At 38.2% G+C, this 50,825-nt stretch carries 43 protein-coding genes; 28 read left to right on the forward strand and 15 right to left on the reverse strand.

Going from position 1 to position 50,825, the window contains the following annotated elements:
• The 5 genes from VLZ86_RS09950 to VLZ86_RS09970 all read left to right on the forward strand — a co-directional run.
• Positions 1 to 361 (forward strand): GIY-YIG nuclease family protein (locus VLZ86_RS09950; protein ID WP_325450876.1); only part of this gene is annotated, 361 nt, incomplete at its 5' end.
• Positions 362 to 572: 211 nt separating this feature from the next.
• On the forward strand, positions 573 to 1,592 hold the full coding sequence (locus VLZ86_RS09955; protein ID WP_325450877.1) for a sugar nucleotidyltransferase: 1,020 nt from the start codon (positions 573 to 575) through the stop codon (positions 1,590 to 1,592).
• Positions 1,593 to 1,733: 141 nt separating this feature from the next.
• A complete protein-coding gene (locus VLZ86_RS09960; protein WP_325450878.1) occupies positions 1,734 to 3,092 on the forward strand; it encodes a tetratricopeptide repeat protein in 1,359 nt (452 codons plus the stop codon).
• Complete coding sequence (locus VLZ86_RS09965) at positions 3,092 to 3,865, forward strand: DUF4292 domain-containing protein (protein WP_325450880.1); 774 nt, start codon at positions 3,092 to 3,094, stop codon at positions 3,863 to 3,865. Before VLZ86_RS09960 ends, VLZ86_RS09965 begins: the two co-directional genes overlap by 1 nt.
• Before the next feature lie 59 nt (positions 3,866 to 3,924).
• Positions 3,925 to 5,088 carry a murein hydrolase activator EnvC family protein gene (locus VLZ86_RS09970; RefSeq protein ID WP_325450882.1) on the forward strand — a complete coding sequence of 388 codons (1,164 nt, stop codon included), beginning with the start codon at positions 3,925 to 3,927 and terminating at the stop codon, positions 5,086 to 5,088.
• A gap of 19 nt (positions 5,089 to 5,107) precedes the next feature.
• Here the strand turns inward: VLZ86_RS09970 and VLZ86_RS09975 are convergent, their stop codons facing one another.
• Positions 5,108 to 5,617 carry an acyl-CoA thioesterase gene (locus tag VLZ86_RS09975; RefSeq protein ID WP_325450884.1) on the reverse strand — a complete coding sequence of 170 codons (510 nt, stop codon included), beginning with the start codon at positions 5,615 to 5,617 and terminating at the stop codon, positions 5,108 to 5,110.
• A 253-nt stretch (positions 5,618 to 5,870) separates the two neighbouring features.
• The gene (locus VLZ86_RS09980; RefSeq protein WP_325450886.1) at positions 5,871 to 6,824 is read right to left on the reverse strand and encodes an SPOR domain-containing protein; all 954 of its coding nucleotides are present in this window, start codon (positions 6,822 to 6,824) and stop codon (positions 5,871 to 5,873) included.
• Between the two features lie 103 nt (positions 6,825 to 6,927).
• On the opposite strand from VLZ86_RS09980, the gene dprA reads away from it, so the two are divergent.
• Positions 6,928 to 8,031, forward strand: coding sequence for a DNA-processing protein DprA (gene dprA, locus VLZ86_RS09985; protein ID WP_325450888.1), 1,104 nt, complete (start codon positions 6,928 to 6,930; stop codon positions 8,029 to 8,031).
• Positions 8,032 to 8,342: 311 nt separating this feature from the next.
• Here dprA and VLZ86_RS09990 read toward each other — a convergent pair whose 3' ends face one another.
• From VLZ86_RS09990 to VLZ86_RS10010, 5 genes are all read right to left on the reverse strand, one after another.
• Positions 8,343 to 10,112, reverse strand: coding sequence for a MutS-related protein (locus VLZ86_RS09990; RefSeq protein WP_325450890.1), 1,770 nt, complete (start codon positions 10,110 to 10,112; stop codon positions 8,343 to 8,345).
• A gap of 16 nt (positions 10,113 to 10,128) precedes the next feature.
• Positions 10,129 to 11,061: a M28 family peptidase gene (locus VLZ86_RS09995; protein WP_325450892.1), complete on the reverse strand. Its 933-nt coding sequence runs from the start codon at positions 11,059 to 11,061 to the stop codon at positions 10,129 to 10,131.
• Positions 11,062 to 11,163: 102 nt separating this feature from the next.
• Positions 11,164 to 11,910 (reverse strand): succinate dehydrogenase/fumarate reductase iron-sulfur subunit, encoded by a 747-nt coding sequence (locus tag VLZ86_RS10000; RefSeq protein WP_325450894.1) that lies wholly within the window; start codon positions 11,908 to 11,910, stop codon positions 11,164 to 11,166.
• Between the two features lie 11 nt (positions 11,911 to 11,921).
• The gene (locus VLZ86_RS10005; protein ID WP_325450896.1) at positions 11,922 to 13,919 is read right to left on the reverse strand and encodes a fumarate reductase/succinate dehydrogenase flavoprotein subunit; all 1,998 of its coding nucleotides are present in this window, start codon (positions 13,917 to 13,919) and stop codon (positions 11,922 to 11,924) included.
• A gap of 12 nt (positions 13,920 to 13,931) precedes the next feature.
• The gene (locus tag VLZ86_RS10010; RefSeq protein ID WP_325450898.1) at positions 13,932 to 14,603 is read right to left on the reverse strand and encodes a succinate dehydrogenase cytochrome b subunit; all 672 of its coding nucleotides are present in this window, start codon (positions 14,601 to 14,603) and stop codon (positions 13,932 to 13,934) included.
• A gap of 273 nt (positions 14,604 to 14,876) precedes the next feature.
• Between VLZ86_RS10010 and VLZ86_RS10015 the strand changes: the two genes are divergently transcribed.
• Positions 14,877 to 16,169 (forward strand): aminopeptidase P family protein, encoded by a 1,293-nt coding sequence (locus VLZ86_RS10015; protein WP_325450900.1) that lies wholly within the window; start codon positions 14,877 to 14,879, stop codon positions 16,167 to 16,169.
• Positions 16,170 to 16,284: 115 nt separating this feature from the next.
• On the opposite strand, the gene VLZ86_RS10020 is transcribed toward VLZ86_RS10015, so the two are convergent.
• A complete protein-coding gene (locus VLZ86_RS10020) occupies positions 16,285 to 17,607 on the reverse strand; it encodes an aspartate kinase (RefSeq protein WP_325450901.1) in 1,323 nt (440 codons plus the stop codon).
• Positions 17,608 to 17,710: 103 nt separating this feature from the next.
• On the opposite strand from VLZ86_RS10020, the gene VLZ86_RS10025 reads away from it, so the two are divergent.
• Positions 17,711 to 18,367: a hypothetical protein gene (locus tag VLZ86_RS10025; RefSeq protein WP_325450903.1), complete on the forward strand. Its 657-nt coding sequence runs from the start codon at positions 17,711 to 17,713 to the stop codon at positions 18,365 to 18,367.
• Here the strand turns inward: VLZ86_RS10025 and brnQ are convergent.
• Positions 18,345 to 19,628: a branched-chain amino acid transport system II carrier protein gene (gene brnQ, locus VLZ86_RS10030; RefSeq protein WP_325450905.1), complete on the reverse strand. Its 1,284-nt coding sequence runs from the start codon at positions 19,626 to 19,628 to the stop codon at positions 18,345 to 18,347. The genes VLZ86_RS10025 and brnQ overlap by 23 nt on opposite strands.
• 77 nt (positions 19,629 to 19,705) lie before the next feature.
• Between brnQ and VLZ86_RS10035 the strand changes: the two genes are divergently transcribed.
• From VLZ86_RS10035 to VLZ86_RS10045, 3 genes are all read left to right on the forward strand, one after another.
• On the forward strand, positions 19,706 to 20,482 hold the full coding sequence (locus tag VLZ86_RS10035) for an alpha/beta hydrolase (protein ID WP_325450907.1): 777 nt from the start codon (positions 19,706 to 19,708) through the stop codon (positions 20,480 to 20,482).
• A gap of 91 nt (positions 20,483 to 20,573) precedes the next feature.
• Positions 20,574 to 20,807 (forward strand): DUF1660 family phage protein, encoded by a 234-nt coding sequence (locus tag VLZ86_RS10040; protein ID WP_325450957.1) that lies wholly within the window; start codon positions 20,574 to 20,576, stop codon positions 20,805 to 20,807.
• Positions 20,808 to 20,884: 77 nt separating this feature from the next.
• Positions 20,885 to 21,118, forward strand: a complete 234-nt coding sequence (locus tag VLZ86_RS10045; protein WP_325450909.1) for a hypothetical protein — start codon at positions 20,885 to 20,887, stop codon at positions 21,116 to 21,118.
• Positions 21,119 to 21,658: 540 nt separating this feature from the next.
• On the opposite strand, the gene thiL is transcribed toward VLZ86_RS10045, so the two are convergent.
• Positions 21,659 to 22,708, reverse strand: a complete 1,050-nt coding sequence (gene thiL, locus VLZ86_RS10050; RefSeq protein WP_325450911.1) for a thiamine-phosphate kinase — start codon at positions 22,706 to 22,708, stop codon at positions 21,659 to 21,661.
• Positions 22,709 to 22,883: 175 nt separating this feature from the next.
• On the opposite strand from thiL, the gene VLZ86_RS10055 reads away from it, so the two are divergent.
• The 13 genes from VLZ86_RS10055 (at position 22,884) to VLZ86_RS10115 (ending at position 34,594) form a co-directional block, all read left to right on the forward strand.
• Entirely contained in the window at positions 22,884 to 23,213 is a 330-nt protein-coding gene (locus VLZ86_RS10055) for an iron-sulfur cluster assembly accessory protein (protein ID WP_325450913.1), read from the forward strand.
• A gap of 51 nt (positions 23,214 to 23,264) precedes the next feature.
• Complete coding sequence (locus tag VLZ86_RS10060) at positions 23,265 to 23,633, forward strand: four helix bundle protein (protein ID WP_325450915.1); 369 nt, start codon at positions 23,265 to 23,267, stop codon at positions 23,631 to 23,633.
• A 34-nt stretch (positions 23,634 to 23,667) separates the two neighbouring features.
• A complete protein-coding gene (gene sufB / locus VLZ86_RS10065) occupies positions 23,668 to 25,113 on the forward strand; it encodes a Fe-S cluster assembly protein SufB (protein WP_325450917.1) in 1,446 nt (481 codons plus the stop codon).
• 80 nt (positions 25,114 to 25,193) lie between these two features.
• Positions 25,194 to 25,592, forward strand: coding sequence for a hypothetical protein (locus tag VLZ86_RS10070; RefSeq protein WP_325450919.1), 399 nt, complete (start codon positions 25,194 to 25,196; stop codon positions 25,590 to 25,592).
• A 66-nt stretch (positions 25,593 to 25,658) separates the two neighbouring features.
• On the forward strand, positions 25,659 to 26,411 hold the full coding sequence (gene sufC, locus VLZ86_RS10075; protein ID WP_325450921.1) for a Fe-S cluster assembly ATPase SufC: 753 nt from the start codon (positions 25,659 to 25,661) through the stop codon (positions 26,409 to 26,411).
• A gap of 73 nt (positions 26,412 to 26,484) precedes the next feature.
• Positions 26,485 to 27,798 carry a Fe-S cluster assembly protein SufD gene (gene sufD, locus VLZ86_RS10080; protein ID WP_325450923.1) on the forward strand — a complete coding sequence of 438 codons (1,314 nt, stop codon included), beginning with the start codon at positions 26,485 to 26,487 and terminating at the stop codon, positions 27,796 to 27,798.
• Positions 27,799 to 27,947: 149 nt separating this feature from the next.
• Positions 27,948 to 29,162 carry a cysteine desulfurase gene (locus VLZ86_RS10085; RefSeq protein WP_325450925.1) on the forward strand — a complete coding sequence of 405 codons (1,215 nt, stop codon included), beginning with the start codon at positions 27,948 to 27,950 and terminating at the stop codon, positions 29,160 to 29,162.
• Between the two features lie 24 nt (positions 29,163 to 29,186).
• Positions 29,187 to 29,834, forward strand: coding sequence for a DUF4377 domain-containing protein (locus tag VLZ86_RS10090; protein ID WP_325450927.1), 648 nt, complete (start codon positions 29,187 to 29,189; stop codon positions 29,832 to 29,834).
• 83 nt (positions 29,835 to 29,917) lie between these two features.
• On the forward strand, positions 29,918 to 30,340 hold the full coding sequence (locus VLZ86_RS10095) for a SufE family protein (protein ID WP_325450929.1): 423 nt from the start codon (positions 29,918 to 29,920) through the stop codon (positions 30,338 to 30,340).
• Positions 30,341 to 30,549: 209 nt separating this feature from the next.
• Positions 30,550 to 30,873, forward strand: coding sequence for a DUF59 domain-containing protein (locus VLZ86_RS10100; protein WP_163516220.1), 324 nt, complete (start codon positions 30,550 to 30,552; stop codon positions 30,871 to 30,873).
• 156 nt (positions 30,874 to 31,029) lie between these two features.
• A complete protein-coding gene (locus VLZ86_RS10105; RefSeq protein WP_325450933.1) occupies positions 31,030 to 32,865 on the forward strand; it encodes an ABC transporter ATP-binding protein in 1,836 nt (611 codons plus the stop codon).
• Between the two features lie 202 nt (positions 32,866 to 33,067).
• Positions 33,068 to 33,574, forward strand: coding sequence for a DUF2480 family protein (locus VLZ86_RS10110; protein WP_325450935.1), 507 nt, complete (start codon positions 33,068 to 33,070; stop codon positions 33,572 to 33,574).
• Between the two features lie 81 nt (positions 33,575 to 33,655).
• Positions 33,656 to 34,594 (forward strand): DUF3078 domain-containing protein, encoded by a 939-nt coding sequence (locus VLZ86_RS10115; protein WP_325450937.1) that lies wholly within the window; start codon positions 33,656 to 33,658, stop codon positions 34,592 to 34,594.
• A gap of 69 nt (positions 34,595 to 34,663) precedes the next feature.
• Here the strand turns inward: VLZ86_RS10115 and hflX are convergent, their stop codons facing one another.
• Positions 34,664 to 35,878: a GTPase HflX gene (gene hflX / locus VLZ86_RS10120; RefSeq protein WP_325450939.1), complete on the reverse strand. Its 1,215-nt coding sequence runs from the start codon at positions 35,876 to 35,878 to the stop codon at positions 34,664 to 34,666.
• A 73-nt stretch (positions 35,879 to 35,951) separates the two neighbouring features.
• Between hflX and VLZ86_RS10125 the strand changes: the two genes are divergently transcribed.
• Complete coding sequence (locus VLZ86_RS10125; protein ID WP_325450941.1) at positions 35,952 to 36,908, forward strand: endonuclease; 957 nt, start codon at positions 35,952 to 35,954, stop codon at positions 36,906 to 36,908.
• A 96-nt stretch (positions 36,909 to 37,004) separates the two neighbouring features.
• Here VLZ86_RS10125 and VLZ86_RS10130 read toward each other — a convergent pair whose 3' ends face one another.
• Genes VLZ86_RS10130 through VLZ86_RS10140 form a run of 3 tightly spaced genes read right to left on the reverse strand, consistent with a single transcriptional unit; the run spans position 37,005 to position 41,637 of the window.
• A complete protein-coding gene (locus VLZ86_RS10130) occupies positions 37,005 to 37,379 on the reverse strand; it encodes a hypothetical protein (protein WP_325450943.1) in 375 nt (124 codons plus the stop codon).
• Between the two features lie 26 nt (positions 37,380 to 37,405).
• Complete coding sequence (locus VLZ86_RS10135; RefSeq protein WP_325450945.1) at positions 37,406 to 38,827, reverse strand: DUF5689 domain-containing protein; 1,422 nt, start codon at positions 38,825 to 38,827, stop codon at positions 37,406 to 37,408.
• A gap of 50 nt (positions 38,828 to 38,877) precedes the next feature.
• Entirely contained in the window at positions 38,878 to 41,637 is a 2,760-nt protein-coding gene (locus tag VLZ86_RS10140) for a TonB-dependent receptor (RefSeq protein ID WP_325450947.1), read from the reverse strand.
• Between the two features lie 240 nt (positions 41,638 to 41,877).
• On the opposite strand from VLZ86_RS10140, the gene VLZ86_RS10145 reads away from it, so the two are divergent.
• Complete coding sequence (locus VLZ86_RS10145; RefSeq protein WP_325450949.1) at positions 41,878 to 42,930, forward strand: endonuclease/exonuclease/phosphatase family protein; 1,053 nt, start codon at positions 41,878 to 41,880, stop codon at positions 42,928 to 42,930.
• Positions 42,931 to 43,002: 72 nt separating this feature from the next.
• Here VLZ86_RS10145 and VLZ86_RS10150 read toward each other — a convergent pair whose 3' ends face one another.
• On the reverse strand, positions 43,003 to 44,556 hold the full coding sequence (locus tag VLZ86_RS10150) for an aldehyde dehydrogenase family protein (RefSeq protein ID WP_325450951.1): 1,554 nt from the start codon (positions 44,554 to 44,556) through the stop codon (positions 43,003 to 43,005).
• 118 nt (positions 44,557 to 44,674) lie between these two features.
• Between VLZ86_RS10150 and VLZ86_RS10155 the strand changes: the two genes are divergently transcribed.
• Entirely contained in the window at positions 44,675 to 45,760 is a 1,086-nt protein-coding gene (locus tag VLZ86_RS10155) for an isoaspartyl peptidase/L-asparaginase (protein WP_325450953.1), read from the forward strand.
• A gap of 69 nt (positions 45,761 to 45,829) precedes the next feature.
• Positions 45,830 to 50,825: alpha-2-macroglobulin family protein (locus VLZ86_RS10160; RefSeq protein WP_325450955.1), on the forward strand; the 4,996-nt coding region annotated here is incomplete at its 3' end.

A 50,825-nucleotide genomic window follows, 5' to 3' on the forward strand; every position in this document is an offset into this window, starting at 1 on the left:
AGGAATAGAATTTAAATCGAGCACTATTAATCCAATTATGGCAACCGTAAAGCTGTGGTATATTTACATAATGACCAATAAAATAAATGGTGTTTTATATATTGGTATATCGGATAATATAGAGGAACGAGTAAAGGAGCACAGATTAAAAGTTTATCCGAAATCATTTACTGCAAAATATAATTGCGACAGATTGGTTTACTTAGAGGAGTATGATAACGGAGTGGAAGCTTTAAATCGCGAGAGAAGTTTGAAGAAATGGAAAAGAGAATGGAAGGTTAGGCTTATTGAAGAGCTGAACCCGGGTTGGATGGATATCAGTTTAAACTGGAATTTGAATTACAATAAATTGCGGGAATGAAGTTGATACAAATAGATACCTGCCTGCGCAGGTATTTGAGTGAACCCGGGTTGGATGGATATCAGTTTAAATTGGAATTTGAATTACAATAAATTAAGAGAATGAGTTTGTAGATACCTGCCTACGCAGGTATTAAGTTTAACATTGTAGATACCTGCCTGCGCAGGCAATATTAACCTAAATAGATACCTGCCTTCGCAGGTAATGAATTATGAAAATAATAGTCCCAATGGCAGGACGTGGTTCACGTTTACGCCCACACACATTAACAGTCCCTAAACCATTAATTCCGGTGGCGGGTCAACCTATTGTCCATCGTTTGGTAAAGGATATTGCCAAAGTTTTAAATCAACCCATTGATGAGATTGCCTTTATTCTTGGGGATCCCGCCTTTTTTGGCGATGAGGTGGTAGAAAGTTTAACCGCATTGGCCACAGAATTAGGAGCCAAAGCATCCATTTACCGTCAAGATCAACCTTTAGGTACAGGTCATGCCATTATGTGCGCCAAAGATTCACTTTCAGGACCGGCGGTGATTGCTTATGCGGACACCTTAATTAGAGCCGATTTCAATTTGGATCCAGAAGCTGACGCCGTGATTTGGGTCAAGCAAGTTGATGAACCAGAAGCGTTTGGAGTGGTCAAACTGAACGATAAGAACGAAATTATAGAGCTGGTAGAAAAACCAAAGGACTTTGTTAGCGATTTAGCGGTTATTGGAATATACTACTTTAAGGATGTGAACGTTCTTAAACAAGAACTCCAAACAGTTTTGGATAATAATATTATCAATGGAGGCGAATATCAGATTAATGATGGGATTAAAGGCATGATGGCGAAAGGCAAAGTCTTTAAAACTGGCGAAGTTGAAGAATGGATGGATTGTGGCAACAAAGCGGTTACCGTAGAAACAAACACGAGAATGTTAGGGTTTTTGCAGGCAGATGGTGAAGAACAAATGATAGCAGCGTCCGTAACTTTAGAAAATTCAAAGGTTATTAAACCTTGTTTTATTGGAGAAAATGTCAGTCTAAAAAACGCGACCATCGGTCCTAATGTGTCTATTGGCAACAATTGCACCATAACCGATGCCACTATAAAAAACAGTTTGATTCAAACCAACAGCTCTATAAAAAACGCTAATTTAGATCAGGCCATGATTGGGAATCACGTCAATTATGATGGGAATTTTAAAACGATTAGTATTGGAGATTATTCTGTATTAGCCTAGTTCCTGCGCCTGCCTGTCGGCAGACAGGAAGGCAGGAAACCTTTAGGTTCAACGCAGTTAATCTTAGAAATCAACCAGAAACTATAAAGTTAACACCATTGGATAAATCTTTAGAATAACATTAGGACGCTTCAGAAAAAAATGAACCACAAGTTCCACATAGTAATACTCCTTTTGGGAATGTTTATCATTTCTCAAACCTCTCATGCCCAAGTTGATTTCAACCAAAAACCAACCGATGACCTTGGGAATGTTGAAGACCAATTTCAAGAGTATTTTTTTGAAGCCCTTAAGCAACAGGGCATTGAAAATTACCAACGTGCTATTGATGCCCTTTTAAAATGTAGAAAACTGGATGATAAACCTGTGGTGTATTATCAATTGGGCAAAAACTACAACAAACTTAAAAATTTTGGGGCTGCGGAAGAGGCCTTAAAAAGAGCGGTGGCCAAAGAACCGGATAACGAGTGGTATCTAGATGAACTTTATGAGGTATATAACCAACAGGGCGACACTAAAAATGCCATAAAAACAGTCAGACAATTAGTAAAATACCATCCAGACTATAGACAGGATTTGGCCTCTTTATACATCAAAAACAAAGATTATAAAGACGCTTTAAAACTGTTGGATGAACTAGATAAAGAGTTTGGTATTAGTGCTGATCGAGATTATTTGAGAAATCAAGTCTATACCCTAACGGGACGTGATGGTGCCCGCATTGAAAATCTAGAAGGGCGTCTCAATCAGGATCCTGAAAACGAAACCAATTACCTGGCACTTATTTATAGATATAGCGAAAGCGGAGAAACAGAGAAAGCCTTTCAAACTGCACAAAAATTATTAGAAGTGCATCCAGAATCGAAGTTGGTACATTTGGCCTTGTACAAGTTTTATTTGGACCAAAACCAGACAGAAAATGCAATTGCATCAATGAAAATAGTTTTGACGGCTCCAGAAATTAATCCTGATGCCAAAACAAAAGTGCTCAACGATTTTATAAACTTTGTGTCCAAGAACCCAGAACATGAAAAAGATCTTGTTGATATCACAGCGCTGATTGATGACAATAAAAGCTTTCAAACCTTGGTGGAACTGGCACAATACTATTTAAAACTTCAAGACAAACCAAAGGCATTGATGTATTTTGAGGACGCCTTAAAACTGGAACCAAATAACTTTTCGGTCATAAAGGATGCCTTGTTGCTCCAAATAGACTTAAATCAGGAGGAAAAGGCCATCATAAAAAGTGAACAGGCTTTAGAACTTTTCCCGGCACAACCCATTTTGTATTTGATCAATGGGGTAGCCCACAATAAAATGAAACAGGCTAAAAAAGCCATCACAAGTTTAGAAACTGGACTGGATTATGTGATAGAAGATCCAAAAATGGAAGCCGATTTTTATACACAGCTCAGTCTTGCCTATAAGCTCAATAATAATAATTCCAAATCTCAAGCCTTTGCCAAAAAGGCGGCTGCACTAACAAATCAAAATTAATGAGACTTTACAAATTAAGTGTTTTACTACTTATATTAGGTTTGAGTGTAGGCTGTAGATCTACCAAAACCCTAACTTCCGATGCGGTCATCGACAAAAGCATGACCACAAAACAAATCATCAGGGAGAATGGAAAACAGGATGTGCGGTTTAAAACCTTACAAGCTAAAGTCCGTATTGATTATACCGAAGGCAATAAAGCTAATGGAACTACGGTAACCCTGAGGATGGAAAAGGATAAGACCATCTGGATGAGTGCACCTCTGGGGATGGCACGTGTGATGATTACCCAAGATAGCGTCAGGTTTTATGAGAAACTCAACAATCAGTATTTTGATGGTGATTTTTCACTCTTGACTAAAATTTTAGGCACCGATATTGACTTCGAAAAGATTCAGAACATCTTTCTTGGCGAACCCATTTTTGATTTGAAGGCAGATACCTATGTCACAGCTCCCAATGACTCCTCTTATGTGCTGCATCCCAAAGACCAACGCGCTATGTTTGAGTTGTTCTTCTTGATTAATCCAGGGTTTTTCAAATTGGATTCACAACAGTTGTATCAACCTTTGGAGAAACGGATGCTACAGATAGATTACAAGAAATATCAAGAGGTGAGCAAGCAAATATTTCCTGAAAACATTCGTATCATTGCAGTGGAAAAAAATGATGAAATCATCATCGATCTCGATTTTAAATCGATATATCTAAACGGCGAGGTCCGTTTCCCATTCACCATTCCGTCAGGATATAAAGAAATTGAACTTGAATAATGCGCAACCGTCCTAATATATTCCGATTGATCTTAATTTTTTGCTTGTGTACGTTCGCTATGAACGCACAAAGTAAAAAGCAGCAGGAATTGGAGGCAAAACGTCAATCTATTCTGAAGGAAATTCAACAGATCAACAACTTGCTTTTTACCACTAGGAAAGAGGAAAAATCTATTATTACAACGGTTGAAGATTTGAACTATAAGGTGAATGTGCGTAAGAACCTCATTAAAGTCACCAATGACCAAGCGAATTTATTGACCAGGGAAATCAACACCAATCAGAAACAAATAAGCAGTCTGCGCGATCAATTGAAATATTTGAAGGAAGATTATGCCGCCATGGTGGTTAAATCCTACAAAAGCAAATCAGAACAAAGCCGCGTGATGTTTTTACTGTCCTCAGAGAACTTTAAACAGGCCTACAAGCGACTTCAGTACATTAGGCAATATACAGACTACCAAAAGGAGCAAGGCGAGGAAATCAAGCGTAAAACGGAAAAACTGCAAGAACTGAACACCACATTACTTCGGCAGAAAAAAGACAAGGACAGATTGGTGGAAGAAAACCGATTGGCAAAACAACGTTTGGAAGCCGATGTGAAAGAGCATGAAAAGCTTATGGCTTCCGTAAAGAAAAACTTGAGCACTTATGCCTCCCAAATCAAGGCCAAACAGCAGGAAGCCGATAGAATTGACCGAGAAATTGAAAAGCTGATTAGAGAGGCCATTGCAGCTTCCAATAAAAAAGCAGGCAAATCTGAATCTGCTTCCAAAGGATTTGCGTTGACCCCTGAAGCGAAAGCCTTGGAGGCGAGATTTGAGAGCAATAAAGGAAAATTGCCTTGGCCAGTGCGTACCGGAGTCATTAAAGTGCGTTATGGAAAACAACGGTCTTCCATTGACAATACGGTGGAAATCAATAGTAGCGGCATCAGGATTGCGACGGATAAAAACGCCAAGGTTAGAGCCGTTTTTAATGGTGAGGTGTTAGCAGTACAGGGAACAAAAACCGGTAATCCTTGGGTTTTGATCCAACATGGTAACTATATATCGGTGTATAAAAATCTGTCAAAAGTGTATGTGGTAAAAGGGGATAAAGTCACTACCAACCAAGATGTTGGCGAAGTGTTTACAGATCCCTCCAATGGCGAATCCCTCTTGTGGTTTCACATCTTTAAGGACTCAAAATTTCAGGACCCTTCCGCTTGGATAGTGAGGTAATCTTATGAAAAAACTCCCCTTACTGAAATAATGCCTTGAGCTCTGTTGCCTCGTTCGGCTTCATTTTTCCTGCCAATACCAAGCTTAATTGTTTGCGTCTCAGTGCCGCTTCAAAGCGTTCTTTTTCCAAATCAGTTTCTGGAACGATGGCATCTATTGGGGTTGGGCGTCCCGTTTCATCCACAGCAACAAAAGTATAAATGGCCTCATTGGCCAAGGATCTAACTCCAGATTCGCGGTCTTCAATCCACACATCAATATACACTTCCATAGAGGTTTTAAATGCTCTAGAAACCTTCGCCTCTACAGTCACGACACTTCCTAGCGGAATGACTCTATTAAAGGCAACGTGATTAACAGAGGCGGTCACGACAATACGTCGGCTGTGACGTCTTGCGGCAATACTTGCAGCCCGATCCATTCGCGCCAACAATTCGCCACCAAACAAATTGTTTAGTGGATTGGTTTCACTTGGGAGTACCAAATCGGTCATTATACAGACGGAATCATTTGGGTGTTTGGGTTGCATGACATGTGTTTTTGAATTGCAGGTGCAAAGATAGGTTGGATTTGTGATTTTTTGCCACAAATGCGCGAATGATGATGAAGTTTTTTCATCGACTTTGTCGTTGAGGTTTTTGAAAGTAACCCATAACTCACCCAAAATTCAAAGAAAAAACTGACTATAAAGGTCAAGTAATTCTCGAATATTTATGAGAATGCATCCATTCGTAAATCGTAACTTTTAGATAGCGCTTGGGAAAATTCAGAAATCGTAATTCCTACTCAAGGTCCCTTACCAACAACCAAGCTTCCTTGTTGTAGTTCTGGCGAATATCACGTAAGGCTACCAAAGCGTCGTTGCTATTTTCATAACTTGAATAAACCACTTCGTGTAGACCGTATTTGTTAACGCCAATTTTTCTGGCCTTGAAGCCGAGTTCTTGGAGTTGTTCCACCTTTTTATCAGAGTTCTCCTCAATTCTAAAAGCACCAGCAATAATATGGTATTTGCCCTGTTGTTTTTCAACCTTCAAGGTAGCAGCAGGTAAAGGGTTTTCAATGACAAAGGTTGCTTCTTGTACTTTGGCGTCCAATTGTACATTAGCAGCTTCTTGAGCCAATTGATTATGGGTTTCTACCTGATTATTGTAAAGGCTTGAAGCTGCAAATCCGCCAAGGGTTAACGCAATAAGTGCTACCGCAGCATATTTGAGATAAGGTCTTGAAGTTGCTGTTGTTGTAGCCCGTCTTTCTGGAGTGATGGAAATTGGAATCACATCTTCGAGCGATTCTACTTGTTGCCTATAAACTTCACGATTAACGTTGGAAGATTTGAATTCCGTAAGCCCAAAAGCCTCCGTTAAATAATTGCTGTTCTGGGACGGCTCAAAAACTACCTTACCATCATCGTTTAAAATCAAATCTCCAATAGTACTAAAACTAAGTGTTTCACCTTCAGCTAAAAAAGATTTGATCGATTTGACCTGTTTGCTAATTTTCTGAACGGCAACTTCATAGGGAATCTTTTCCGCATCAGAAATATAACTGGCCAAAAGCCCGTCATTATGCTGTAATTGCTCATTAAATGAAATGACCTTTTTAGGCGGAAAAAAGGTATGGCTACTCTCATCAATTTTTGCCGAGACACGTTTGGTCAAAAAAGCCCCAAATTCCGGAATCGTTACGCAGTCGTAACGGTAGAGTAAATCGCTTATGTAAGTTTCTATATGCATTGAAACAAAGTTATGAATTTTTGATTTTGTTGGAAATTAAACACCTACTATTTATTAACATTGCTTAAGTTTAAACTGTTTATCCTCTTAATCAATCCTATAGATGTCAGATCAGGACTTAATTTACATTCTTGCGCTACAAAATGTGCCCAAAATAGGGGACATTACTGCAAAAAAGTTGATTGCACATTGCGGATCAGCGGAAGCAGTGTTGAAGGAAAAGCGAAATCACCTTCTTAAAATTGACGGAATTGGGAGTGGCATGTTGCAGAATGTTAATAACAAAATGCATTTGCTTGCTGCAGAAGCCGAATTGAAATTTATCAGGGAGAATGATATCCTATGCTTATATTTTAAGGATCACAACTATCCTGAAAAACTAAAACACTGTATTGACGGACCGATCCTTTTATTTCAATCCGGGACTATTAATCTGAAACAACAACGATTGATCAGTATTGTGGGTACTCGTAAGATCACCTCTTCAGGCGTGGCATTTTGTGAACAACTCATTGAGCAGTTGGCCGTTTTCAACCCTGTGATTATTTCAGGATTTGCTTACGGTACGGATATTACCGCCCAAAAAGCAGCATTAAAACACCATCTACAAACCGTGGGCTGTTTGGCGCATGGCCTGAATCAAGTCTATCCAAAAGTGCATAAGAGATACGTGGCGGAAATAGAAAAAAAGGGTGGGTTTCTAACCGAATTTTGGAGCACCTCCAATCCTGAACGAGAGAATTTTTTAAAGCGCAACCGGATCATTGCCGGGATCAGTGAAGCGACCATCGTTATTGAATCTGCTGAAAAAGGAGGAAGCTTGGTTACGGCCGATATTGCGAATTCCTATAATCGCGATGTTTTTGCCGTTCCTGGACGAACCACAGATTCGCAAAGTACGGGCTGTAATAACTTGATTAAATTTCAAAAAGCACATTTATTATCCCTTCCGATGGATGTGCCCTATATTTTAAATTGGGAATTGGAAAATGAAAAAAAACCGGCAATCCAAAAACAATTGTTTGTTGAATTGGATGCTGATGAGAAAATCATCTATAATTTCCTAAAAGCCATTGAACCGCAACTGCTGGATGTTATTGCTTTGGAATGTGAAATGCCAATTTTCAAAGTGGCGGGCGTACTTTTGAACATGGAGCTCAAAGGAGTGATTAGACCGTTACCTGGAAAATTATTTGAGGTCATCTGACCAATTCCTGCCCAGGCCGGAAACCTTTAGGTTCAACGTAATTAATCTTGGGAAATAGAAGTGGAATCTTTATCTCATAGTTAAATCAAAACTTAAATCCACTTTGATTACATTTTTCTATTCTTGAAAATAAATCTCAAGATGCTCTGTAATAGATGCTCTACTTTATTGCATCAAACGGAATGTGAAAAACCCTTCCGTCCTTGAGCTCTCTATGGCGCTCATATCCAGAAGGAATTAAATAATGCTCTTGTTATCTTTGATAGTTTGATGTAATAAAAATGCTTTTTGAATAATAGTAATGCAAAACTTTAAATGATTTCCATCTTCTTCAATAAGAAACTCGCATTCATGTTTTTGCATACCCCAGTTTTGAAGGTGTAATCAAAATAGAGTTCATCATTTATGATTTCTGCGTCAAAATAGTAATTTTTGACTTCTTCCAGTTCGTTTTCTATTTCACACAAACTTAAATCGTGGGTAGCAATGATTCCGGTAGCATTTGACGCCACCAGTTTTTCAACAAACTTGCGGGAGCCGATGGCTTTATCGGTACTATTCGTACCTTTTAAAATTTCATCCAAGATGATGAAATAGGGTTCGGTTTGAATGGCGTCTACGATGAACTTAAGACGTGTCAATTCTGAAAAAAAGTAAGAACTATCATCCGTTAAGGAATCACTCGTCCGCATGCTTGTAATGAGTTTTACAGGATTGTAAACGCTTGAGCTTGCACAAACAGGCAGTCCAACATTGGCCATAACAATATGTAGGGAAACCGTTCTTAAGAAGGTGCTTTTTCCTGCCATATTGGCGCCGGTAACGATGAAGAATTGTTCATTATCAATGGTTAAATCATTATCAACGCGCTTTTCGGTTTTTAGTAATGGATGGCCTAGCTGTTTGGCATTGATAACATGATCGCCGTCGGTGATGGTTGGAAATACATAATGGGGATGGTTAAAGGCATAATTCCCCAAACTATTATAAGCATCAAAAAAGGAAACCACCTCAAACCAGTCTTCTACTTTATCCTTGTAGGCGATAAGCCATTGCTCCACTTTATAACTGTTTTTTAAATCGGTCAATAAAAACCCATTTCCGAAAATGGCTGATATTAAATTGTTCCGATTATCTAAGGCATCTAATGCTTGAGAGAGTTTGGTGAAAATAACGGATGCTTTTTCTGATTGAGATCGAATGTTTTTTTGTTTTTCAGATAGTAATTCGGAAGTGAAGACCTCGTTTTCAATTTGCTTCAGCAGTAAAGTGTATTGTTTGAAGGTGTCTTTAACTTTTTCCGTATGGAAGGATAATTCGTTGATTTTCTTTAAATAGGCACCTGTAATTAATAGCCCTAATAGCAGCCAATAACCTAAAAAACCAATGCTGATGACTTGAAAAAAGAACAATGAGAACATGATGACTGTTCCACCTAAAAAGGCGTAAGGAAACCATTGCATAACCTTTGGTAAAAAAGAGTTGTGATTTTTAAGCCAACTGATAATTGTTTCAGCAGTAGTTTCTACTTTTATCAAACTTGCCGTAGCAGAATAGAGTTGTCGCCACTCCGGTTTTGAAGCGAGTTCTTTAATGGCTTCTTGACGTTGAACGATCGCATTAACTGAGTTTGCTTTAAGTGCGTCAGCTAATTTTTGAGTACCCTCATCAATAACGGTTCTATTGAGAAATTGAAAAAATGATCCCCGTCCAAATAAATCAATGTCTAAGCTGTAGAAGTGTGAAGGCTCTTGAAACTTCTGGCCTTGATCTCGATCATGAAAATTGCCAGAACCAATTGCTTGTTCTGTTTCATTAATCTCTATCAGCGCTTTTTTAAGGGCTCTCTGTCCTTTAATATCGGTGTATTTGGACAATAGTGCTACAAACACAACGATACCGACCATAGCGATCCCAGCGGTAACTTGCCAATTGGAAAATGTTAAGTAAATGCCTAATCCCGTAAGTAAAAACACTAAAATACGCAACATACTTAGGAGCGTCATTTTTTTATATAGGGCATTCGCTTCGGCTTGGTAGCGCTCAACGTTTTGTTGGTAATAGGTTGTGGGGTGATCCATACGTGAAAAGTTTTATTTAAAAGGGCATCGCGTCTAGTGTTATGAAAATTGAAATTATGGTTTTTACCGCATTTTTGTAAAATTCTGGATGGATATTTTCAAAAGTATCGGTTGGTTTATGATAGTCTTGATGGTCTTCTACTCCGAAGTATAGAAAGGGAATATTATTTTGATGAAACGGGGCCTGATCTGAAGACATCGTCCAGTTTTCTAAACCATCGTTACCATCATGGCCCATTAAAAGTGATAATTTATCAGAATTTTTATAGTTTGAAATGGCTTTTTTTAAGCTGTCGTTAAATGCTGTTCCAACCACATAAAGTTGATTGTTGTCGTTGCGGCTAATCATGTCCATATTCAAATTAAGCTTAATATGTTTTAGCGGCACAATAGAATTGGCAACAAAATAACGTGATCCGGAAAGACCTAATTCTTCTGCATCAAAAGCTGCCAGAATAACTGAATGTTCGGGCGGATGGGTTTCAAAATATTCAGCAAAGGCAAATAATGCAGCTACACCCGAGGCGTTATCATCAGCGCCATTATAAATTTGATTGTTTTTTATGCCTTCGTGATCATAATGCCCACTGACCACAATATAATCTTCAGGATGTTTTGAGCCTTTAACATAGCCCAAAATATTGACGCCTGAATACGATTTCCCTCTAGAAATAAACGAGAATGATTGCTGATAGTCCCGCGTAAAAGGTAGCACCTTCAAATTTTTAAACTTTTTAATGATATGATTTTTTGCTTTTTCGGCACCTGCAGTACCTGTGCGTCGGCCTTGAAATGCATCGGAAGACAAGGTTTTTAGTTGAAAAATCAAACTGTCCGTATTAAAAGGGAATGGTTTTTCAAAGGTATTTGCTCTATTAAGTTCCTGTGCGTCTGAAACCTTAATAAAACCAAAAAAGGCAAAAATTGTAAGCCATATAATGTGCTTCATAGTAGTTGGGATTTAAAGGATAAAGAAACAAAAAATCCCAATGATGAATTGGGATTTTATGAGTTATTAATACCTTCCCGTTTTGGGGAGGTTAGGAAAACACTATCCTTTTAAACTTGCAGCAAGATATTCGCGGTTCATTCTTGCGATATATTCCAAGGAAATTCCTTTTGGACATTCCACTTCACAAGCGCCCGTATTGGTACAGTTACCAAAACCTTCTTCATCCATTTGTTTTACCATGTTCAAAACACGTTCAGTGGCTTCTATCTTTCCTTGTGGTAATAAGGCAAATTGAGATACTTTAGCAGCGACGAACAACATGGCCGAAGAGTTTTTACAACTCGCCACACAGGCGCCACAACCAATACAAGTTGCCGCTTCAAATGCTTCGTCAGCATCGTGTTTGTTTATTGGAATGGCATTCGCATCAATGGTGTTTCCAGAGGTATTTACTGAAATGAATCCACCAGCATGCTGGATCCTGTCAAATGAACTTCTGTCTACAACCAAATCCTTAATTACAGGAAATGCATTGGCTCTAAATGGTTCGATAAAAATGGTATCACCATCCTTGAACATACGCATATGCAATTGACAAGTGGTGATCCCTTTATCGGGGCCATGTGGTTCGCCATTAATATGTAGTGAACACATCCCGCAAATTCCTTCACGACAGTCGTGGTCAAATGCCACAGGATCTTCACCTTTATTGATTAAGTTTTCGTTTAAAATGTCCAACATTTCCAAGAAGGACATATCGCCATCAATTCCATCGATTTGGTAATCGACTATTTTTCCTTTCGTTTCGGCGTTTTTTTGACGCCATATCTTTAAAGTTAATTTCATAACGTTCCTTCTTATTTATAACTTCTTTCTTTCACTTCAATATTCTCGTATACCAAGTCTTCCTTATGAAGCACGGCATCTTTTGGTGCACCTTTATATTCCCATGCGGCAACATATTGGAATTCTGGACGTCTTAAAGCTTCTCCTTCTTCGGTTTGGAATTCTTCCCTAAAATGGCCTCCTGCAGATTCCTCTCTTTCGAGAGCATCTTTGGCAAAAAGCTCACCCAATTCTAAATAGTCAGCTACGCGCATCGCTTTGGCCAATTCTTCATTGTATTCGTTTTGAGTTCCTGGAACTCTTACATCTTTCCAAAATTCTTCACGAAGCGCTGCAATTTCAACAATGGCTTCTTTTAAACCTTGAGCATTTCGGGCCATTCCACACTTGTTCCACATGATCTTTCCAAGTCTTTTATGGAAATGATCCACAGAATGTGCGCCATTATTATTGATTAAGTGCTCTAAGTTATCTTTTACGCTTTTTTCAGCTTCATCAAATTCTGGAGTATCGGTTGGGATTTTACCAGTTCTAATATCTTGAGATAAATAATCTCCAATGGTATATGGCAATACAAAATAACCATCTGCCAACCCTTGCATTAATGCCGATGCACCAAGACGGTTGGCACCGTGATCAGAGAAGTTAGCTTCTCCAATACAATAAAGTCCAGGGACATTGGTCATCAAGTTGTAATCTACCCAAAGACCGCCCATGGTATAATGCACTGCAGGATAAATCATCATTGGGGTTTCATACGGATTCTGATCTACAATTTTCTCGTACATCTGAAAAAGGTTACCATATTTTTCTCTGATAACTTCCTGTCCAAGTCTTTTGACCACTTTAGGATCATTTTCATCAAAACCTTTCACGTGCGCACGTTCTTTTCCGTAACGTTCAATAGCTGAAGCGAAATCAAGATAGACAGCTTCCCCAGTTTTGTTAACACCGTAACCAGCGTCACAACGTTCTTTTGCTGCACGAGAGGCCACATCACGAGGCACCAAGTTTCCAAAAGCTGGATAACGACGCTCTAAGTAATAGTCTCTATTTTCTGCAGGAATATCTGTAGGTTTTAATTTGCCTTCTCTAATGGCCAGAACATCATCCATGTTTTTTGGTACCCAAATTCGACCGTCATTACGGAGCGATTCAGACATCAAAGTCAATTTCGATTGATGGTCACCAGATACCGGAATACAGGTTGGGTGAATTTGTGTGTAACACGGATTTGCAAAGAAAGCACCACGTTTGTGAGCTTTCCAGGCAGCAGTCACGTTACTTCCCATGGCATTGGTAGATAAGAAGAACACGTTTCCGTAACCTCCCGTACCCAAAACAACAGCATGTGCAGAGTGACGCTCCACTTCTCCGGTGACTAAATTTCTTGCGATTATGCCTCGTGCTTTTCCTCCAATTACAACCACGTCCAACATTTCATGACGATTGTACATGGTAATTTTTCCACGGCCAATTTGACGGTTCATGGCTGAATAAGCGCCTAATAATAACTGTTGACCTGTTTGACCAGCAGCATAAAAAGTACGTGACACCAATACCCCACCAAAGGAGCGGTTGTCTAAATAACCACCATATTCACGGGCAAAAGGAACTCCTTGTGCAACACATTGGTCAATAATATTTGCCGAAACTTCAGCCAAACGATAGACGTTAGCTTCTCGAGAACGGTAATCACCACCTTTTACGGTATCATAAAACAATCTGTAGGTAGAGTCACCATCACCTTGATAGTTTTTTGCAGCATTAATTCCCCCTTGTGCAGCAATAGAGTGCGCACGACGTGGCGAATCCTGAAAACAAAAAGCCTTTACGTTATAGCCTAGCTCTGCCAAGGTTGCAGCCGCAGAGCCACCTGCCAATCCTGTTCCAACCACGATAACATCAATGTTACGTTTGTTTGCAGGGTTAACAAGATTAATGTTGTTTTTATAATTAGTCCACTTATCAGCAAGTGGACCTTCTGGTATTTTTGAATCTAAAGCCATATTAGATGTTTTTTAGTTGAAGTGATGATAGAGAGCGATGAAAATAAATCCTAATGGGATGATTATGGCATAAGCCTTTCCAAATCCTCTTAATCCTCTTGTATATTTATTATTGGCGCCCACCGACTGAAATGCCGAACTGAACCCATGTAATAAGTGTAATGACAAAAACACAAACGCCAAACAATAAAGCGCTACGCGCCATACGTCCACAAATTTGTGCTGTAGGTGTTCATAATAGCGGTACTCACCATTTGCAAGCAATCCCGACATGTCGCCATCAATGAATTTGATTTCAATTTCAGGTAACCAAAAATCATAAAAATGAAGTCCCAAGAACAATAGAATCACTGCACCTGTGTAAATCATGTTTCTGCTCATCCAAGTAGAATTGGCATTGCCATTATATTTGACATACCCAATACTTCTTGCGTTTCTGTTTCTTATTTCCAGCACCATGCCCATCACAAAGTGAAAAATAACCCCCAGAATTAGAATAGGTTGCGCAATATATTGCACCACCCAATTCGTTCCCATAAAGTGAGATGCGTCGTTAAAAACGTCTGCACTTAACACAGAAAGGATATTGATTGCAAAATGCTGTACTAAGAAAATCATGAGGAAGAATGCCGAAAGCGCCATGGCAAACTTTCTTCCAACTGAAGAATTAAAAATTCCGCCCATCTTTTGAAGTTAGTTTAATGTGATACAAAGATACGTTTCAAACGATTGAATGGCAAGAAATAGATTTAATTATACTTATTTGGAATGAGTTTAATTAAAGAGAAAGATCCAACTGTTTTAAAAATCTATGGAAGGCATCAGTCGTTTGGTTTGGTAATTTAAAATTAAACATAATGAAAGTGTCAGCAAAATATGAGGTTAAAAGTTTCATAAAAGAGTATCAGAATTTTTTAGCAGGCTCTAAATCTGTAATTTTGTAAAAATGACAGACCTATGAAATACGAGAAAATTGACTCTAAACTTTTTATAAAAAACCGAAAAAACTTTATGGCTCAGATGAAGCCGAGTAGTTTGGCGGTTTTCAATTCTAATGATATTTATCCCATCAGTGCAGATAGCACTATGCCATTTCAGCAACATCGTGACATTTTTTATTTGAGCGGTGTGGATCAAGAGGAAAGTATTTTGGTGCTTTTTCCTGATTGTCCAAATGAAAAGCATCGTGAAATTTTATTTTTGAAAGAAACCAATGCTCATATTGCGGTTTGGGAAGGAGAGAAGTTGACCAAGGAAGCAGCTTTTGAAACCTCGGGGGTCACAACTGTTTATTGGTTGCAGGACATGGAGAAAATAATGTTCGAATTGATGTCGCAATGTGATACCATATATATCAATACCAACGAGCATTATCGCGCCAGCGTAGAAACGGAAACCCGAGAAGACCGGTACACAAAATGGTTAAAAGAAAAATATCCTGCGCATTCTGTAGCAAAGAGCAATCCTATTTTACAGCGTTTACGCTCTGTGAAAGATCAAATAGAGCTTAATCTGATGCAAAAAGCTTGTGATATTACTGAGAAAGGCTTTAGACGACTTTTAGGCTTTGTGAAACCAGGTGTCTGGGAATACGAAATTGAAGCGGAACTGATGCACGAATTTTTGCGTAACCGCTCCAAAGGATTTGCCTATACGCCAATTATAGCGGCTGGGAATAATGCGAATGTTTTGCATTATGTGGTGAATAATCAGCAATGTAAAACTGGCGATTTGATTCTATTGGATGTTGGTGCAGAATATGCCAATTATTCAAGTGATATGACACGAACCATACCAGTATCCGGGAAATTCTCCAAGCGTCAAAAGGACGTTTATAACGCCGTCAACCGTGTGAAAAATGAAGCTCAAAAAATGTTGGTTCCGGGAACCATTTGGGCAGACTATCATATAGAAGTTGGAAAAATCATGACTTCAGAATTATTAGGTCTAAAATTATTAGACAAAGCCGATGTTAAGAATGAAGACAAAGATTGGCCAGCCTATAAGAAATATTTTATGCACGGCACCAGTCATAATATTGGTTTGGATACGCATGACTACGGAATTTTGACGGAGCCAATGCAAGCAAATATGGTGTTTACAGTTGAACCCGGAATTTATATTCCTGAAGAGGGCTTTGGCATTCGTTTGGAAGATGATTTGGTGATTCAAAAGAAAGGCGAACCATTTAATTTGATGGGAAATATCCCTATTGAAGCGGAGGAGATTGAGGAATTAATGAATTCATAAAATAATTATTGTAGAGGCTGTTTGCCAATTGTAGAGGCTCTTTGAAAGAGCCTCTTACTATTTCAACCTGATTGGCTTCCATACAAAACAATGCGGTAAGCCACAATCAGATTTTTTATGCCGGCACCAAATCAAACACATACCGATTGAGCTTTCTCAAAGTTTCAATCTTATCGCCCGTGTTGATCAATAATGAAATATTGTTGCTGCTGCCGCCATAAGAAATCATTCTAACATTGACATCTTGCAGAATCTGGAATAATTTTGGCGTATCCGGATGATAGACAATATGATGTCCAACAAGACAAACAATCGTTCTAAAACTATCGACTTCCACCTTTGCGAATTTTTCCAACTCGGTTACAATCTCAGACAGATTTTTGGTGTCATCAATCGTGAGTGAAATGGCAATTTCTGAAGTTGTAATCATATCAATAGATGTTTCGTGTTTCTCGAAAATCTCAAATACCTTTTTTAAGAACCCGTGCGCCAACAGCATTCTAGCCGATTTAATTTTGATGGCTGTAATACCATCCTTAGCAGCAATGGCTTTGATACCTTCTCCATAGACATCATTAGTAATTAAAGTTCCATGAGAAACGGGTGAGTTGGTATCCTTTAACCGTACCGGAATGTTTAAATCCCTTACCGGTGTGACGGTTTGTGGATGTAAGATTTTGGCGCCAAAATAGGCCAATTCTGCCGCCTCATCAAATGAAAGGTTAGAAATGGCATGGGTTTCCGGTACAAAACGCGGATCGTTATTATGGAAGCCATCAATATCCGTCCAGATTTGAACTTCTTTAGCGTGTAAAGCAGCACCAATAATCGTAGCAGTATAATCGCTTCCACCACGTTGTAAATTGGCAATCTCTCCGTCAGCATTCAAACAAATAAAACCTTGGGTAATATAGATGTCAGCTTCGGGAAGTTCATTTATGATCCGATTGAAATTTTGACGGATGTAGAAACAGTCAGGTTCATTGGATTTGTCTACTCGCATAAAATCCAATGCAGGCAACAAACACGCATTAAGGCCTTCTTGCTGTAAGAACCGACTAAATATAAAAGTGGACAATAGCTCGCCTTGGGCTACTATTTTATTTGAAAGCGTCGTCGAATAACTGACGTTGACCGTAGCTTTAAGCATGTCGAAGATGGAACTGACATATAGATGTGCTTCCTCTCTTAGATTAGGTTGATGAATTAATTGATTCACCGTTTGTATATAAGTTTTATGAAGATCAGAAATCAGATCCAATGCGTTTTCTATTTCCTTATACTTTATGCACTCTGAAATAGTGACCAGCGCATTGGTAGTTCCTGACATAGCAGATAATACGACCACCTTACGTTGGCCATCATTAATGATGTTTTTGACATTGGTCATGTTTTCTATTGACCCGACTGAGGTGCCTCCAAATTTTAATACAAGCATAATTCTGATTTTTTTATCGAGCGAAAATAGGCGCAACCTATCTTTCTACCATGAAAATTAAAAAATTTGACTAATTTTAGACAAAATGTTATATAATTAACAGATGCGTACAATTACAGCTTGTGTCAATGAGATTTTAATCGCTCAACCGTTTTTGGAAGAAGCGTTGTCCAGAGGTATTATCAATTATTCTGCTTTGGCGGAAGAGTTGGTGGCTCCAATTAGTGAGATGCTGAAGAAACCGATAAAATCTGGCGCCGTAATGATGGCCTTGCGCCGATATCAATCACCTATGGATTTTGGAAACTCCCAAAAACTCAAACGCGTGATTCAAAACTTAGGCGATATTACCGTAAGATCCAATTTAACCGATTTCACCTTTCAAAATTCCAAAACCTTAAGCTATAGCCACTCCAAAATATTGGAACAAATGGATCGTTTTTCTAACGTGTTCTATGCGTTTACTCGGGGTATTTACGAGAGTAATATCATCATCTCAACGTCTCAAAAACATAATATTTTAAAGAGTTTTCAAAATGAGATTTTACTGGGTGAAAAGGCAGAGTTATCGGCAATTACCATAAGCTTGCCTTCTGATAACTCAAAAGTCACAGGTCTTTATTATCAGATTTTTAAACGCTTGGCTTGGGAAGGGATTGCGCTCTATGAAGTCGTTTCTACCACCAATGAATTTACCATCTTGGTGGAAGATGAGGTTGTGGACAGGGCGTTTTCGGTCATGAAGCGTTTGAAGGATTAATATGTTCAAAGGCATTCAAGAGTGCAAACACTAAAAGTGATGGCAGCAACCAACCCAAATTGAATTGCCCCAATGGAATAAAATCGATGACAGTGTTCAGGTTTTCGGAAGGCAGCAATATTTTCAGAAAATCGGGGATGCTAAATATGAAGGCAGTGATAACAACCCCCCTAAAAACTAAGGATGTTGCCCATTTTTCTGGAATAGTATTCAGCAAAATTAAAATGATGGTAATGGGATAAATAAACATCAGCGCTGGAATAGCGATGTCAATGATATAACCAACATCAAATTGCCCCATGATTATGCCTAATAAACTGCCTATGATTGCGGTTAGGGTGTACACCTGTTTAGAGTTATTGAATAAGCCTTTAAAGTAATCGGCGGTGCCGGTAATGATTCCCACGGCAGTGGTAAAACACGCCAAAGCAATCAATATGCTCAACAAGCTGGCCCCCGCGCTTCCCAGTGTTTTGTTGCCTAATGCCAAGAGTAATTCCGGTCTTGTGACAGTGGTTGGGAATTCTGAATTGTGCAAAGATCCTATCAAAATAAGACCGGTATAAATAACGAACAAACCAAAGCCAGCCACTAATCCGGCTTTGAAAATAAGTTTCCTTTTTTCATTAAAGGATTGCGAACTGTTTAAGTTGATAGAGATGATCAATACCGCTCCTACGACCATGGCGGCAAGCGCATCAAAGGTTTGATAGCCTTCTAAAATGCCATCCACTAAAGGCATTTGGAGTTGTGAGGGTTGCATGCTCCCGGTAGGCATAAAAACGGCAATACCTATGATTGCCAACAAGATGGCGATAATGATTGGAGTCAAGTATTTGCCCAAGAGATCCAAAACTTTTGAGCGGTTCATTACAAAAACAAATACCAAGATAAAATAGATGCTGCTGGTGAGCAAGCCGCTGCTCTCAAAAAATGGAGCAATTGCCATTTCGTGGGTTACGGAAGCCGTCCTTGGGGCGGGTAATATAATGCAGATGGCATAAACTAAGATACAATAGATAATACTGAATACATGGGATACTTTTTTACCAAAATCGTACATCGTACCCTGCAATTTGGCGTGTGCCATAATTCCAAACAGTGGAATTGCCACTGCAGTTATCACAAAACCGATGGTCACCAAAAACCAGTCAGGACCTGCATTGAATCCCAGAAATGGTGGTAATATTAAATTTCCGGCTCCAAAAAACATCGAAAATAATGCGAAGCCGGTAATAAGTATGTCCTTCGTTTTATTCATCTCATAAATACTATAATGTCTTCACAGTTTGCTTCTTCCTTCAAACTCTTTATATCTTTGCCGAATATACTTCAAATATGATTTTACAGTACAAAAATATTCCAATTTATTATAATGATGATGGTGAAGGAAAAGCAGTGGTTTTACTCCATGGCTTTATGGAAACCTCTGCCATGTGGAAAGATTTGGTTGCAGTAATTAAAACTGGTCATAGAGTTATCACCATAGACTTGTTGGGTCACGGAAGATCAGGCTGTTTGGGTTATATCCATACCATGGAAATGATGGCTGATGCGGTTGTATTTGTTTTGAACCATTTGAAGATAGAAAAGTCATTTTTTATCGGGCATTCTATGGGCGGTTATGTGACTTTAGCACTTGCTGAAACCTTTCCTGAAAGGTTTTATGCACTTTGTTTGATGAATTCTACCCCCTTTGCGGATAGTCTTGACCGTCAAATTAACAGGGATCGCGCTATCAAGGTTGTAAAGCAAAATCATAGAAATTTCATAAGAATGTCAATTTCCAATTTGTTTAACCCTGACCATAGAGAAAAGTTTCACAAAGAAATTGAGACCATAGTGTTGAACGCGATGGAAATGCCCGTTCAAGGCATTGTCGCTGCATTGGAAGGAATGAAAATCAGAAAAGACAGAAGAAATGTACTTAAACAACTAGCAGTTTACAAGATGGCTATTCTTGGTCAAAAAGACCCTGTTATAGAATTCGATAACTTAAGCACACAACTAACTGAATTAGAGGTGGAAATTATCGAATTTCCTGACGGACATATGTCGCACATAGAAAATAAATATGAATTTACTGACATTATTAAACACTTCATCGAAAATTGATACGGTTTAACGTTAGTTTAGGATATTTTTTTTAAGTTAGGCATCTCTAACCAGAATAACCATGAAAAAAACCAGTAATGCCCCAGCCCCAATGAAGCTTTATTGTAGCCTTTTTGGTCACAATTATGAGGTTTCAAAAAAAGTCACTTCACACGTTAAAGAGTATACCTGTAAGTGTTGCAAAAAACAACTGACTACCAACAGTAATGGAGATTTGACCGAGTTAACTCCTAAATTTAGAGAAATCAACTCTATTTTAGAAGAGATGTACCTACGAAGATCCCTCCGTTCACAGGAAAAAATGTACAGTTCATCGATATATTAGAGCTGAAGATCAGCTTATTGTTTTGATTTTTATATATTTAGATATCCTCTAAAATAATAATTAAAACTAATTGTCAAGTGAAAACTGTCTATTGTTCTATTTTTGGACACAACTATGTTGTTTCCAAAAAAATCACGTTTCACGTCAATGAGTATCAATGTACACATTGCCGTGCACAAATGACCACTAATAGCAACGGCGAATTAATTCCGTTGACCCCAAAGTTCAAGGAGATCAACTCTGTTCTTGAACGTATCCATAAAAGACGAAAATTTAAAAGGTTGGAAGGTTTGCTCATTTTTGAGCATTGATCTATAATCTGATCAATTACTTTCTTAAGCAAGGGCTTCATCTCATTTATAAGTGATTTAAGAAGCTTAGAAAAGCCGGATAGAATTTTGTCATTTCAAAAACTCCTCAAACGGGCATTTTGATGGTTCCACAGGCCCTAAAGTGAAGTATTAACTTGCCTGCTCTTAAGGTTTTTAAAACATTTATGTATTCTTAAAATTGCAGATTCTCTAAAGGTCCAAAGTAACGTATTTTTCCGATTTTAGTTTTTATTAAAAGCTTAACACATAATTTTCTCAATTCTAATTCGTTTTGATTATCATGTTGGTTGTCCTAAAATCTTGAGTTTTGAAAAATATATATTGTAGATTATTTAATCATGACCTCATTATAAAAAATGAAATTACCAAATTCGTCAAGGAATACAAATGTTTACGCTGTGGTATGCAATTCACCACTAGTGATAAAGGGGAGCTTATACCTTTGACGGATAAGAGGCGGGAAATTAATACCGTATTAAAAAACCTCTACAACAAAAGGCGTAAACTTAAACAAAAAGCTTATTGATCTTTTAATGCATTCCAGCCTTTCGCAATTAATGGAATAAGTGCATCACTGCGTGTTATTAAGTGCATGCCTTGGTCTTTGTCGGTCATGTAGCCAATCACCGTCAAATTAGGGTTTCCTTTAATCTTAGGAAAATCTTCTTGAGAGATGGTCATCAACAATTCATAATCCTCTCCACCATTTAAGGCAATGGTTGTACTGTCAATATTAAATTCTTCACAGGTAGAAATAACTTGTGGATCTAACGGGATCTTGTTTTCATACAATACGGCACCTACTTCACTTTGCTTACATAAATGGATGATTTCAGAAGATAAACCATCGCTAATATCAATCATCGAAGTAGGTTTTACTTTTAAATCCTTTAAAAGCTTGACTATATCCTTACGTGCTTCTGGCTTCAATTGGCGTTCCACAATGTAGGTGTATGGCTCTAAGTCTGGCTGATTGTTTGGGTTGACCTTAAATACCTCTTTTTCACGTTCCAAAATTTGAAGTCCCATATAGGCCGCGCCTAAATCGCCAGTAACCACCAACAAATCGTTGGGTTTTGCACCACTTCTGTAAACAACATCATTTTTGTTGACTTCCCCAACTGCAGTTATAGAAATGATTAATCCTGTTGTAGAAGAGGTCGTGTCACCACCAACCACATCAACCCCATAAATTTTAGAAGCAGTTTCAATACCAGCATAAAGTTCTTCCAAGGCTTCCAACGGGAATCGGTTGGATATGGCAATGCCAATCGTCACCTGCGTCGCATTGGCGTTCATGGCATAAACATCAGATAAATTGGCAATCATCGCTTTATAGCCCAAATGTTTTAAGGGCATATAGCTCAAATCAAAATGCACATGCTCCACCAATAAATCTGTGGTAATCACAACCTGTTTCGATTTAAAATCTAAAACAGCAGCATCATCACCAATGCTTTTGATTGTGGATTTCTGAGTCACTTCAAAATGTTTGGTCAAATGATCTATAAGACCAAATTCACCTAATTCACTAATAGGTGTACGGGATTGATTTTTATCTTCTATCATGATGCAAATTTAGGGATATAGCTTAGAAAACACCAATCATTTTTCGGAATAATTCTACGCGGTCGGGTATCTAAAAAACCAATAGTGCCATTTAGGAATATATTGAAAAGTTCCATGGAATTACCCTTCTTATATTGTATATTTGTCCTCTATTTAGAAATAATCTTAATAAGGAATGATAAAAGTATCTGAAACAGCTAAAAAAAAGGTCATTGAACTCATGAGTGAAGATGGCTTTGACTCTGCGACCGACTTTGTACGCGTTGGTGTAAAAAGTGGCGGTTGTTCAGGGTTATCCTATGATTTGAAATTTGATAAATCACAAAGAGATGAGGATAAGGTCTTTGAAGATAATGGTGTCAGAATTGTTATTGATAAGAAAAGTTTTTTATACCTCATTGGTACAACCCTTGAATATTCAGGCGGTTTAAATGGTGCAGGGTTTGTGTTTAATAATCCAAACGCAAATCGCACATGCGGGTGTGGGGAATCTTTTTCTCTATAAAGATTCAAGGTTTAAAATTCAAAGTTGGCAACTATTAAGTAATTTGAAGATTTGGACATTTGGAAATTATCGAGAACACGTTGTGACGACATTCAGAAAGTTGCAAATAGAACGGAATTAAGAAAGGATTATAAACTTTACAGTCAAATTGACGGATCATCGGGTTCAGTCATGGACAATATCGCTGAAGGATTTGAACGAAATGGTAACAAAGAATTTATTCAGTTCTTATCAATTTCAAAAGCTTCATGCGGCGAAACAAGATCTCAACTCTATCGTGTTTTTGATAGAGGTTTTATAACGATGGAAGAGTTTATAGAACTTAAAGAGCAAACTTTAGTTTTAAGTAAAATGATTGGTGGGTTTCTGAACTATCTAAAGAAGAGTGATTTTAAGGGGAGCAAATACATTGCAGAATAGCCCAATTTTGAATAATGAATATTAAATTCGGAACATGAAGTATACAGAAGACGATTTAAGAGAAGAATTAAAAACCAAGGAGTACGAATATGGATTTTACACTGATATTGAATCCGATACGTTTGAGCCTGGTTTAAATGAAGAGGTTGTTCGCGCTATTTCTTTGAAAAAAGAAGAACCGGAATGGATGACTGAGTGGCGTTTGGAAGCTTTCCGAGCATGGGAAAAGATGATTGAGCCAGAATGGGCTAATGTCACTTATGAAAAACCAGATTTTCAGGCCATTTCCTATTATTCAGCGCCTAATACCAAGCCTAAATATGACAGTTTAGATGAGGTGGATCCTCAATTATTGGAAACTTTCAAGAAATTGGGAATTTCTATGGATGAGCAGAAGATGTTGGCGGGCGTTGCTATGGATGTTGTAATTGACTCCGTTTCCGTTGCTACAACCTTTAAAAAGTCATTGGATGAGAAAGGCATTATTTTTTGCTCGATCAGTGAAGCCATACAAAAACATCCTGACTTGGTCAGAAAATATATTGGTACTGTCGTGCCACGGACGGATAATTTCTATGCGGCTTTAAATTCGGCAGTCTTTAGTGATGGCAGTTTCTGTTATATTCCAAAAGGCGTACGTTGTCCCATGGAATTATCAACCTATTTCCGAATCAATCAAGGTGGAACGGGGCAATTTGAAAGAACCCTTTTAATTGCGGATGAAGATAGCTACGTGAGTTATTTGGAGGGATGTACGGCACCAAGTCGTGATGAAAACCAATTACACGCAGCTGTAGTAGAATTGATTGCTATGGATGGTGCGGAAATAAAATATTCTACTGTTCAAAACTGGTATCCTGGAACTGCTGAGGGTAAAGGCGGTGTTTTTAACTTTGTAACCAAAAGAGGTATTTGTGAGAAAAATGCTAAAATCTCTTGGACACAAGTTGAAACTGGTTCTGCGGTGACTTGGAAATACCCAAGCTGTATCTTAAAGGGAGATAATTCGGTAGGCGAATTTTACTCTATCGCAGTGACCAATAATCACCAACAAGCAGATACAGGAACAAAAATGATCCATTTGGGTAAAAATACCAGATCGACCATTATTTCAAAAGGTATTTCAGCTGGAAAATCTCAAAACTCCTATAGAGGTTTGGTTCAAATTGGACCTAGAGCAGACAACGCCCGTAATTTTTCAGAATGTGATAGTTTGCTAATGGGGAATGATTGTGGTGCACATACCTTCCCATATATTGAAGTGAAAAATAAATCGGCAATTATAGAACATGAAGCCACAACAAGTAAAATTGGTGAAGACCAGATTTTTTACTGTAACCAACGTGGAATCAGTACTGAAAAAGCCATTGCGCTAATTGTTAATGGATTCAGTAAGGACGTGTTGAATAAATTACCGATGGAGTTTGCAGTGGAAGCTCAGAAATTATTGGAAATAAGTTTAGAAGGTTCAGTAGGATAGTGATTAATCAACCTGACCTGAAAGGTTTTAAAAACCTTGTAGGTTAAATTAAGTTTTCTATCTCGCCCAACCCATAATATATGAAAAAAACAATCTTTCTTGTAGTCATTCTAATCGTATTTACCGGCTGCAAAAATGAATCAAAAGCTCCAATTTCAGGAGAGGAGGAACATGATCAGATTGATGTTAGGGAGCTTTCAGGAAATTTCATCTATTTTGATGATGCAGGTGTTTTGCAAACAAAAAGCGAATTGTTTGGTGTTGTTGAAGACGAAAAAGCCCAAGAGCTGATAAAAAGGGCTGAGCCTTTAAAAGACCAACCTACAGATGAGGTCAACGTGACTCTAAAAGTAAAAGTCACCAAAAAGCCAAAACATGAAGAAGGTTGGGAAAATAGAGTAGAAATTATTGATATTATAACTGTTTCAAAGGTGGACGAAAAAAACAGTAAAGTCATAAAATTGAAATCACAAGAATAATAATATAAAAATCAAATTCCGACAGGTATCTATTGGAATTTGTACGTTAACTTTAAGTAAAACCGTATGTTAAAAATCATTGATTTACACGCAAGTGTTGAAGATAAAGCCATTTTAAAAGGCATTAATTTAGAGATAAAAGCAGGCGAAGTTCATGCCATTATGGGACCGAATGGTTCTGGTAAAAGTACTTTGGCATCTGTTATTGCCGGCAAGGAAGACTATGAAGTCACTCAAGGAGATATCCAGTTCGAAAATGAAAGCATAAATGAGTTGGCACCGGAAGATCGTGCTCATAAAGGTGTTTTCTTGTCGTTCCAATATCCGACTGAGATTCCAGGGGTTTCTGTAACCAATTTCATGAAAACAGCCATTAATGAAACCCGTAAAGCAAAAGGGCTTGGAGACATGCCTGCCAATGAGATGTTGAAAATGATTCGTGAGAAATCAGAAATGCTTGAAATTGATCGTAAATTTTTGTCCCGATCGTTAAATGAAGGTTTTTCGGGTGGCGAAAAGAAGCGTAATGAAATCTTTCAATTGGCCATGTTGGAGCCAAAGCTCGCTATCCTTGATGAAACAGATTCAGGATTGGATATTGATGCACTCCGTATAGTAGCTAATGGCGTTAATAAAATTAAAAGTGAGGAGAATGCGGTAATTATTATTACCCACTATCAGCGTTTGTTAGATTATATTATCCCTGATTTTGTACACGTGATGTTTGAAGGACGAATTGTAAAATCTGGTGGTAAGGAATTGGCCCACGAGCTTGAAGAAAAAGGCTATGACTGGATTAAAGAAGAAGTGAACGCGTAATTTAAGTATGCAGTCCATAGTATGCAGTCTTCAGCGACTGCTAACTGAAAACTGCCAACTGAAGACTGAAAAAATGGAACTAAAAGAAAAACTCATAGCCTCATTTATGGCATTCGAAAACTTGGTGGATGTAGATTCGCCAGTTCATGATGTGCGAAGTGAAGCCATCAAAGAATTTGAAACCCAAGGCTTCCCATCAAGAAGGGACGAAGCTTGGAAATATACTTCATTAAATAGTATTTTAAAACACGATTATAGTGTGTTTCCGAAAAGTGAAAACCATATCGATTATAACGATATCAAGAAATATTTCATTCATGATATTGACACCTATAAAATTGTCTTTATCGATGGAAAATATTCTTCACATCTTTCGGAAACCACGCATGACGGGGTTGATATCTGTTTGATGTCATCGGCTTTGTCAAAAGCTAAATACAGACCTATCATTGAAAACTATTTCAATAAAGTGGCTACAAAGGACGGTCTGACCTCATTGAATACGGCGTTTTCTCAGGAAGGTGCCTACATCCATATTCCAAAGAACAAATCGGTAGCAAAACCCATTCAGATTGTTCATTTCTCAACAGGTAATGAAGCAGCATTGATGCTACAGCCACGGAATTTGATTGTTGTGGACGAAAATTCACATGTTCAAATTATTGAGCGTCATCAAAGCTTGACCGAAAATCCTGTATTGACCAATACGGTCACTGAGATTTTTGCAGACAAACGTGCCATTGTGGACTATTATAAAATCCAAAATGATAACGAAAACGCCTCCTTGATTGACAGTACATTTATCAATCAAAAGCAAGAAAGCTGTGCAACCGTGCATACTTTTTCATTTGGTGGTAAATTGACACGAAACAATCTTAGTTTTTATCAACATGGAGAGCGCATCGATTCTACATTAAAGGGCACAACCATTATTGGAAACAGACAGCATGTAGATCACAATACTTTGGTACATCATATGGAGCCAAATTGTGAAAGTCACCAAGATTACAAAGGTATTTTTGATGACAACGCTTCAGGTGTGTTCAACGGGAAAGTATTAGTTGATAGATTAGCTCAAAAAACCAATGCGTTTCAAGCCAATAATAATATTTTGATCGGTGATAAGGCAAGCATCAACACCAAACCACAATTGGAGATTTTTGCGGATGACGTAAAATGTTCGCATGGTTGTACTATTGGTCAGTTGGATGAAAGTGCGATGTTTTATATGCGCTCTAGAGGGATTCCAGAAAAAGAAGCTAAGGCTTTATTGATGTATGCGTTTAGTAACAACGTATTGAGTTCGGTTAAAATTCCAGAAATCAAACAGCGTATTACTAATATTATCGCTAAAAAATTAGGGGTTAATATTGGATTCGATCTCTAGATGTGCCATCCCACAATCCTGATAGCAATCGGGAGGGGATCTCTTTAAATTAATTTCAATTTTTTTTGGAGCTATTTCCAGCTTTCGGCAGTCGCTCTCTGCGAGGAGCTCCAACAATGCCTCAATCTGGGCTATCAAAAAAGATCGCTATGTTGAACGTAGAAACTATAAGAAAAGATTTTCCAATACTTCAAAGACAGGTCAATGGCAAACCATTGGTGTATTTTGATAATGCCGCTACTTCGCAAACTCCGCAACAGGTTATTGACGCCATTGTAGATTACTATTCAAACTATAATGCCAATATCCATAGAGGTGTGCATAGTTTAAGTCAGGAAGCCACCGATAAATATGAAGAAGCGCGATTAAAGATCCAAAAGCACTTCAATGCAAAAGCCTCTCATGAGATTATCATGACGGCTGGCACAACCCATGGTATCAATTTGGTTGCGAGCGGGTTTACAGCACTATTAGAAAAAGGTGATGAGGTTATTGTATCTGCATTAGAGCACCATAGTAATATCGTGCCTTGGCAAATGTTATGCGAACGTACCGGCGCTATTTTAAAGGTCATTCCTATGAATGATGAAGGTGAGCTTGTCATGTCGGCTTACGACGATCTTCTTTCAGAAAAAACAAAACTCGTATTTGTCAATCATATTTCTAATGCTTTGGGCACCATTAATCCTATTGAAAGCATCATACAAAAAGCACATGCCGTTGGGGCGGCAGTTTTGGTAGATGGAGCACAAGCCTGTCCTCACATAAAAGCGGATGTACAAGCTCTGGATGTTGATTTTTACGTGGTTTCGGCCCATAAAATGTGTGGTCCGACGGGTGTTGGAATGCTTTATGGAAAGGAAAAATGGCTCAATAAATTACCGCCATATCAAGGTGGTGGGGAGATGATTGCAGAAGTGTCGTTTGAAAAAACTACGTATGCTGGATTGCCTCATAAATTTGAAGCCGGTACCCCAAATATTTGCGGAGGCATTGCCTTTGGCGCTGCCATTGACTATATGAATCAGATTGGTTTTGAGAAGATTGAGACTTATGAGCACGAACTTCTGGAATATGCCACAAAACAACTTTTAGAGATCGAAGGCTTAAAAATCTATGGCACTTCAAAGCATAAAACCTCGGTAGTATCCTTTAATTTAAACGGTATTCACCCTTATGATGTGGGCACCTTACTCGATAAGATGGGGGTAGCGGTCCGTACGGGACACCACTGTGCACAACCCATCATGGACTATTTTAAAATCCCGGGAACGATAAGGGCTTCTTTTGCATTTTATAATACCAAAGAAGAAATTGATGTCTTGGTGGAAGGCGTTAAAAAAGCTAAAATGATGCTGTCCTAGGCATCAGATTTCAAAATTAAATCTATGATTTCAAAGTTTTTAGCCATTATTTCAATGGTCGTGTTGTTTTTATCCTGTTCATCCAACAATAAAACCCTTCTAATTGCAAATGCCAAAGTTCATTGTACGGGTGTAACATCTCAAAAATGTCTTCAAATTAAGGAATTAGGCGAAACTGACTGGACTTATTTTTACAACGATATTGAAGGTTTTGACTATGTTGAAGGCTTCTATTATAAAATAAAAGTTACGGTTACCGAAGTGGAAAACCCTCCGGAAGATGGTTCTTCACTGAAATATAAATTGATTAAAATTTTAGAAAAATCAAAAGCACCATTAAATTTAGATCAAGGCTCGTGGTTGGTAACACGGGTAAAGGATAGAGAGAATTTTGGGAGAAATCCATTTATTAAGATAGATCTGTCACAAAATGAAATTAGTGGTAACACCAGTTGTAATCGATTTTCGGCAAAAATTGTGGTTACCGATAATAAAGTAGACATCTCTGAGCTATCTTCAACTGAAATGATATGCAGGGATATTGAAGTGGAAACTGCCTTTCTTGATGCCTTGGCAAATGTCACATCCTACACTTTAAAGGATGATAAGCTTCAGTTGTTAAATGATAATAAAGAACTGCTTATAGAATGCAACTACTTAAAATCGGAGTAGCAAATAAGATTTAATGACTTGATATCCATCCTTAAAATGCTTATTTTGAAGAGATAAATTGTAACTTTGTATAAAATTTTAGAATGACTATAAAAGCGATACAAGAAGAGCTCATTGATGAGTTTTCAATGTTTGAAGATTGGGAAGAACGCTATCAATACATGATCGATTTAGGTAAGACTTTGCCTCTCATTGACGAGCAATATAAAACTCAAGAGAACATTATTAAAGGCTGTCAAAGTAAAGTTTGGGTCCATGCTCAAATGGACGGTGATAAAGTGGTATTTACTGCGGACAGCGATGCGATTATTACCAAAGGCATTATTGCGATATTAATTAGGGTGTTTTCAAATCAAAATCCTCAGGACATCATTGACGCCGATACTGATTTTATCGATGCCATTGGGCTTAAGGAACATTTATCACCAACACGTGCCAACGGATTGGTGAGTATGATCAAGCAATTAAAAATGTATGCCATTGCATACCAAACACAGTTAAACTAATTCCTGAATTCCTGCGAAGGCAGGAATCTCATAGTAATTCCTGCAGAAACAGGATCTCAAATTGGATAGTGACATACTTTCTAAAATAGAAAATAGATTTTATACAAACACAGTACACTTGAATCAAGTTGATGCGTTTTATAGTTGAGGTTTCGTTTTCGGAAATAAACTTTAACTCTTTAACTCTTAAACTTCTAAACTTTTAAATAATGAGTGAAAAAATAGATACGTTCGCCTTAGGTGAAAAGATAGTAAATGTGATAAAAACAGTTTATGATCCTGAAATTCCTGTGGATATTTATGAGCTGGGATTGATTTATGATGTTTTTGTCAATGAAGATTACGATGTTAAAATCTTGATGACCTTAACCACTCCAAACTGTCCAGTAGCGGAAAGCTTACCTTTGGAAGTTGAAGAGCGGGTAAAATCAATTGACGAGATAAACTCAGTAATCGTAGAAATGACCTTTGATCCGCCATGGAGTCAAGATTTGATGAGTGAAGAAGCTAAGTTGGAATTGGGGATGCTGTAGTGTTTAATAGGCAGTAGGCAGTTAGTAGTATGCAGTTTTCAGTAAACAGTTAGCGCTTGTTATCTGGTCATCCGTCATCTGTCACTTGTCTTCGGTCACAATACGTATTCATAATTGATATTCAGAACATCTAAATCTTACATCGCACTTTAAAAAATGGCAAGACCAAGTCCAAAATCCTTAAAAGACAAAGACAAAACAAGTTTAAGAAAGTCATTTAGTGCTTTGGTATTTATTCCGCGTTTCTTTAAGGAAATCTGGAAAACCAATAAAAAACTGTTTCTTTTATCGGCATTGTGCCGACTTGTTGGCGCTCTTTTACCGGTGGTTATCCTATGGGTTGGAAAACTCATTATTGATGAGATTATTCTTCAAACTCAAATTGATGCCTCAGATTTAACCCAACTGTGGACTTATGTTGGCATTGAATTAGGGCTCGTAGTCCTTTCTGATCTCATGAGCCGCGCCATTTCTTTGACCGACGGTCTTTTGGGAGACGCTTACTCCATAGATTCTTCAGTGACCATTATTAAAAAAACCAATCAGATAGATATCAGTCTCTTGGAAGATTCTGAATTCTATGACAAATTGGAACGGGCCAGGATGCAAACTGCAGGACGGGTAGGGCTTCTATCCAATGCTTTAGGCGAGGTGCAGAGCTTGATTTCCATTACCACACTTGTTGCCGGATTGATCTACTTTGAGCCTTATCTGATTATTTTATTGGTATTGAGTATTATCCCCTCATTTATTAACGAGATTTGGTTCAGTCAGCAACAATATTCATTGGCAAGAGGCTGGACGGCAGAGAGACGGGAACTGGATTACCTGAGATTTATAGGAGCCAATAATGTCACCGCAAAAGAAATTAAGCTATTCGGATTGACGGATTTTATTGTCGACCGTTTTAAAAACCTTTCCCAGGAGTATTACGAACTGAATAAAAAATTGGCGGTCAAACGCTCCGCTTTGGGCTTTGTGTTCAATGTTTTAGGAACCTTGAGTTATTATGGAGCCTATGTATTCATTATTTATCGGGTGATCTCTGGAGTGATCACTTTGGGAGAATTGACCTTCTTGTCGGGTTCTTTCAATAGACTGACGCGAAACCTGCAGGATTTCTTTTCAAAATTCACAAGAATTACAGAAAGTGCACTTTATTTAAAAGATTATTTTGAGTTTATTGACCTCTCGATTGTTCCGAACCATCTTGAAGACCAGCCTTTGCCCGAAAAGATACAAACAGGTTTTGAATTTCGGAATGTGCATTTTTCTTATCCCGATTCTGAAACTGAAATTCTGAAAGGAGTGAGTTTTAAAATTGCTGCTGGTGAGAAGATGGCTTTTGTAGGTCAAAATGGGGCAGGAAAAACAACGTTGACCAAGCTGATGTTACGTTTTTACGAACCCACATCTGGCGAAATATTGTTGGATGGCATCAATATCAATAGATTTAAACAAAATGACTATCAAAAGTTTTTTGGTGTGATTTTTCAAGATTTTTTCCGTTATGAATTTACGGTCAGGGAAAACATTGCCATTGGCGATATTGACGAGTTGGACAATCAAGAAAAAATCGAGAATGCCGCTCAGTTGAGTTTAGCTAATGAAGTGATTTCTGAATTCAAAAAAGGCTATGACCAACAACTCGGGAAACGTTTTTATAAAGGACAGGAACTTTCTGGCGGGCAATGGCAAAAAGTAGCTTTGGCACGAGCGTACATGAAGGACGCAGAGGTAATGATTTTGGATGAGCCCACTTCAGCCTTGGACGCTAAGGCAGAAAGCGATGTGTTTAAGCGGTTTATTGCATTGACTAAAGGAAAAACTAGCATTATCATCTCTCACAGATTCAGTACGGTCAGACAAGCCGACCGGATCTTGGTATTGGAAGAAGGTAAAGTACTGGAAATGGGAACGCATGAGGAGTTGATGGCAAATGAGGCGCTCTACGCACAACTGTTTCAATTGCAAGCGGAAGGGTATCAATAAAGAGATGTGGTTAAATAATTGGAGGAGATTTATCTCTATAGTGGCCTGTGCCCTGCTTTAACCAATAATTCAACAGTAACTAGGTTTGTGTAGTTATAAGTGTGACCTAGCCCAAAAGCGGGATTAGTTCAACCAACTATCTTTCGCGCACTTCGTGCTTGACAAAATAGGGTTTTACTAACAAAAAACTTAAATTTACATTATGGAAAATGAAATTATCAATAGAGTAGCCAATAGCAAATTGGTGGTGGTAGATTTGGAAGATTTCTATCCTACGGGACAACGTACCGTTTTTGATATCAAGGATTGGTTGTTTCAGGAATTTGTACTTCGTGAAAAAGATTTTAGAGCGTATGCCAATGAACATGATTGGTCACAGTACCAAGATCATTATGTGGCTTTGATATGTACTTCAGATGCCATTGTGCCGGCATGGGCTTTTATGCTCTTGACCATGCATTTAGAACCTTATGCAAAAAAGATTGTGGTGGGCAGTTTGGAACAACTTGAAACGTCCATATATCACGACATCATTGAAAATCTAGAAACTGATGCGTTTGTAGATCAACCGCTCATTATAAAAGGCTGTTCACATAAACCAGTTCCGGCTAATGCATATATTATGCTTTCCCAAAAATTAAAGCCTTTGGCAAGGTCTATTATGTATGGAGAAGCTTGTTCTTCAGTACCTTTGTATAAAAGAAAATAATTGTCATTTTGAAGTATTATTGATTTAGTCGTATCTTTGCACGTTTTTAAAATTAATCTAAAGAATTTAAAACATGAAATTATGAAAAACAAAGTAATTTTAAGCTTCGTCTTAATGCTGACCATGTCTTTTGGTTTTGCACAAACTAAAGAAGAATTACAAGCTCAAAAGTCAGAGAAACAAGCAGTAGCTGATGCCGCACAAGCTGAAGCAAATGCTATCCAAGCGCAAATAGACGCACTTCCTGGCTGGAAAAAAGGTGCTTTTGGAGTTATTGGTGGAAGTTTATCAAACTTCAACAATTGGTATGCACAAGGCGCACCTAACAACAGTTCCGGGAATATTGGAATTAATTTCAATGCCTTTGCCAACAAATTGGAAGACAAATATTTTTGGAGAAACTCGTTGACGGTTAACTTGGCTTGGGTTAAATTGGATGATAAAGATAACCCTGCTGATAATGATAGTTTTCAGCCGACCTCTGATGTATTTAACATCTCGTCTCTTTACGGTCAAAAATTAAGTGACAAATGGGCTGCTTCTGCATTGGGAGAATATAGAACAACCATCTTGAACAATTTTAATGATCCTGGGTATTTGGATTTGGGTGTTGGTTTTACGTGGACGCCGGTTGACGATTTAATTGTTGTGATCCATCCGTTAAACTACAACTTTGTATTTGCAGATAACGATGCCGTATTTGAATCATCTTTGGGTGCTAAAATTATGGCAGACTATACTAGAAAAATCGGTGCAATCGATTTTAAATCTAATCTATCTGCATTTTTCAGTTATAAAGGATCTGATTTATCTAACTGGACATGGACCAACAATTTCAGCTATACCCTTTGGAAAAATATTGGGGTAGGTTTTGATTTTGCCTTGAGAAGCAATAAGCAAGAAGCTTTAAATTATGCGCTAGGTCAGTATAATGGACCAATTGGAAGTGAACCTACTTTTGGTACTGTTGACAATGATCTACAAAGCTACTACACTGTTGGTTTGACTTATAAATTCTAAGTAAAATAAAGTTATATAAAAAAATGCTACCTGATAAGGGTAGCATTTTTTGTATAAAATAGAATTAGATTATTCTTCTTCCTCTACATAATCAGGATAAAGGAAATCGTTATATGGAAAACGGGTGACGTGAATATTTCTCACTTCATCATATACACGATGTTTGAAACTTTCTAGATTTTCTTTGTTCAACGCTGAGATAAAAATGGCGTCATCCCCAATTTTGTTCATCCAAGTTTTTTTCCATTCCTCTAAAGTATAATTCTCCTTGGTTTTAACTGCAACTAAATCGTCCTTATCAAAAGGAACGGGTTCATAGGCATCAATTTTATTGAAGACCATGATGGTAGGCTTTTGTCCACTGTCAATTTCATTCAATATTTTACGAACGGAAGCTATTTGCTCTTCAAAGTTATGGTGCGAAATATCAACAACGTGAAGTAATAGATCTGCTTCCCTCACTTCGTCCAATGTACTTTTAAAGGATTCAATGAGCTGTGTAGGCAGCTTTCTGATAAATCCAACCGTATCACTCACCAAAAATGGCAGATTGCCAATCACCACTTTCCTTACCGTAGTATCAAGAGTGGCAAATAATTTGTCCTCAACAAAAACCTCACTATTGCTAATGACATTCATTAAGGTGGATTTGCCCACGTTGGTATAGCCCACCAGAGCTACGCGCACTAAGTGACCTCTATTGCCACGTTGGACGGCCTGTTGTTTGTCAATGACCTTTAATTTATCTTTTAGGAGTGTGATTCGATCCCTAACGATACGACGGTCAGTTTCAATTTCGCGCTCCCCAGGACCACGCATTCCAATACCTCCTCTTTGACGCTCCAAGTGGGTCCACATCCCTTTTAATCTTGGGAGTAAATATTCACATTGCGCCAATTCAACTTGTGTTCTTGCGTAACTGGTTTGGGCACGTTGAGCAAAGATATCAAGAATAAGATTCGTCCTATCCAATACCTTGCATTCTAGTATCTTGCTTATATTCCGTTCTTGTGCAGCCGATAACTCATCATCAAAAATGGCGGTATCAATTTCATTTTCTTTGATGAAATTCAATACTTCTTGCAACTTTCCTGTCCCTATAAAAGTTTTGGGATGTGGTGTTTCCATCTTTTGCTTGAAGCGTTTTACTACTTCTCCACCAGCGGTATAAGTTAAAAACTCCAATTCATCTAAATATTCTCTAGCCTGTAGTTCATCTTGGTCTTTGGTGATTACTCCAATTAAAACGGCTCTTTCTAATTTTATATCTGTTTTTTCTAGCATAAATGTATTTAAAATACAAAGTTACATAATTGATTGGCTATCATTTAGTATTTTTAAAACTTAAATTGTTAATGTGACCCTCCAAACCCCAAATTCTGAAATCTTTACGATTGCTTTTTATAATACGGAGAACTTAGTGGATTATATAGATAATCCGCTGACTCTTGATGATGGATTTTTAGAAACATCCTCTAAAAAATGGACCAAAGTAAGATATGAAAAGAAAATTTATAAAATAGGACTGGCAATTTCCAAAATAGGATTTGATGATCTTCAAAAACCTCCTACATTAATTGGTTTGTCTGAAGTTGAAAATGACAAGGTCTTGAAGGATTTGGTGAATAGCCCCCACTTGAAAAACCATCGCTACGGTTTTCTACGGTATGATTCCCCGGATGAGCGAGGCATTGATGTTGCCTTATTATATGACACTGATAATTTTACCTTGATAGCCTCAGAAAACATAGCCCTTAATGTTGAAAGTGAACTAGGTGTGAGAGATTATACCAGAGACATTCTTAAGGTAAGTGGTTATTTAGATGGAGAAAAAATTCACATTCTGGTCAATCACTGGCCCTCAAGGCATCAGGAGTCTGATACCACGGGACATAAACGGATGTTTGCTGCCCAAAGGGTGGCTGGTCTTATTGATGACATCATAAAGAATGAGGCGGATGCGAAGATTATCATCATGGGCGATTTTAATGACAACCCTAAAAATGAAAGTATTCAATACTTAAAAAACACCAAATCATTATTTAACCCCATGGAAAAGCTGATGTCTTACACCAGGGGTAGTGCCACCCACAATTTTAAATGGATCCTGTTTGATCAAATTATGATGACCCAAAATTTTTTAGAACCATATAATAAAGGTTTAAAGTTTTTGAAAGCTGATATTTTTGATGATAAATTCTTAGCGGAATATCGTGGGAAATATAAAGGACAACCTTTTAGAACCTATGCAGGTAAAAAATATAAGGGAGGCTTTAGTGATCATTTTCCTGTGTATATTCAATTGAAAAAATAGAGGTCAGGCAATATGGATACAACAAGATCCTTTAAATATTTATAGCAAAAAAGTAAATTTAATTACTCTAAAAGATATTTATCTCGAGAGGACACACTAAAAAACCTTCATAAAAATTACAGCTAAAAATATAGCTACAACAGGGATCAGCCAAAGTGTAAAAACACCATAACCCGATTTCTTCTTTTGATTGGCGTTCATGATCTTTCGTTTTTTACCGCTGTATTGGATCCAATTTATAAAGTAAAGAATTAGGGAAGCCAATGCGTACAATACCCAAGCTTTTGTTGCGGACATGGTTGCCACGTGCATCTGATGGAAGAATTCGGCAAAGAACACGCCTAAAACAAGCAACAGCGAGGCTTGTACGATGGTGATATAGACAATGGCAATGGTGTTGGCCTTTTTTTTATAAGTGCCATTTTTATAATAGTTAAAACTATTGAAAAACAGTTGGTCAAATAGGGTCATATAAAGTTGGTGTCATTAAGATTTTCTCATTTTTCCAAAATAAGAATGGTGTCAATTAGGTATGCGCCAGACAATGATGTTGTTCTTCCATTGCCAGTCACTTTAAAGGCAATGTACAAAATTCCGTCATAAGACGAGAGATCAATTAAACCAGAATCAAGGAATTCATGGGATGCGGTGTTTTGAGACGGCAAGGAAGCTTCCAAATGGTGCCAGGTTGCGCCTTGAACATTGGTGCCATCATAATCTGTAGATATCATTACTTCCAAAATATTGGTGGACGACCTGACCTGATATTGTGCAGCTTTGAAATTTAAATAAGCTTGAGACTGTAATTTTTTATTATAACCTGGTGTTATCAGCCATCCTATGTTAGAAGTATTACCCGATCCCAAAGGATTAAATTGTGCATATCCGTTCCCGTCAGAACTATAGGTTTTCCACTTTACTTTTCCGGCTTGCGCAAAATTTGTCCATCCTTCAAAATCTAAATCGGTGTCGTCAACTACCGATTCAAAATCTTCTTTAAATACCATGTTGAAATTATCAAAGCCCACTGGCGTGCATCGCTTTTCATTCATTGTCACACCATTCAAATCATTCAACACCAAGACGATCGCTTTGCCGTCAAACGTTTTTGTAATTACGCCCTTAATGGTCCCATTTCCAAGAGGCAGCAATACATCTTTAAAGGTTGTAAAAGAACTTGTTTCCAAAGGGAAATAATAATAACCAATATCACTGGAGCACGTTTGCATCTCTCTAAGCGTATCAAAATCCTGAGCAGGATCAAAGTAGCGTTCTCCTTCCAAGTCATCATTGAATTCCACGTCATTAAATTCCACGTAAAGCCCCAAATGTGTCGCGTTAATTTCTGAAAATTGAAGTTGCAGCGGTACTACTTCTATAGTGTTTTGTGAACGTAATAAATGCTGTTTACGTTGGTTTTCGGTCAAACGTTTTACAGTGGTTCCATATTGATCAGTAGCAATTTCTCCGCCGATGGTCACAAGCCCATTGCCCACACGTTCCTCGCCTATATAAAGACCTTTCAAATTGACATAAATTTCTCTTCCAAAATTATATTGGTTATAAGTTTCCACTTGATTGAGAATGACTTTGATACCGGCAGTAGGATTTTCTGCTGCATTTTGAAGATAGATTTCTTTAAAAAAATTACCTTCTTTATCGGAAGAACTGATGTAGCCTTTAATATAACTATGCGTGTCAATTAATACCGGTTTTTTGTAATTGTTGGCGTATTTTAATTTCAATTCGGTAAATGAAACTTCAACGGCGTCACTCGCTAAAAGTGCTTCCAGGCCTTTATTTTCTTCAACACCCAGGTCATTAGGAACCGAAAAATCATCGTCTTGTACACAAGAAGTCATCATCATGCTCAGGGCAGTCGTGATGAAAGTAGCTAAAATTCTCTTTGTCTTAAACATATTCTTAATGTTTTTGAAGTTTTTAATCCTCCTTGTTTTTCTTTTTATTTTTAGAATCGAACATGCACGTTTAAAAAGTAAGTCGTCCCACGGCCATACCAATATTTGGATCCAAACACAGGAATCTCATTACTGGCGTCTTTTTTCAGCACTCTATAATTGGCATTCCTTCCTTGTTCAAAGCCTCCAGTTTTATGCACTGCGTCCAAGATGTTATTGATACTGCCAAAGAAACCCACAAAATAACTGTTGATCCGCCATGATTTTCCACCCACAAGATTCACGATCATATACGGTTCAAATTTTTCCTGTTTCAAAAGCTGTCTTGCCACTTCCGGATCATAGTCGTTAAAAGGTAAACCATCAGCATCCGTATAGAAATTACGTGTTCTGGTTAGTGGACTGATGTCGATGTAAGTGTTGTCAAAAAAGTTTGCCGTGGCGCCGAACCACCAATAATCGGGATCCCGATATTCAAAACCTACAGAGTATGCCGATTGTGGCCCACCGGCAAGTCTATAGTTTTTAAGCTGGGATTGTCCAAAATCAATCCCGTTGGGATTGGTGAAACTTGAAGAGGTCAAGTATAAATTTGGATTGTTGGCATAGGTATATTGCCCGTAAGAAGCGACCCCTTTAATTTTTATGCCTGGTGTAACTTGTGCTTCAATGCCAAATTCCCCACCAAAATGTACTTTGTCAATCCCTTGTGAAATTTCTTGAACAAATGCTGAGGTCTGGTTTTCTGAGATTTCAAAACTGCTCAGACCATCGGCGTAATAAAATGAGATTTTATTGGCATCTTCAATTTTAGAATAAAAACCGGTCAATTTTGCCTTTACAATGGATGAACGAAAAATATAGCTCCCATCCACAGAAATTATTTTTTCATCGGTTATGTTTTTCACAACGTTGTGATTTTCCCTGGCGTTTGAATACGTGTTTCTAAGCGATGGAGCTTTTGAAAGATATCCCGCATTAACATCCAATACATGTTTTCCACTAAGCTTATAGGTCAGTCCAGCTTTGGTTCCGAAACCTGTAAAGCTTAGTTTTTCGCCTTTTCCGAGAGAATTGGTCTCGTAAATCTCATGCTGATAGAGGCCTTCGCGTTGATAAGTGGTGTTTGAAACATTTAATGCTGCAAAGTATTCTACTTTTTTGTACTTAAATTGCGCTTGTACAAATCCAGAAATCACGGTAGCATAAATGTTGTAGTTGTATCTATACCGATCACCTTCACCGACAATACTATTCGGATTTTGTAAATCATATTGAATATTGTCAAAAGAATCGACATTCAAAATACCCAGTGCACCCAATAAATCTTTGACCTCAGCAAAATTCTCAGACTTTAAATGGCGATAATTGATAGCGCCATTTATAGTCATATGGTCGGTAAGATCAGAAGTAAAAATACTATTTATGGTTATTTGGGTGTCATCATTTCTGTCCTCGTATAAAGCATAGGCTGCGTTTAAACCACTGCTATTATTGGTAATGTTGGCATCATAAATTCTGTTCCAATCAATTTGTCCGTCTTTCAAAAAGGCTTGTTCCAGTTGATAAGCCTTGGCATAATCTGGACCATTTTTATCAGCTAAAGCATAACTCGGAAGTTTTTGATAGTACGCAGGACTTGGATTGGCGCCACCAGGATAATCCAATCGGCTGTTACCAGTACTACCAAATTGGTAGCCAAGGTTAGTGTTGAGAATGGTTTTTTTGTTTAAGGCCCAATAATGATTCAACATAAAGATAGGCTCATCCACCTTCTTAACACGTGAATTGCGTTTTTCGCCATTTTGAAATCCCCAATACTCATTGTATTTTATTCCTTTTAAATCGTAAACTTCTTGTGTGTTTGGAGAAGATTTTCCTCGTTGATTCGGCGCATAAAAAGAGGTAAAATTGATACTATGTTCGTCATTTATTTTCTTCTCAACGGAAGCAAAGAATGAATTGGAGGCATAGAATGTGGCGTCTTGAAAACCTTCTTCTCCCCAACGCCTTCCAACAGCAGCAGATATTGACCAACCGCCATCCATAAGACCTGTGGCATAACTTGCAATGACCCTTTGTGTATAACTTCTGTCCGAGATTGAGTAAGTGACACGACCGCCCTTTCTATATTCTGAAGCTCTGCTAGTGATGTGGGTTGATCCTAAGACGCCACCAAAAGTATAATTTGAGGGTGACAAGTTTGTTGACAGTTCTTGATTTCTCAACACGTCATTTAAACCACCCCAATTACTCCATTCCGGCCGTCCATTGTACAGCTTATTCATCTCAATACCATTTATCAATATTGAACTGTTTTCGGAATCAAGACCTCTAACTTTAAAAAATGAAGAGCTAAACTCAAAAGCGACGGTACGTTGGTAAACATCTTGAGACGACTGTAAAAGTCCGGAAATGTTATCTGAGCCACCCGTAGCGTCATCATTTAACTCATCATCAGATAAGGTGATGATGTACATGTCAACGGAATCAGCAACATTAATATCGAGCATCATATCACTGATATCCAAAACTTTACCTTCATTGACAATAATGGGAAATCGTTTGGTAACATACCCCGCTTTTTCAACTTTGAGTATGTGTTCTCCTAAAGGGACATTGGAAGTGAAACTGAATTTTCCTTCGGCATCGGTGTGTGCAATTTGAAAGGTTTCCTCAATGGTGATGATGACGTTAGGGATGGGAACATTAGTAGTACCATCAATAACACTCCCTTTTACGATGGTTTCTTGCGCAGTGGCAGAAAAAACAGAGAGAATTCCAAATAATAAAACTGAACTTTTTTTCATAAGAACATTTTTTTATTTCAGTTTTGAAAAACCTATCTGCTATAGTTACCTCTTCATTTGGCTCAAAATAGTGTCATATTCATAGCAAAAAACCAAGTTTGACCTAATCCTGATTGAGATTATAAATTTTTTCTTTACCACCTAGTTATTAGGCATTTAAGATAGTCAAAATATGTATTGTTTATAATAAAGTTTTACATTTGGTATAATTTTTAGTGACTTATAAAAAATGTGTTAAGCATGAAATTTCAAAAATTAATTTTCACCTTGATTTTTTCACTGTTGGTCACCAATCTTTGGTCTCAAGAAACTAAAAGATTTAAGATCCATACCCTTGCCTTTTATAATTTGGAGAATTTATTTGATACGATTAATGATCCTACCATATTTGACGAGGCGAGTCCGATAATGGAAATGAACACGGGAAGGTCAGAAGTGTACAAAAAGAAGGTCCACAATATGGCGCGGGTTATTGCAGATATTGGTGCAGATGGCGCGGGTAACGCTCCGGCGATATTGGGTGTTGCTGAAATTGAGAACCGGAGTGTCATGGTGGATGTGATCAATGATCCGTTGCTGTTGGGATATGATTATGGAATCATTCATTATGATTCTCCAGATAAACGTGGCATTGACGTAGGAATGATTTATCAAAAGGCAATATTTCAGCCTATTTATACAAGTAATCATACTTTATATATTTATGATGACCTCACCAGAAATCGGGTATATACAAGAGATCAGCTTTTAGTGACTGGGAATTTGGAGGGCGATTTGATACACATTATTGTCAACCACTGGCCCTCACGAAGTGGAGGGGAAGAGCGCAGTAGAAGCAAACGCATTGGTGCGGCAAAACTAAACAAGCGGATTATCGATTCCTTACAGATCACGGATCCTTATGCCAAGATTATTACCATGGGCGATTTAAATGACGATCCCATTAACGTTAGTGTAAAAGACATATTACAAGCAAAAGCAGAAAAAACAGAGGTCGAATTAAAGGGCATTTACAACCCTTACGAAAATTTTTATAAAAGTGGATTGGGTACAAATGCCTATCGTGATGCCTGGAGTTTGTTTGATCAAATTATGATGACCCAGCCGTTATTGGAAAAGGATTACTCTTCGTTCAGGTTTTATAAAGCCTTTATCTACAACAAAAATTATTTGACCACAAAACGAGGCCGATGGAAAGGGTATCCGTTCAGGAGTTTCGCCGATGAAGGATTTACCGGTGGCTTTAGTGACCATTTTCCGGTTTATATTTACTTGATAAAGGAAGTAGAATAAAACATTACCTTATTAATATAAAAAAAGCCACTTTCAAGAAAGTGGCTTTTAAAATAATAGATGTATACCGGTTTACAAGTCAAACTTAATTCCTTGCGCCAATGGTAAATCTGCTGTGTAATTAATGGTATTTGTCTGGCGTCTCATGTACACCTTCCATGCATCTGATCCTGATTGACGTCCGCCACCAGTATCTTTTTCTCCTCCAAAAGCACCGCCAATTTCTGCACCAGAAGTTCCAATATTCACGTTTGAAATTCCACAATCAGACCCTTGTACAGATAGGAAAGCTTCGGCTTCACGTAAATTATTCGTCATAATTGCTGAAGACAAGCCTTGCATCACACTATTTTGAATTTCAATGGCATTATGTACATCTCCAGAATACTTTAATAAATAAAGAACAGGAGCAAATGTTTCATGCTGAACGATTTCATATTCAGGTTTTGCTTCTGCAATGGCTGGTTTGACATAGCATCCACTTTCAAAGCCTTCGCCTGAAAGCACGCCGCCTTCCACGATGATTTTTCCACCTTCTTCAACTACTTTTTCTAATGCATCTTGGTACATTTTAACGGCATCCTTATCAATTAACGGCCCCACGTGGTTATTTTCATCCAACGGATTACCAATACGTAATTGTTTGTAGGCAGTGATCAAGGCCTCCTTAACTTTATCATAGACACTCTCATGGATGATCAATCTTCGTGTTGAGGTACAACGTTGTCCTGCGGTACCAACAGCACCAAAGACAGCACCGATGATGGTCATTTTTATATCAGCATCTGGCGTAACGATGATGGCATTGTTACCACCCAATTCCAATAAAGATCTTCCTAAACGTGCTGCAATTTCCTGAGCTACAATTTTACCCATTCTGGTTGAACCTGTTGCGGAAATTAATGACATACGGGTATCCTTCGTCATCATTTCACCCACGCGGTAATCACCAGTAATCAAACAAGAAATACCCTCTGGCAAATTGTTGGCCTTAAAAACTTCGGCCGCTATATTTTGACAAGCGATGCCACATAGTGGTGCTTTTTCACTTGGTTTCCATACACAAACATCACCACAAACCCACGCCAAAGCGGTGTTCCACGACCAAACGGCTACTGGGAAGTTAAACGCCGAAATAATTCCAACAACACCTAATGGATGGTATTGCTCATACATTCTATGTCCTGGACGTTCAGAATGCATGGTCAAACCGTGAAGTTGACGGGAAAGTCCGACAGCAAAATCACAGATATCAATCATTTCCTGTACTTCGCCTAAACCTTCTTGATAGGATTTACCCATTTCATAGGATACCAACTTACCAAGGGCTTCTTTTTTTTCTCTCAATTTCTCACCAAATTGACGTACAATTTCACCACGTTGAGGGGCTGGCATCAACCTCCAAGTTTTAAAAGCCGAAGTTGCAGTCTGCATGACCTTTTCATAATCTTCTTTGGTGGTAGTTTTGACCTTACCTATCAGTTTTCCATCTACTGGAGAGTAGCTTTCAATAACCTCGCCGTTAGAAAAATTATTCGAGCCTGTAGAAGAGCCCTCATTTATATCTTTAACGCCTAATTCCTTTAAGGCTTTTTCAATTCCAAAATCTGTAGCAACTGCTTGCATATATATGTTTTTTTATTAATTAATGATTCTTGCGAAGATAACAATAAAATGTCGCTTTTTGAAACCTGAGCTTCTTAAAAAAATGCTAACTTTAAGGCTGATTTTCAATTTATATACTATGAAAAACCTGTTTTATTTGTCCTTCTTGATGCTTTTATTTTTAAACTGTAAGGACGATCAAAAAACTTCTGCTTTAGAGCAACAAACAACAACTCAAACGCCAGATTCTAAGGATGTCGAGTTTAAAAAAACCAATGAATTTGCCATTGTCATCCACGGAGGTGCCGGCACCATTTTGAGGGAAAACATGTCGGCAGAAGATGAAGCTGCCTATAACGCCAAGTTAGAGGAAGCTATTAGGGTTGGGCATGACATCCTAAAAAATGGTGGATCAAGTTTGGATGCTGTTGAAAAGACGATCAACGTTTTAGAAAATTCCCCTTTATTTAATGCGGGAAAAGGAGCCGTGTTTACAAATGCGGGTCTCAATGAATTGGATGCTTCTATCATGGATGGTAAAAATTTGGATGCTGGGGCTTCTGCAGGTACAAAAACAGTAAAAAACCCCATCAATTTAGCAAGGGCAGTGATGGAAAATTCGCCTCATGTGATGTTGTCTGGGGAGGGCGCAGAGCAATTTGCAAAAGAACAAGGTTTAGAAATTGTGGATCCATCTTATTTTTATACCGAAGCGCGTTTCAAAGCATTAGAAAGGGTAAAAGCTTCTGAAGAAATTGAAACTGCTAGAGATAAATCGGCTTTTTATGACCCCATAATAAAAGATTCAAAATTTGGAACCGTGGGCTGTGTGGCCTTAGACAAAAATGGAAATCTTGCTGCAGGAACTTCCACTGGGGGCATGACCAATAAACGTTGGGGACGTATTGGCGATGCGCCTATCATTGGTGCCGGCACTTATGCCAATAATGCCACCTGCGCGGTAAGCAGTACCGGATGGGGTGAATATTTTATACGTGCTATGGTTGCTCATGATATTTCGGCATTGATGGATTATAAGGGGTTGAGCTTACAGGAGGCTGCTAAAGAGGTTATTCAGAAAAAAGTACCAGATCTGGGTGGTGATGGTGGAATTATTGCCGTAGATAAAGATGGAAATATGGTGATGGAATATAATACTGAAGGCATGTATAGAGCGTCAATGGACGCTTCTGGAAACCTAACTATCGGGATTTACAAAGACTAATTTTTAGAATTAGCTCTATATTTACAATAGCCTTAACCGTCTTAATTGCCATTTAACACCATGAATTGTATGTCCTTTAAAAATAGTATTACGTGTCTCTTTGCACTACTTCTTGTGGTTTCCTGTAAAAAAGAAAGCACTTCACATGAAGAAACAGATAATCTTTTCAAGTTTCGTGATTATATTAGTTACACCACTGCGGGACGTGTATCTATTGCTGACCCTATCCAAATAAATCTAACCAAAGATGTGGAAGGCTGGACTATGGGACAGGAAATTTCTGATAAGATTGTCACTATTAAACCTCATGTTCAGGGGAGATTATTGGTGGAAAACGCGCACTCCCTAATTTTTAAACCAGACGAAACACTTCAACCTGATACGGAATATAGTGTGACGGTTAAGTTGGACAAGATTTATAAAAATCAACCCAAAGATTTTGGAACCTATACCTTTCAGTTCAAAACGATTGCACCTAACTTCAATGTCGTCACAAATAATTTACAGTCTTACAGCAAAAACTGGCAGTACTTGGAAGCAGCGTTAAAATCGGCAGATATTATTGATATCAAAGATGCCAAACAACTTGTAGAAGCCTCACAAAACGGTAAGAAACTTAAGTTACAATGGAATGAGTCCATTGAAAAATCTAAGGTTTTTGAGTTCAAAATTGACAGCATTAATCGACTTATTGAAGACAGCGAAATTTTGGTCAAATGGAATGGGAAAGCTATTAAAGCTGATAATTCTGGAACAAGTAAGTTCAGTATTCCGGGCATCAATAATTTTACCATCGTTAATGTGGAAGTGGTTCAGACACCAGAACAGTACTTATCACTTAACTTTTCTGATCCTTTAAAAAAGCAACAAAACTTTGATGGTTTGGTGACCATTCAAAATTCTAAAAACCCAAAATATATTGTGGATGGTAACGTGTTAAAGGTCTATCCAGATTCAAAATTGGTGGGTGATGTTTTGGTTGATGTTTTTCCAGGGATAACCAATACAGACGGTTTTAAACTTAAAAAACAATTCTCAGAAACAATTTCATTTGAAGAATTAAAACCACAGGTACGGTTGATCAGTAATGGCACTATTCTACCGAATTCCAACGCATTAAAATTCAATTTTGAAGCCGTTAATTTGAAGGCAGTTGATGTACGCATCATCAAGATATTTGAAGATAATGTGTTGCAATTTCTTCAGGACAACCAATTGCAAAGTAATAATGAATCGGCTATAAAACGTGTTGGGCGCCGGATAGCCAAACAAACCATTACTCTACAAAATGATGCCGTTCAAAATGACGGCAAGTGGAAAGCCTATAGCATTGATCTTTCTAAATTTTTCAATGCTGATCCGGGTGCCATTTATCGTGTAGAATTGAGCGTCAAAAAGGAATATTCCATGTTCAATTGTGATAATTATGCGAATGTTGAAAATTCAGGCGATGATTCTTATGACGACTATTCCTACGATGATTATTATTATGAAGAGAATTACAATGAGAGCACTACTGAAGATGAAGATCTGCGCGAAGAAGACTATTGGGATAATTTAATCTACAGCTACAGAAATTCCAACTACAATTGGAATGAACGCAACAATCCATGCCACGAAGCGTATTACAATGAAGATCGCATCGTTTCGCAAAACTTACTCGCGTCCAATTTGGGCGTTATCGTAAAACAAGGCGCCAACAATACTCATTATTTTGCGGTCACTAATATTTTAGATACGAGTCCTGAGGCTGGAGCAATGGTAAGATTGTATAATTTCCAACAGCAGGAAGTGGGAAGAGCAACAACTGATAGCGAAGGTTTGGTATCGTTTAAAACCAATAAACTTGCAACTTTCGCCATAATTACCAAAGGAAAAAACACTACGTATATCAAATTGGTAGATGGCAATTCGTTGTCGTTAAGCAAATTTGATGTGTCTGGAAATAGCTTGCAACGTGGGCTTAAAGGATATATCTATGGCGAACGCGGGGTTTGGCGCCCTGGAGATTCATTGTTTTTAACCTTTATGTTGAATGATAACGACAATAAATTACCAAAAGGACATCCTGTTAAAATGGAAGTCACCGACCCCAGTGGTAAACTGATTTACAAGAACATCAATACAGAAAACATCAATAATTTCTACCGTTTTACCGTACCCACACATAGTGAGGACAAAACTGGAAATTATAGTGCAAAGGTGTCTGTTGGTGGCGCTTCGTTTTATAAGAGTTTGCGTATCGAAACTGTAAAGCCCAACCGACTAAAGATCCAAATTGATTTTGAAGATGAAGTGCTTTCCAACAATGCACCTTTAAATGGCACTCTGGATGTTAAATGGTTGCATGGCGCTCCTGCAAAAAATTTGAAAGCTGAGATAAAAGCTAAATTCAGCACCTCTTATGAAGGCTTCAAAAATTATAAAGAGTATGAATTTGTGGATCCAACACGATCATTTTCTTCAGAAGAAATAAATGTTTTTGAAGGCAGTTTGAATGAGGACGGTATCGCAAAGGTCAAAAAATCTTTGAATATTGGCAAAAATGCTCCAGGATTGTTGAACGTTCAATTTCTGGTCAGGGCTTTTGAAAATGGCGGCGATTTCTCATTGGATGCGTTTACAAAAACTTACGCACCTTACAATTCTTTTGTCGGATTGAAATCCCCGGAGGGAGATCGCTACGGGTCGTTTATAACAGATCAAAATCAAACGTTTGATATCGTTACGGTCGATGCGAAAGGCAATCCTTTAAAACGCGAAAATCTCGACGTAAAAGTCTATAAAATCGAATGGCGTTGGTGGTGGAATTCAGCTGAGGATAATTTGTCAAGTTATGTGTCCAGCAATTTTCATCGCTCTTACTTAGATAAAAAAGTTACTACCGATTCCAACGGAAAAGGAAAGTTCACCCTAAACATTCCAGAAAATGCGCGTGGACGTTATTTGATCAGAATTACAGATCCAGAAAGTGGTCACGCAACGGGAAGAACAGCCTATTTCTACAAAGATTGGTATCAAAATTCGCCAGATACAGATAAGGAAGCGGCCAAAATGTTGGTCTTTTCAGCCGATAAAGAAAATTATAATGTCGGGGAAACCGCTAAGATTACCTTCCCGTCAGGCACTCAAGGCAGGGCACTTGTTAGTATTGAAAATGGATCTGAAGTCCTGTCGTATAAATGGGTAATGACTACGCAAGGTGAAACAACGGTTAATATTCCCATCACAGCTGAAATGGCGCCCAATGTATTTGTCAATATCTCGCTTTTGCAACCACATGCCACAACGGCTAATGATTTACCAATTCGTTTATTCGGAGTGATCCCAATAATGGTTGAAAACCCAGCCACCAAATTATATCCGGAAATCAGGATGCCAGATGTGCTTCAGCCAGAACAAAACTTTGAAGTTGTGGTGAGCGAAAAGAATAAAAAGTCAATGACCTACACCATCGCTATTGTTGAAGAAGGTTTATTGGATCTTACCCGATTTAAAACGCCCAATGCCTGGGATGAGTTTTTTGCACGTGAAGCCTTGGGTGTGAAAACGTGGGATGTTTTTGACGATGTCATCGGCGCTTACAGCGGCAGCATTGATCAGGTATTCGCTATTGGTGGTGATGCCAATGCCGCCGCAGGTAAAAACAAAAAAGCCAACCGATTTAAACCGGTGGTTACTTATTTAGGACCTTTCACTTTGGGTGCAGGTGAAAGGAAATCGCATAAAATAAAAATACCAAACTATATTGGGGCAGTTCGGGCGATGGTTGTTGCAGGAGATGCAAAAACCGAAGCTTATGGCAGTGTCGATAAATCGGTACAGGTTAAAAAGCCATTGATGGTCTTAGCATCACTACCACGAAAATTGAGTCCTGGAGAGAAAGTGACCTTACCGGTTACGGTATTTGCCATGGAATCTAAAGTAAAGAATGTCAGCATCAGCTTAAAGCTCAGTGATGGTATTTCAGTGGTTGGAGACAAATCCAAAACACTCCATTTTGAAAAGCCAGACGAGCAAATGACTTATTTTGAATTGGATGTGAGTAAGGCAAAAGGCTTCAATACAGTAGAAGTGATTGCCAGCGGGAATGGAGAAAAATCCACTTACAAAGTAGAAATTGATGTTTACAATCCTAATCCGATCAGCTCAAAAACATGGGATGAAACTTTAGAAGCCAATGCTTCAAAAACGATGGAATTCTCAACCTTTGGTGAAATGGGAACCAATAGTGCAACCGTGGAGTTTTCCACTTTGCCACCCATGGATTTCTCCCGACGTTTACAGTTTTTGGTACAGTATCCACATGGCTGTTTGGAGCAAACCACTTCTGGGGTATTTCCACAATTATACTTGACGGATATCTTCGATTTGACCGCTCAGAAAAAACAGGAAATCCAAAGCAATATTGAGAGCGGAATAAAGCGTTTGGGTAATTTCCAATTGGCATCAGGTGGCATGAGTTATTGGATGGGAGAAAATAATGCAGATGATTGGAGCACAACCTATGCAGGGCATTTTATGTTGGAGGCGGAGAAAAAAGGCTTTGTATTACCGTTGACGTTTAAGAGCAATTGGTTGCGTTACCAAAAACAGGCCGCGAGCGATTGGCGCCCAAGTTTCCGAACTGCCAATACCGATTTAGCCCAGGCTTATCGTCTATACACATTGGCATTGGCGGGCAGTGCAGATTTGGCAGCCATGAACCGTTTGCGTGAGTTTAGCGAAATTTCAAATGAAGCCAAATGGCGATTGGCTGCAGCCTATGCTTTGGCAGGACAGAAAGAAGCGAACGATAAGATTGCGAGTACGGCAAATATCAACTTCTTGCCTCCAAAATATAATTATTATACCTACGGTTCTGTAGATAGAAATAGAGCAATGGCCTTGGAAACCATGGTATTGACCAAAAATCCTAAAATGCGCGAATTGGCACAGGATCTCGCCAAAGATCTTTCCAGTAATCGATGGATGAGCACGCAAACCACAGCCTATAGCTTATTGGCGATGGCAAAAATGGTGGAAGCAAACGGCGGAAAAGCATTAAAAGTGGAATACACCTTAA

Origin of the sequence: Gelidibacter sp., from assembly GCF_035515035.1 — a bacterium.
GTDB lineage: Bacteria > Bacteroidota > Bacteroidia > Flavobacteriales > Flavobacteriaceae > Gelidibacter.

Coding starts and splice junctions, on each gene's coding strand:
- VLZ86_RS09960 (WP_325450878.1), top strand. CDS start 1,734: ATGAACCACAAGTTCCACATAGTAATACTCCTTTTGGGAATGTTTATC.
- VLZ86_RS10135 (WP_325450945.1), bottom strand. CDS start 38,827: ATGTTTAAGACAAAGAGAATTTTAGCTACTTTCATCACGACTGCCCTG.
- dprA (WP_325450888.1), top strand. CDS start 6,928: ATGTCAGATCAGGACTTAATTTACATTCTTGCGCTACAAAATGTGCCC.
- VLZ86_RS10110 (WP_325450935.1), top strand. CDS start 33,068: ATGGAAAATGAAATTATCAATAGAGTAGCCAATAGCAAATTGGTGGTG.
- VLZ86_RS10145 (WP_325450949.1), top strand. CDS start 41,878: ATGAAATTTCAAAAATTAATTTTCACCTTGATTTTTTCACTGTTGGTC.
- VLZ86_RS09955 (WP_325450877.1), top strand. CDS start 573: ATGAAAATAATAGTCCCAATGGCAGGACGTGGTTCACGTTTACGCCCA.
- VLZ86_RS09990 (WP_325450890.1), bottom strand. CDS start 10,112: ATGGATCACCCCACAACCTATTACCAACAAAACGTTGAGCGCTACCAA.
- VLZ86_RS10105 (WP_325450933.1), top strand. CDS start 31,030: ATGGCAAGACCAAGTCCAAAATCCTTAAAAGACAAAGACAAAACAAGT.
- VLZ86_RS10035 (WP_325450907.1), top strand. CDS start 19,706: ATGATTTTACAGTACAAAAATATTCCAATTTATTATAATGATGATGGT.
- VLZ86_RS10155 (WP_325450953.1), top strand. CDS start 44,675: ATGAAAAACCTGTTTTATTTGTCCTTCTTGATGCTTTTATTTTTAAAC.
- VLZ86_RS09995 (WP_325450892.1), bottom strand. CDS start 11,061: ATGAAGCACATTATATGGCTTACAATTTTTGCCTTTTTTGGTTTTATT.
- sufB (WP_325450917.1), top strand. CDS start 23,668: ATGAAGTATACAGAAGACGATTTAAGAGAAGAATTAAAAACCAAGGAG.
- VLZ86_RS10130 (WP_325450943.1), bottom strand. CDS start 37,379: ATGACCCTATTTGACCAACTGTTTTTCAATAGTTTTAACTATTATAAA.
- VLZ86_RS10015 (WP_325450900.1), top strand. CDS start 14,877: ATGAAATACGAGAAAATTGACTCTAAACTTTTTATAAAAAACCGAAAA.
- VLZ86_RS10090 (WP_325450927.1), top strand. CDS start 29,187: ATGATTTCAAAGTTTTTAGCCATTATTTCAATGGTCGTGTTGTTTTTA.
- VLZ86_RS10000 (WP_325450894.1), bottom strand. CDS start 11,910: ATGAAATTAACTTTAAAGATATGGCGTCAAAAAAACGCCGAAACGAAA.
- VLZ86_RS10085 (WP_325450925.1), top strand. CDS start 27,948: ATGTTGAACGTAGAAACTATAAGAAAAGATTTTCCAATACTTCAAAGA.
- VLZ86_RS10025 (WP_325450903.1), top strand. CDS start 17,711: ATGCGTACAATTACAGCTTGTGTCAATGAGATTTTAATCGCTCAACCG.
- VLZ86_RS10100 (WP_163516220.1), top strand. CDS start 30,550: ATGAGTGAAAAAATAGATACGTTCGCCTTAGGTGAAAAGATAGTAAAT.
- sufD (WP_325450923.1), top strand. CDS start 26,485: ATGGAACTAAAAGAAAAACTCATAGCCTCATTTATGGCATTCGAAAAC.
- VLZ86_RS09970 (WP_325450882.1), top strand. CDS start 3,925: ATGAACGCACAAAGTAAAAAGCAGCAGGAATTGGAGGCAAAACGTCAA.
- VLZ86_RS10055 (WP_325450913.1), top strand. CDS start 22,884: ATGATAAAAGTATCTGAAACAGCTAAAAAAAAGGTCATTGAACTCATG.
- VLZ86_RS10010 (WP_325450898.1), bottom strand. CDS start 14,603: ATGGGCGGAATTTTTAATTCTTCAGTTGGAAGAAAGTTTGCCATGGCG.
- sufC (WP_325450921.1), top strand. CDS start 25,659: ATGTTAAAAATCATTGATTTACACGCAAGTGTTGAAGATAAAGCCATT.
- brnQ (WP_325450905.1), bottom strand. CDS start 19,628: ATGAATAAAACGAAGGACATACTTATTACCGGCTTCGCATTATTTTCG.
- VLZ86_RS10115 (WP_325450937.1), top strand. CDS start 33,656: ATGAAAAACAAAGTAATTTTAAGCTTCGTCTTAATGCTGACCATGTCT.
- VLZ86_RS09975 (WP_325450884.1), bottom strand. CDS start 5,617: ATGCAACCCAAACACCCAAATGATTCCGTCTGTATAATGACCGATTTG.
- VLZ86_RS10095 (WP_325450929.1), top strand. CDS start 29,918: ATGACTATAAAAGCGATACAAGAAGAGCTCATTGATGAGTTTTCAATG.
- thiL (WP_325450911.1), bottom strand. CDS start 22,708: ATGATAGAAGATAAAAATCAATCCCGTACACCTATTAGTGAATTAGGT.
- VLZ86_RS10020 (WP_325450901.1), bottom strand. CDS start 17,607: ATGCTTGTATTAAAATTTGGAGGCACCTCAGTCGGGTCAATAGAAAAC.
- VLZ86_RS10150 (WP_325450951.1), bottom strand. CDS start 44,556: ATGCAAGCAGTTGCTACAGATTTTGGAATTGAAAAAGCCTTAAAGGAA.
- VLZ86_RS09965 (WP_325450880.1), top strand. CDS start 3,092: ATGAGACTTTACAAATTAAGTGTTTTACTACTTATATTAGGTTTGAGT.
- VLZ86_RS09980 (WP_325450886.1), bottom strand. CDS start 6,824: ATGCATATAGAAACTTACATAAGCGATTTACTCTACCGTTACGACTGC.
- VLZ86_RS10040 (WP_325450957.1), top strand. CDS start 20,574: ATGAAGCTTTATTGTAGCCTTTTTGGTCACAATTATGAGGTTTCAAAA.
- VLZ86_RS10005 (WP_325450896.1), bottom strand. CDS start 13,919: ATGGCTTTAGATTCAAAAATACCAGAAGGTCCACTTGCTGATAAGTGG.
- VLZ86_RS10140 (WP_325450947.1), bottom strand. CDS start 41,637: ATGAAAAAAAGTTCAGTTTTATTATTTGGAATTCTCTCTGTTTTTTCT.
- hflX (WP_325450939.1), bottom strand. CDS start 35,878: ATGCTAGAAAAAACAGATATAAAATTAGAAAGAGCCGTTTTAATTGGA.
- VLZ86_RS10070 (WP_325450919.1), top strand. CDS start 25,194: ATGAAAAAAACAATCTTTCTTGTAGTCATTCTAATCGTATTTACCGGC.